The 57,671-nt window shown below is 55.2% G+C and carries 50 protein-coding genes and 3 pseudogenes (2 of these 53 cut by a window edge); 25 read left to right on the top strand and 28 right to left on the bottom strand.

The genetic code is table 11. From position 1 onward, the window contains the following. The 6 genes from I5P96_RS11675 to I5P96_RS11700 all read right to left on the bottom strand — a co-directional run. Positions 1-1,236, bottom strand: partial view of a DUF2264 domain-containing protein gene (locus I5P96_RS11675; RefSeq protein ID WP_223382246.1) — the 5' portion only. Its footprint begins 453 nt before the window's first position; 1,236 of the gene's 1,689 nt are visible here — the first part of the coding sequence; it begins with the start codon at positions 1,234-1,236; the stop codon falls past the left edge of the window. Then, positions 1,236-2,396, bottom strand: a complete 1,161-nt coding sequence (locus I5P96_RS11680) for a glycoside hydrolase family 88 protein (RefSeq protein ID WP_223382247.1) — start codon at positions 2,394-2,396, stop codon at positions 1,236-1,238. Before I5P96_RS11680 ends, I5P96_RS11675 begins: the two co-directional genes overlap by 1 nt. A gap of 90 nt (positions 2,397-2,486) precedes the next feature. Further along, positions 2,487-4,280: a beta-glucuronidase gene (gene uidA, locus I5P96_RS11685; RefSeq protein ID WP_223382248.1), complete on the bottom strand. Its 1,794-nt coding sequence runs from the start codon at positions 4,278-4,280 to the stop codon at positions 2,487-2,489. Between the two features lie 68 nt (positions 4,281-4,348). After that, positions 4,349-5,209 carry a carbohydrate ABC transporter permease gene (locus I5P96_RS11690; RefSeq protein ID WP_223382249.1) on the bottom strand — a complete coding sequence of 287 codons (861 nt, stop codon included), beginning with the start codon at positions 5,207-5,209 and terminating at the stop codon, positions 4,349-4,351. A gap of 17 nt (positions 5,210-5,226) precedes the next feature. After that, positions 5,227-6,153, bottom strand: a complete 927-nt coding sequence (locus tag I5P96_RS11695) for a carbohydrate ABC transporter permease (protein WP_118553844.1) — start codon at positions 6,151-6,153, stop codon at positions 5,227-5,229. A 103-nt stretch (positions 6,154-6,256) separates the two neighbouring features. Next, positions 6,257-7,573 (bottom strand): ABC transporter substrate-binding protein, encoded by a 1,317-nt coding sequence (locus tag I5P96_RS11700; RefSeq protein ID WP_223382250.1) that lies wholly within the window; start codon positions 7,571-7,573, stop codon positions 6,257-6,259. 341 nt (positions 7,574-7,914) lie between these two features. Between I5P96_RS11700 and I5P96_RS11705 the strand changes: the two genes are divergently transcribed. From I5P96_RS11705 to I5P96_RS11725, 5 genes are all read left to right on the top strand, one after another. Next, positions 7,915-9,735 carry a sensor histidine kinase gene (locus tag I5P96_RS11705; RefSeq protein ID WP_223382251.1) on the top strand — a complete coding sequence of 607 codons (1,821 nt, stop codon included), beginning with the start codon at positions 7,915-7,917 and terminating at the stop codon, positions 9,733-9,735. Further along, positions 9,710-10,972: a response regulator gene (locus tag I5P96_RS11710; protein WP_223382252.1), complete on the top strand. Its 1,263-nt coding sequence runs from the start codon at positions 9,710-9,712 to the stop codon at positions 10,970-10,972. Before I5P96_RS11705 ends, I5P96_RS11710 begins: the two co-directional genes overlap by 26 nt. Before the next feature lie 136 nt (positions 10,973-11,108). After that, the gene (locus I5P96_RS11715) at positions 11,109-12,905 is read left to right on the top strand and encodes a heparinase II/III family protein (RefSeq protein ID WP_223382254.1); all 1,797 of its coding nucleotides are present in this window, start codon (positions 11,109-11,111) and stop codon (positions 12,903-12,905) included. Between the two features lie 11 nt (positions 12,906-12,916). Further along, a complete protein-coding gene (locus I5P96_RS11720) occupies positions 12,917-13,711 on the top strand; it encodes a carbohydrate-binding protein (RefSeq protein WP_223382256.1) in 795 nt (264 codons plus the stop codon). A gap of 1 nt (position 13,712) precedes the next feature. After that, positions 13,713-15,116 (top strand): hypothetical protein, encoded by a 1,404-nt coding sequence (locus tag I5P96_RS11725; protein WP_223382257.1) that lies wholly within the window; start codon positions 13,713-13,715, stop codon positions 15,114-15,116. 726 nt (positions 15,117-15,842) lie between these two features. Here the strand turns inward: I5P96_RS11725 and I5P96_RS11730 are convergent. After that, complete coding sequence (locus tag I5P96_RS11730) at positions 15,843-16,754, bottom strand: helix-turn-helix domain-containing protein (RefSeq protein WP_223382258.1); 912 nt, start codon at positions 16,752-16,754, stop codon at positions 15,843-15,845. Positions 16,755-16,956: 202 nt separating this feature from the next. On the opposite strand from I5P96_RS11730, the gene I5P96_RS11735 reads away from it, so the two are divergent. Next, positions 16,957-18,558, top strand: a complete 1,602-nt coding sequence (locus tag I5P96_RS11735; RefSeq protein ID WP_223382259.1) for an ATP-binding cassette domain-containing protein — start codon at positions 16,957-16,959, stop codon at positions 18,556-18,558. A gap of 272 nt (positions 18,559-18,830) precedes the next feature. Here the strand turns inward: I5P96_RS11735 and I5P96_RS14310 are convergent. Next, positions 18,831-18,935: pseudogene (locus tag I5P96_RS14310) on the bottom strand (recombinase family protein); the annotation flags it as partial. A 277-nt stretch (positions 18,936-19,212) separates the two neighbouring features. Between I5P96_RS14310 and I5P96_RS11745 the strand changes: the two are divergent. The 6 genes from I5P96_RS11745 to I5P96_RS11770 all read left to right on the top strand — a co-directional run bounded on the left by I5P96_RS11745 (position 19,213) and on the right by I5P96_RS11770 (position 25,463). Beyond that, positions 19,213-20,025, top strand: a complete 813-nt coding sequence (locus I5P96_RS11745; protein WP_118553854.1) for a MurR/RpiR family transcriptional regulator — start codon at positions 19,213-19,215, stop codon at positions 20,023-20,025. Positions 20,026-20,319: 294 nt separating this feature from the next. Then, positions 20,320-21,087 carry a ChbG/HpnK family deacetylase gene (locus tag I5P96_RS11750; RefSeq protein ID WP_223382261.1) on the top strand — a complete coding sequence of 256 codons (768 nt, stop codon included), beginning with the start codon at positions 20,320-20,322 and terminating at the stop codon, positions 21,085-21,087. Between the two features lie 16 nt (positions 21,088-21,103). Beyond that, positions 21,104-22,519 carry a PTS transporter subunit EIIC gene (locus I5P96_RS11755; protein ID WP_118553856.1) on the top strand — a complete coding sequence of 472 codons (1,416 nt, stop codon included), beginning with the start codon at positions 21,104-21,106 and terminating at the stop codon, positions 22,517-22,519. A 53-nt stretch (positions 22,520-22,572) separates the two neighbouring features. After that, positions 22,573-23,952 carry a glycoside hydrolase family 1 protein gene (locus tag I5P96_RS11760; protein WP_055186749.1) on the top strand — a complete coding sequence of 460 codons (1,380 nt, stop codon included), beginning with the start codon at positions 22,573-22,575 and terminating at the stop codon, positions 23,950-23,952. Positions 23,953-24,037: 85 nt separating this feature from the next. Beyond that, the gene (locus tag I5P96_RS11765) at positions 24,038-25,231 is read left to right on the top strand and encodes a macrolide family glycosyltransferase (RefSeq protein WP_223382262.1); all 1,194 of its coding nucleotides are present in this window, start codon (positions 24,038-24,040) and stop codon (positions 25,229-25,231) included. Between the two features lie 88 nt (positions 25,232-25,319). Further along, the gene (locus tag I5P96_RS11770; RefSeq protein ID WP_223382263.1) at positions 25,320-25,463 is read left to right on the top strand and encodes a hypothetical protein; all 144 of its coding nucleotides are present in this window, start codon (positions 25,320-25,322) and stop codon (positions 25,461-25,463) included. 196 nt (positions 25,464-25,659) lie between these two features. Here I5P96_RS11770 and I5P96_RS11775 read toward each other — a convergent pair whose 3' ends face one another. Next, on the bottom strand, positions 25,660-25,911 hold the full coding sequence (locus tag I5P96_RS11775) for a DUF6061 family protein (protein WP_223382265.1): 252 nt from the start codon (positions 25,909-25,911) through the stop codon (positions 25,660-25,662). 582 nt (positions 25,912-26,493) lie between these two features. Between I5P96_RS11775 and I5P96_RS11780 the strand changes: the two genes are divergently transcribed. After that, on the top strand, positions 26,494-26,742 hold the full coding sequence (locus I5P96_RS11780; protein ID WP_223382267.1) for a DUF6061 family protein: 249 nt from the start codon (positions 26,494-26,496) through the stop codon (positions 26,740-26,742). Between the two features lie 91 nt (positions 26,743-26,833). Here I5P96_RS11780 and I5P96_RS11785 read toward each other — a convergent pair whose 3' ends face one another. The 4 genes from I5P96_RS11785 to I5P96_RS11800 form a co-directional block, all read right to left on the bottom strand. After that, positions 26,834-28,309: a glycoside hydrolase family 32 protein gene (locus I5P96_RS11785; RefSeq protein WP_223382269.1), complete on the bottom strand. Its 1,476-nt coding sequence runs from the start codon at positions 28,307-28,309 to the stop codon at positions 26,834-26,836. A gap of 24 nt (positions 28,310-28,333) precedes the next feature. Next, entirely contained in the window at positions 28,334-30,007 is a 1,674-nt protein-coding gene (locus I5P96_RS11790; protein ID WP_223382270.1) for an extracellular solute-binding protein, read from the bottom strand. A 76-nt stretch (positions 30,008-30,083) separates the two neighbouring features. Further along, the gene (locus tag I5P96_RS11795; RefSeq protein WP_118554069.1) at positions 30,084-31,019 is read right to left on the bottom strand and encodes a carbohydrate ABC transporter permease; all 936 of its coding nucleotides are present in this window, start codon (positions 31,017-31,019) and stop codon (positions 30,084-30,086) included. Further along, entirely contained in the window at positions 31,003-31,950 is a 948-nt protein-coding gene (locus tag I5P96_RS11800) for an ABC transporter permease (protein WP_118554068.1), read from the bottom strand. The genes I5P96_RS11795 and I5P96_RS11800 overlap by 17 nt, the downstream gene beginning before the upstream one ends. Before the next feature lie 342 nt (positions 31,951-32,292). On the opposite strand from I5P96_RS11800, the gene I5P96_RS11805 reads away from it, so the two are divergent. The 6 genes from I5P96_RS11805 (at position 32,293) to I5P96_RS14315 (ending at position 38,148) form a co-directional block, all read left to right on the top strand. Beyond that, positions 32,293-33,345 carry a LacI family DNA-binding transcriptional regulator gene (locus I5P96_RS11805; protein ID WP_223382271.1) on the top strand — a complete coding sequence of 351 codons (1,053 nt, stop codon included), beginning with the start codon at positions 32,293-32,295 and terminating at the stop codon, positions 33,343-33,345. Positions 33,346-33,362: 17 nt separating this feature from the next. Then, positions 33,363-34,013: a YesL family protein gene (locus I5P96_RS11810; protein ID WP_223382272.1), complete on the top strand. Its 651-nt coding sequence runs from the start codon at positions 33,363-33,365 to the stop codon at positions 34,011-34,013. Further along, the gene (locus I5P96_RS11815; protein ID WP_223382274.1) at positions 34,000-34,617 is read left to right on the top strand and encodes a hypothetical protein; all 618 of its coding nucleotides are present in this window, start codon (positions 34,000-34,002) and stop codon (positions 34,615-34,617) included. The genes I5P96_RS11810 and I5P96_RS11815 overlap by 14 nt, the downstream gene beginning before the upstream one ends. A gap of 36 nt (positions 34,618-34,653) precedes the next feature. Next, positions 34,654-35,586, top strand: a complete 933-nt coding sequence (locus I5P96_RS11820; RefSeq protein ID WP_223382276.1) for a carbohydrate kinase family protein — start codon at positions 34,654-34,656, stop codon at positions 35,584-35,586. Positions 35,587-35,589: 3 nt separating this feature from the next. Further along, positions 35,590-37,419, top strand: a complete 1,830-nt coding sequence (locus I5P96_RS11825) for an amylosucrase (RefSeq protein WP_223382278.1) — start codon at positions 35,590-35,592, stop codon at positions 37,417-37,419. A 342-nt stretch (positions 37,420-37,761) separates the two neighbouring features. Beyond that, positions 37,762-38,148 carry a hypothetical protein gene (locus I5P96_RS14315; protein WP_411703328.1) on the top strand — a complete coding sequence of 129 codons (387 nt, stop codon included), beginning with the start codon at positions 37,762-37,764 and terminating at the stop codon, positions 38,146-38,148. On the opposite strand, the gene I5P96_RS14320 is transcribed toward I5P96_RS14315, so the two are convergent. From I5P96_RS14320 to I5P96_RS11890, 13 genes and pseudogenes are all read right to left on the bottom strand, one after another. Continuing rightward, on the bottom strand, positions 38,132-38,878 hold the full coding sequence (locus I5P96_RS14320) for a recombinase family protein (RefSeq protein WP_411703329.1): 747 nt from the start codon (positions 38,876-38,878) through the stop codon (positions 38,132-38,134). The two genes, I5P96_RS14315 and I5P96_RS14320, sit on opposite strands and share 17 nt — an antisense overlap. A gap of 224 nt (positions 38,879-39,102) precedes the next feature. Continuing rightward, positions 39,103-40,830: an ABC transporter ATP-binding protein gene (locus I5P96_RS11835; RefSeq protein WP_223382280.1), complete on the bottom strand. Its 1,728-nt coding sequence runs from the start codon at positions 40,828-40,830 to the stop codon at positions 39,103-39,105. Between the two features lie 3 nt (positions 40,831-40,833). Beyond that, positions 40,834-42,603 (bottom strand): ABC transporter ATP-binding protein, encoded by a 1,770-nt coding sequence (locus I5P96_RS11840; protein WP_223382281.1) that lies wholly within the window; start codon positions 42,601-42,603, stop codon positions 40,834-40,836. A 68-nt stretch (positions 42,604-42,671) separates the two neighbouring features. After that, positions 42,672-43,427, bottom strand: coding sequence for a hypothetical protein (locus I5P96_RS11845; RefSeq protein ID WP_223382282.1), 756 nt, complete (start codon positions 43,425-43,427; stop codon positions 42,672-42,674). Positions 43,428-43,500: 73 nt separating this feature from the next. After that, positions 43,501-44,478 (bottom strand): helix-turn-helix transcriptional regulator, encoded by a 978-nt coding sequence (locus I5P96_RS11850; RefSeq protein WP_223382283.1) that lies wholly within the window; start codon positions 44,476-44,478, stop codon positions 43,501-43,503. A 97-nt stretch (positions 44,479-44,575) separates the two neighbouring features. Then, the gene (locus tag I5P96_RS11855) at positions 44,576-45,055 is read right to left on the bottom strand and encodes a hypothetical protein (RefSeq protein WP_223382284.1); all 480 of its coding nucleotides are present in this window, start codon (positions 45,053-45,055) and stop codon (positions 44,576-44,578) included. A 146-nt stretch (positions 45,056-45,201) separates the two neighbouring features. Further along, positions 45,202-45,804: an L-2-amino-thiazoline-4-carboxylic acid hydrolase gene (locus I5P96_RS11860; RefSeq protein ID WP_223382285.1), complete on the bottom strand. Its 603-nt coding sequence runs from the start codon at positions 45,802-45,804 to the stop codon at positions 45,202-45,204. Between the two features lie 6 nt (positions 45,805-45,810). Beyond that, positions 45,811-46,443: an L-2-amino-thiazoline-4-carboxylic acid hydrolase gene (locus tag I5P96_RS11865; protein ID WP_223382286.1), complete on the bottom strand. Its 633-nt coding sequence runs from the start codon at positions 46,441-46,443 to the stop codon at positions 45,811-45,813. Between the two features lies 1 nt (position 46,444). Further along, positions 46,445-47,641: an acyl-CoA thioester hydrolase/BAAT C-terminal domain-containing protein gene (locus I5P96_RS11870; RefSeq protein WP_411703330.1), complete on the bottom strand. Its 1,197-nt coding sequence runs from the start codon at positions 47,639-47,641 to the stop codon at positions 46,445-46,447. Beyond that, the gene (locus I5P96_RS11875) at positions 47,641-48,342 is read right to left on the bottom strand and encodes an L-2-amino-thiazoline-4-carboxylic acid hydrolase (protein WP_223382287.1); all 702 of its coding nucleotides are present in this window, start codon (positions 48,340-48,342) and stop codon (positions 47,641-47,643) included. Before I5P96_RS11875 ends, I5P96_RS11870 begins: the two co-directional genes overlap by 1 nt. Then, entirely contained in the window at positions 48,339-49,202 is an 864-nt protein-coding gene (locus tag I5P96_RS11880; RefSeq protein ID WP_223382290.1) for an MBL fold metallo-hydrolase, read from the bottom strand. Before I5P96_RS11880 ends, I5P96_RS11875 begins: the two co-directional genes overlap by 4 nt. Positions 49,203-49,211: 9 nt before the next feature. Next, positions 49,212-49,820 (bottom strand): class I SAM-dependent methyltransferase, encoded by a 609-nt coding sequence (locus I5P96_RS11885; RefSeq protein ID WP_223382292.1) that lies wholly within the window; start codon positions 49,818-49,820, stop codon positions 49,212-49,214. Between the two features lie 249 nt (positions 49,821-50,069). Next, a pseudogene (locus I5P96_RS11890) lies at positions 50,070-50,297 on the bottom strand (ZIP family metal transporter); the annotation flags it as partial. A 362-nt stretch (positions 50,298-50,659) separates the two neighbouring features. Here I5P96_RS11890 and I5P96_RS11895 point away from each other — a divergent pair. The 5 genes from I5P96_RS11895 to I5P96_RS11915 all read left to right on the top strand — a co-directional run bounded on the left by I5P96_RS11895 (position 50,660) and on the right by I5P96_RS11915 (position 55,726). Beyond that, on the top strand, positions 50,660-51,496 hold the full coding sequence (locus I5P96_RS11895) for a hypothetical protein (RefSeq protein WP_223382294.1): 837 nt from the start codon (positions 50,660-50,662) through the stop codon (positions 51,494-51,496). A 366-nt stretch (positions 51,497-51,862) separates the two neighbouring features. After that, complete coding sequence (locus I5P96_RS11900; RefSeq protein ID WP_223382296.1) at positions 51,863-53,179, top strand: penicillin-binding Tp47 domain C-containing protein; 1,317 nt, start codon at positions 51,863-51,865, stop codon at positions 53,177-53,179. Between the two features lie 77 nt (positions 53,180-53,256). Next, on the top strand, positions 53,257-54,369 hold the full coding sequence (locus I5P96_RS11905; protein ID WP_223382298.1) for an FMN-binding protein: 1,113 nt from the start codon (positions 53,257-53,259) through the stop codon (positions 54,367-54,369). Continuing rightward, entirely contained in the window at positions 54,366-54,830 is a 465-nt protein-coding gene (locus tag I5P96_RS11910) for an FMN-binding protein (RefSeq protein ID WP_223382299.1), read from the top strand. The genes I5P96_RS11905 and I5P96_RS11910 overlap by 4 nt, the downstream gene beginning before the upstream one ends. Beyond that, a complete protein-coding gene (locus tag I5P96_RS11915; RefSeq protein WP_223382301.1) occupies positions 54,827-55,726 on the top strand; it encodes a 4Fe-4S binding protein in 900 nt (299 codons plus the stop codon). The genes I5P96_RS11910 and I5P96_RS11915 overlap by 4 nt, the downstream gene beginning before the upstream one ends. A gap of 68 nt (positions 55,727-55,794) precedes the next feature. On the opposite strand, the pseudogene I5P96_RS11920 reads toward I5P96_RS11915, so the two are convergent. Then, positions 55,795-56,004, bottom strand: a pseudogene (locus tag I5P96_RS11920) (heavy metal translocating P-type ATPase); the annotation flags it as partial. 787 nt (positions 56,005-56,791) lie between these two features. Next, the gene (locus tag I5P96_RS11925; RefSeq protein WP_117534678.1) at positions 56,792-57,208 is read right to left on the bottom strand and encodes a YjdF family protein; all 417 of its coding nucleotides are present in this window, start codon (positions 57,206-57,208) and stop codon (positions 56,792-56,794) included. 461 nt (positions 57,209-57,669) lie between these two features. On the opposite strand from I5P96_RS11925, the gene I5P96_RS11930 reads away from it, so the two are divergent. Next, positions 57,670-57,671, top strand: partial view of a hypothetical protein gene (locus I5P96_RS11930; protein ID WP_223382303.1) — a 2-nt sliver only. Its footprint extends 202 nt past the window's final position; only 2 of the gene's 204 nt are visible here; its start codon straddles the right edge of the window (only 2 of its three bases are visible, at positions 57,670-57,671); the stop codon falls past the right edge of the window.

The following is a 57,671-nucleotide window of genomic DNA, read 5'->3' on the forward strand; positions in this document are numbered from 1 at the left end:
ATGGAGCACCTCCCGGCTGCGGGAGGCGCAGAAGCCGAAACGGGTATCGTAGGCAAATTTTGCGTACTTTTCCGGGAACTGTCCGTGGCCGTGCCCCTCGTTGACACCGGCGGCGTAGGCCGTTACCCGGCCCGCCCGCCGCTGCACCAGCATGTTGGCATAGGGCATGGGCTTGAGCCGCTCCAATGCGGGTATGGGCGCAGCCTCGGCAGACCAGAAGGGATGGTCGTCCGGCAAAGCAAGCAGCAAGAAGCTCTTCATGCCCCAATAGGGGCTGCCTGGGGCGTTGTACCGCTCGGCCATGTACATCTGCGGGTAGCAGTAGCCGATGGTGAGGATGCCGTCCCGGTCGAACATTTTCTGCCCCAGCCACCAGTTGAAGTTGCGGACGATGAGCCCCTTCATCACCGGCAGGGGCAGCGGTTCCAGCCCCGCCCAGATACAGGCCGCCCAGAAGCTGTTCTGAGCAAAGCGGTAGGTCAGGCTGCGTCCAAAGGGCAGCGCTGCGCCGTTGGCATCGAACCAATAGACAAACTGCTGTGCAAACAGCTGGGCCCGCTGGCGGTAGAGTGCGGCACGCCGGGGGTCGGTGTCGGCGGCAAATTTAGAGTACAGCAGTCCGTAATACTGGATGGCCCACGGGATGTAGTAATCCTTTTGCACGGAGGCGCCATCGGTGGACCAGCCGTCGCCGCTGTAATAGCTGTCGATTTTGCAAAGACCGTCCTCCAGCAGCTCCGGGCTGTAGGGCATGGCCACGCTTTTCAGGGCAAGGTTTACGAGGATGCGGAAAAACTGCCAGTTGCAGTCCGGGATGGTGTGGGCGTTGATCTGCCCAAGCCATGCGGCAAGGTTCTGTTTTTCGGTGTCAGAGAGCGATGTCCACAGCTTTTCCGGTTCGGTAAGAATGCCGCAGGCAATGGCGGCCATCTCCACATAGCACTGGTCGTACTCCCCGGTGGTGCCCCAGTATTCGGGGTTTTCCGGGTCAGTACCGGCGGCAAGTCCCTTGCGGTAGATGGTTTCAAACTCCGGGTCGGAGCCGCCGCCCACCCAGAAGGGCACCAGCGCCCACAGCGGGCGGCTGAAGGCTTCCAGCTCAATGGCATTTTGGTCGTAGGTCACGCCCGTATCGCCCAGATGCAGCCGGGCACAGCCTGCGGAATAATAAGGCTTGAGCGGGTCGAGAAATTTGTGCATCAGTGCGGTAAAATCCGCTTTGGTCTGCAAGTTCATTACCAGTACATCTCCCAGTCTTTGGTCAGGCGGGTCAGCGCCTCCATGTAGAAATAATCGCCCCAGCTCGTGCATTCATCCACGCCCTCCGGGGTGCAGGTGTTGTAGGGGCTTTTTTTGCTGTAAGTGCCGTGCAGCAGCTGGCCGGAGCCGAGGGTGCCGGGCTTGACTGCGTAGTTTGCGGTCAGACTGGCCAGCATCTGCCGGGCAAGGGTGCGCCACTGGGCAGCTTCTTCCTCTCCCACATACTTGGCGGCTTCCAGCAGGCCGCAGGCCACGATGGCAGCAGAGGAGGAATCCCGCGGCTCGCCGCTTTCCGGTGCAAAGAGCATATCCCAGCAAGGCACCAGATCCTCCGGCAGGCGGGAAAGATAAAAGTCCAGCGCCTTGCGGAACACATTGAGGAACTTTTCATCGTGGGTGTAGGTGTAGCCGATGGCACTTCCGTACACGCCCCACGCCTGTCCCCGTGCCCAGAAGCTGTCGTCCTTATAGCCCTGACAGGTGCGTCCGCCCTTGGGGGTGCCGTCCGGGTTCATAAAGAAGGTGTGGTAGGTACTGCCGTCCGGCCGGAAGGAGTTTGCCAGCGTGGTGGCGGTGTGGGCAGCGGCGATCTCGCGGTAGTGGTCGCTGCCGGTCACCTGCGCTGCCCAGTACAGCAGCGGCACATTGAGCATGCAGTCAATGATATAGCGGTAGTTGCCGGGGTCATCCATGGTGCCCCATGCCTGCAAAAATTTTCCGCTGGGCTGGTAGCGGGTCAACAGCTGGTCGGCGGCGGCGATGGCGGCGTTTTTGCCGGTTTCGCTGCCCACCAGTTTCCACGCTGCCACGCAGGTGGGGCTGTACAGAAAGCCCATGTCGTGGTGGTCCACCTCCACCTTGCGGGCAATGCGGTCGGCAAAGCTGTCCACCTGAATCAGGGCAGCTGCCTTGAATTTTTCGTCCCCAGTGGCCTCGTAGGCCAGCCAGATCTCCCCCGGCCAGAAGCCGCAGGTCCACTGGTTGTTGGCACAGCCGGGGTAGATGCCGTTTACACTGGAATGATTCTGGCACTGCCAGGTGTACAGCGGCAGATTGGTCTCCACCTGCTTGCAGGCATCGGCCAGTGCCTGCCTTGCCTCGGCGTCGGTCATTGGGTGATTCGGATAGGTCTTCATAAGCAGCTCCTTATCTCAAGAAGATTCTTTTTTCCTCTTTGCCAAGGGCTCCCCTATTAGGGGAGCTGTCTGCGAAGCAGACTGAGAGGTTTATTTGAAGTAAAACGTTGGAATGTCCTTCCAGCGTTCTCTCAGGAAGTGCGCCCCCAGCTTGGGGCGGCGGTCACGGGTAAACAGACCCTTTTTGTTGCCGTCCACCCGCATGGGGCCCTGCACGGTGTCATAGTCCGCAAAGTTCCAGACAAATTCTCCCACAAACCAGGGGCGCTTGTCAAACTCCGCATCCAGACGGCGGTAAAACTCCACCTGAAACTCCTCGCTGAACATCTCGGCTCCGGCAGTGTGCAGACCGGCAAGGGTGTCTGCGCCGTATTCGCTCATCATCACAGGCTTGTGCTGGTCTGCCCAGAAATCCAGCTCCTGATTCAGGCCATAGCAGGCGGCATCCAGATCGCCGGACAGGTTGTACCAGCCGTAATAACGGTTGATGCAGACGATATCCATAGTGCGGGTAGTGATGTCCCTGGTGTAGTCGTTCTGGCAGCAGACCAGGGTGACGGGGCGGTTCTGCGGGTCCAGCTGATGGGCCAGCTCATAGAGGGGGTACCAGTAGTCGTAGGCATCCTGCGGGAAGTGTTCCAGATCCGGCTCGTTGCCAAGGCTCCACAGCACCACGCAGGGGTGGTTTTTGTCCCGCCGGATCATCTCGGTCAGCACCTGCCGGTGATGCTCGGCGATGGGGTATTCCTTGTAGGGGTTCAGCACTGCCCCGCCGCCGATGCCCACCGCCGGGGTTTCGTCCATGACCAGAATGCCCTCCCGGTCGCACAGATCGTAAAACTCCTCAGCGTAGGGATAGTGGCTGGTGCGCACGGCATTGGCATTGGCCCAGTGGATGAGGTTTACATCTTTTACGTTCAGCACCGGGTCAAAGCCACGGCCATGGGCGGTAAAATCCTCGTGCTTGCAAAAGCCCTTGAAATAGAGCGGCTTGCCGTTCAAAAGCACCTGTGTACCCCGCACCTCGATGCTGCGCACGCCAAAGGTCTGGTCGTAGACGTCCGCCCCGCAGGTGATGTGCAGGGTATAAAGATAGGGCACGCCGGGCTTCGGCTCCCAGAGCTGCACCTCCGGGATGGTCAAGGTGCCCGCTGCGCCCTCGGCGCTTGCAACAGCCTTGCCGTCAGCCTCCAGCACAGTGACAGCCACCGGTGCGGTGCCCACGGTCTGGATGCGGTAATCCACCCTGCCATCCGTGTGCGGCACTACAGTCACATCCTCGATATACTCTTTGGGGGTGGTGTAGAGCACCACCGGGCGGTGGATGCCCGCATAGTTGAAGAAATCAAAGTTGGGGCGGTTCTGGGGTGCGGCGGCGCGCTTGGCAGCTTCTACGCTGGGGATGCCCGCATTGTCCGAGCCAAAGAAGGCCAGCTGGCCGTCCTCGTTGCCCACAGGCAGAGTGCTGTGGTTCACCCGGTTGTCGCAGGCCACGGTGAGCAGAGCCGTTTCACCGGGGCGCAGCAGTGCGGTGACATCGGCTTCAAAGGGGGTGAAGCCGCCCTTGTGCTGCGCAATGAGCTGACCGTTCAGCCAGACCTTTGCCGTGTGGGTCACCGAGCCAAACCGCAGCACCACCCGCTGCCCGGCGCAGAAGGCGGGCAGGGTGAACTTGCGCTGATACCATGCCCAGCCGTAGTGGCGGCGCAGGGCCGTGGTCTGGTCGTTCTGGTCGTTGTAGCTGGCAGGAACGGCGATGGGCTGCGTGTCCGGCAGGGGCTTTGCGGGGTCGAACTGGTTTTCCTCGCAGCTGCCCAGCGCAAACTCCCATGTGCCGTCCATGCTCAGTTTCAGGCGTGCTTCATTCTGCTCCGGATATAACATAACGTTTTCCCTCTATCCAAAAAATGCGGGGCGCGGGGACTGCCCGCACCCCGCTTACGGGTGTTATTTTAGCCCTTGATACCGGTGGATGCAACACCCTGCACAAAATATTTCTGCAGAGAAAGGAATACGATCAGCACAGGGATCAGTGCCACCACAGAGGCCGCCATGATCAGGCCGTATTCTGCGGAATACTGGGTAATGAACATCCGCAGGCCGATCTGGATGGTCTTGAGCTCGGTCTTGGTCAGGTAGATCAGGGGGCCAAGGAAGTCGTTCCAGGTGTTCACGAAGGTGAAGATGGTCAGGGTGGACAGGGCGGGCAGGCTCAGAGGCAGCATAATGTGCCACCAGATGCCGTATTCGCTCAGGCCGTCGATGCGGGCGGCCTCACACAGTTCAGTGGGCACACCCTCGTAGAACTGCTTCATCAGGAACACGCCGAAGGCACTGAAGGCCTGCAGGCACATAATGGCCAGATGGGTGTTGTTCAGATGCCAAGAGCTCATCATCATGAACTGGGGCACCATGTAGGCCTGCCACGGCACTGCAATGGTGGCGATGTACCCCAGGAACAGCACATTCTTGCCCTTGAACTGCATCTTGGCAAAGGCGTAGGCCGCAAAGGAGGAGGTGAACAGCTGCAACAGGGTGACCACCACCGTGATCTTGACCGTGTTCTTCACGAAGGTCAGCAGCGGGATCTGGGTCCAGATGTCCACATAGTTCTGCCAGCGGGGATTTTTGGGGATCCACTGGATGGGGAAGCCGAACACGTCCTTATTCAGCTTAAAAGAGGAGGACAGCATCCACAAAAAGGGCAGCAGCATGCAGGCTGTGATGACGATGAGGAAGAAATAGATCAGGAACTTGGAGATGAAATTGCGGCGCTTCTGAGAAGCGTGGTCTTTGCGTACAGCAGTCGTCATAGTTTCTTCCTCCTTTCTCAGTTCTCGCCCTTGGAGCCGCGGAACTGGATGATCGTAACGATCAGCACCAGTACAAACAGCACCATGGCAATGGCACTTGCGTAGCCGTATTTCGGGGTGTTGACGAAGGCAACATTGTAAATATAGTACACCAGCGTCATGGTGGCTGTGCCGGGGCCGCCCTGCGTGATCATGTACATCTGGTCGTAGACCTTGAAGCCGGAGATGGTGAGCATGATGACCACAAAGAAGGTGGTGGGACGCAGCTGGGGCAGGGTGATGTGCCAGAACTGCTGCCAACGGTTGGCACCGTCCAGCTCGGCGGCTTCGTTCAGGTCCGGGTTACAGCCCTGCAAGCCGGCCAGATAAATGACCATATAGTAGCCCATGTTCTTCCACACACTGAACAGGATGACCGTCAGCATGGCGGTGTCCTTACCGGCAGCCCAGCGGGGCAGGTTTTCCACCGCCACGCCGAAGAACTGGTTCAGGATCATGTTGATGGGGCCCATGGAGGGGTTGAAGATCATGTTCCACACCGCTGCCACCGCCACCAGCGAGGCAACGTAAGGGAAGAATGCCACGGTGCGGAAGAAGTTGCGCAGCTTCACATTCTGGTTCAGCAGCACAGCCATGGCCAGCGAGCAGGCCAGCGTCAGCGGCACAGTGCCAATGACATAGACGATGGTGTTTTTCAGCGCCGCCTGAAAAATTTTATCGGTGGTGAAAAGCTTTACAAAGTTCTTCAGGCCGATAAATTCAATGGCGTGGCGGCCATCCCATGCGCAGAAGGCAAGCGCAATGGCGAACACCATGGGCACCAGTGTGAACACGCAGAAGCCAATGAAGTTTGGCGCAATGAAGGAATACGCGATCAGAGAATCGCGGGTCGATTTTTTTAGCACTTTACGGGGAGTTTTATTCTGGACAGTAGCACTCGCCATAAAAGAGCCTCCTTTCCGTTGACAAGGCGGGAGGGCGGGCAATCGCCCGCCCTCCGGTGTTTTATGATGAAGAAGGAGATGATGAGAAAGCAGCGGGAGACGATCAGCCCAGAACTGCGGGAACCTGATCGTTCATGTTCTGGATGCCCTCGTCCACGGTCTCGCTCATGGTCATAATGGCATCGTGCTCGGCGTTCAGGATGGTCTCGATATCCGATGCGTACTGGGTGTAGGGCATCTCCAGATAGACATTGCTGGTGGTCAGCGCATCCACAGAATTGCTGTCTTCGGGGAAGCCCTCGGTGGATTTGATGATCTCAGCGGTAGCGTCAGAGCCACAGGCCGGGAAGGTGCCGGTCTTGGCAATAGCCTGTGCGCCCTCCTCGGAGACACACCAGTTGATGAAGTCGGCAGCAGCGTCTGCCTTGGGAGAGTCGGCGTTGATGGCCAGGCTGGTCACAGTGCCCAGCGTAGAACCGGCAGCTGCACCGGCGGGGTGGGGGTACTTGACGATGCCCCAGTTGAACTTGGTTTCGGCATCCTTCATGTAGGCTTCCAGCGTGGAGATGAACCAGCTGCCCATGTTGACCATTGCGCACTGCTGGTTCTCAAAGGCGGCGGAGTAATGCAGAGAGGAGGTCTTGAGGTAGCCGTAGTCCATGCAGATGCCGTCCTTCTGCTGGGCAATGACCATATCGTAGGTGGGCTTCATGAAGTCGTAGGTGCCATCGATGATGGTGTTCTTGCCGTCCAGAATGGAGAACAGAGAAGCGGCGGAGCGCCAGGTGTGATAGTGGCAGCCATAGACCTTGGTATCGCCGGAGCCGCTGGTCATCTTGCGGGCCAGCGCATCGTAATCTTCCAGCGTCAGGTCATTGGAGGGGTACTCCACACCGGCCTTATCGAACAGGTCCTTGTTGTAGTACACCACCCAGAAGTCGCTGCGGAAGGGCACGGCGTAGAAGTTGCCGTCATCGGTAGTCAGCTGCTCGATGGTGCCGTTGAAATCGCCGGTGTCGCGGGTCAGCACCTCGTTCAGGGGCTTGAGGTAATCCAGATTGATGAGGTTTGCGTAGCCGGGAATATCCTTGATGGTCACGATATCCAGATCGGCGCTGCCGGCCAGCTGGGTAGCCAGAACGGTCATGTAATCGCTGGAGCCCAGATCCACCATCTCGATGGTCACGTCCTTGTGGCTTGCCATGTAGCCGTCGGCCATGGCCTGCCAGTAGGGGGTGGACTCCTTATCCCACACCGACCACTGCAGGGTAACAGGGCCTGCGGCTGCGGATGCAGCGGTGGAACCGGCAGTGGAGGAAGCAGCGGCAGAGCTGGAAGAGCCGCCGCAGGCGGTCAGGGCAGCAGCTGCGCCGCAGGCGGCGGCAGCGGTCAGGAACGAACGACGAGAGATCTTTTTCATAAGTCTTGTCCTCCTTCAGGGCAGTGCGTTTTTTGTGCAGCGGTCTCCCCCGTGCCGGGGAGCCGCTCGCTTTTGTTGATACTAGAATACCGCAAAACAGCCCCAACCGGAATGGAATTATTCCGGGCGGGGCTGTATTTTTTGCAGGCCTTTCTCAAAAAGATGCACTTTCTTATGCTGAAATCTGTACTTTCTTGATTTCTTGCACAGATTGCAAATGTGCAACAAATAAAAACAGTACAATGTATACAAAAATCATGCAAAAAGCCGTTGACAAAGGCCGCAAAAATCAGTACTGTATAAATTGGAAGCTGTCCAATGAAAGGGAAAGGAGAATGCGTATGGATCGCCCCGGGCACCGCTTTTCACTGCGGCGGCAGATCGTGTGGAGCACGCGCGTTTTTACAGTGCTGACCTCCCTTGCTGTCTGCGCGGCACTGTTTTTTCTTTCCAACCAATATGTCCGTACAAACACCCTGCAGGCGGCAGAGTTCAACCTGCGGCTGGTGGCCACCAGCATCGAGACAAGCCTGAACGATGCGGATGCTCTTTTGAACTGGGCCTCCATCAACGACACCGTGCGCCGCTATCTTTCACAGGAAGAGGTCAACGGCCCCCAGACCATTGCAGCTTACAAGGCGGCGCAGGAAAAGTATTATTCCAACCCGCTGTACCCCAAGGTCATCCGGTTCTTTATGAGCAACGAAAACGACCGGCACCTGCAGTTCGGCCCGCTGAACAGCTCTTCGGCCCTGAACCAGAGCAGCGTATCCCTGTTTTTGCAGCAGGGATACGGGATGCGGTTCACCACCGACCCGCTGATGATCTCTCACCCGGCCTGCCTTGCCATCAGCAGGCCCATCCGTTCCGGCCATGGAACGATGCATCGCGGCACAGCCTACCTTGCGCTGGATCCATCGGTCATCACCGATCCCGCAGCGGGCTATACCACGAGCGAGGGCAGCGCACTCTATTGGGAAATGGGCAATCAGCTCTGGCAGATCGAGGATGGCCGCCTGACCCAGGTGGAAACTGCCTTTTCTGATGTTTCCTACACACTGCGCTCCACGGTGGAGAACCGCACCTGGAAGCAGTCCGCATGGCAGGGGCGCTTCCGGAAGGGCGGCAGCAGTTATTTTGCAATCAAGGTCGTTCTGGAGGGCCGGGGTGCAGCACTGATCCAGGTGATGCCCGAAAGCACCTTTTTACAGCAGCGCCGTGTCTATCTGTGGCTGCTGGGGCTGGGGCTTGCCATCGTGTGGGGACTGAGCTTTTTAATGCAGCATTGGCTGGAATGGGCCATTACCCGCCCGGTGGAGGCCCTGCAGAAGCGGATCGAAGCTGTGGGCGGCGGCGACTTTACTGCCGACCCTGCCGTAGAGTGGCCCAATGAGCTGGGCGACATTGGCCGAGGCATCAACAAGCTGGCCGCCGATGTGGACGGCCTGATGAACCGCCGGGTGGAGGACGAGCGCAAAAAACAGGAGCTGGAATACCGGATGCTCCAAAGCGAGATCAACCCCCACTTTATCTACAATACCCTGAACAGCATCCGCTGGATGGCCACCATCCAGCACGCGCCCGGCATTGCCGAGATGGTGACCGCCTTTGCCCGGCTGACCAAGAGCATCTCAAAGGAAACGCAGAAGCTGGTGCCCCTGCAGGAGGAGCTGGCTCTGCTCAACGATTACTTTACCATCCAGCAGTACCGCTATGGCGGCGATCTGGAGATTGAGGTTTCCCGGATCGAGGACGAGCGGCTTTGCCGGGACTGCCTGATCCCCCGCTTTACGCTGCAGCCGCTGGTGGAGAACGCCATTTTCCACGGGCTGGAGCCCAAGGGCGGCCACGGCAGCGTTCTGCTGGATATTTCCATCGATCCGGCCACGGGGGATGTGCTGCTGCGGCTGACCGACGACGGCATCGGGATGCCGCCGGAGCAGGTGGCGCATCTGCTGGACGCACCCGCCGGGGAAAAAGAAAAGGCCGAAAAGTTCCGCCATGTTGGATTGTGGAACGTGAACCGCCGCATCCAGTATTCGTTCGGCGAAGCTTACGGCCTGACCATTGAAAGCGAGGAGGGCATCGGGACTGAGGTGACCATCCGACTGCCCTATCAGAGGAAAGGAAACGATCATGCTGCGGATCTTACTTGTGGATGATGAGCCGCTGGTCCTCATTGGCCTGCAGGGAATGCTGGAATGGGAAAAGCTGGGCTATACTGTCTGCGGCACTGCCCGCAACGGCAAGCTGGCGCTGGAAATGATCGAGCGCGAAAAGCCGGATATCGTGGTGGCAGACGTAAAAATGCCCCTGATGGATGGCCTGACCCTGGCCCGCACCTGCCGGGAACGGGGGCCGCTGCCCGCCTTTATTATGCTGACCAGCTTTGAGGAATTTGACTACATCAAACAGGCCATGGGGGCCGGGGTGGTGGATTACCTTGTTAAGCTGGACCTGACCCCGGAAAATCTGCAGACCGCGCTGGCCCGCGCCGCAGAACGCGTCAAAAAGGAGCGGGCGCTGCTTGGGGAGCTGTCGGTGCAGGAAAACCTTGCCGAGAGCGTGCGCACCTATCAGGAACGCTTTTTTGTGCGGCTGTACGCTGGGCTGTTCCCGGACGAGCAATCTTTGGAGCAGCCGCTGCAGCACATGGAACTGAACCTTACAAGCGACGACTACCTTGTGGCCAGCTGCGAGATCATTGCCAACACAGAGCTTGCCCCCGCACAGCAGCTGAAACTGAGCTTTTCCTGTGCACGGATGTTGGAAACCACCCTGCAAAATTATCTGCCCTGCTACGTAACCGGGGCCGATGCCATGCGCTGCAATGTGCTGTTCTGCCTGACCGATGCCCAATGCCAGAACTACCGGGCAGTGCTGCTTCCCCTGCTGGAGCGGGCCAGCCAGATCTTGTACAACTACTTCACGGTCCGGCTGCTCTGGGCTGTGGGGCGGCCCACCAATTCCCTGCTGGGCCTTGCCCGCCGCTGCCGTGAAAATGCCCACCTGCAGCCCATCTTGACCGCTGAAAATCCCATCCAGTTTGTGGAGGCCGGTGACGGCGATGCTACGGCTGGAAAGATGCAGGTGGTGGCACAGGTGCAGGAGTATATCAAAAATCACCTTTCGGAAAAACTGACGCTGGCCGATGTGGCGGCGGTGTTCAACTTTTCGCCCAACTACCTCAGCCAGCTTTTTGGCAAATACGGCGACAGCGGCTTTGTGGAGTATATCACCGAAACCCGCATTGCCGCCGCCAAGGAGATGCTGGAACAGGGCAACCTGAAGGTGTACGAGATCGCGGAAAAACTGGGCTATGAGAGCTCGTTCTATTTCTCCAAGGTGTTCAAAAAGGTCACGGGGCTCAGCCCGCGGGAATACCAGCAAAGCTTGTAAACCTCTCCAGTCACGCTTCGCGTGCCAGCTCCCCTGATAGGGGAGCCCTTGGCAGGTCGGGCAGAAATCATCTAACTGAGTTGGGCTCGCCAAACGATGAGCGGCAGGGCCTTGCAGTAAATCATCAGGAGGCATTATGATATCTGAACAACTTTCTTTTCTTCCGGACAGTCTGCCCGACTCTCATCCCTTTCCGCCTGCCAGAGAGCGCACGGTATGGAATGCCCTACCCCAGCGGGTCAAAGACCGCTTTTTGAAGGCAGGCGAAGCTGCGCTGGCTGCGGCCATTGCGCCGCTGCCGCTCTCGCTCTGGCTGGACTTTTCCCACATCGGCCGACGCACAGCGTGGGAAGATGCCTATTTCTCCCGCCGGGCACGGCTGTGTGCACTGGTGTGCGCCGAATGCGTGGAGCACACCGGGCGTTTTCTGGGTGCCATTGCAGATACCGTATGGGCACTCTGCGAGGAAAGCGCATGGCAGCTGCCCGCCCACAACAGCTACATCCGGGACACGCCGCAGCTGCCCCTGCCGGACACTACCCGCCCCATCGTGGACCTTTTTGCTGCCGAGACCGGGGCCCTGCTGGCGCTGACCCGGTACTTACTGCCGGACGAGCTGGACACCGCCGCGCCGGGCATCACGGTGCGGATGGAGCGGGAGCTGAACACCCGCATCCTGACGCCCTATTTTACAAGCCACTTCTGGTGGATGGGCAACGGCGCGGAGCCTATGTGCAACTGGACGAGCTGGTGCACCCAGAATGTTCTGCTCACGGTCTTTCTGCTGCCCACCACACAGTCCGAGCGGAAAGCCGCTGTCAAACAGGCTGCATACAGTCTGGATTGCTTTTTGAAGGACTATGGCACGGACGGCTGCTGCAACGAAGGAGCCCAGTATTACCGCCACGCCGGGCTGACCCTGTGGGGGTGTCTGGAGATCTTATCTGCCATCGCGCCGGAGGCCTTCCGCCCGCTATTCAGCGAAGCAAAGATCAAAAATATTGCGGAGTACATCTGCAACGTCCATGTAGAAGGGCCTTATTACCTGAACTTTGGCGATTGCAGCCCCCTTGCCGGGCGGTGCGGTGCACGAGAATACCGCTTTGGACAGGCTGTGGGCAGCGATGCTTTGCAAGCCCTTGCGGCGGCAGACTTCCGCGCCGATGCCGACCCCGACCATTTGCAGAACCCGGACGGCAGCACCCACATCAACCTGTGGTACCGGCTAACCACCGCCTTTGCAGAAGAAGAAATGATGGCGTACTCCGCAACGCCCCGGCACCATTTAACAGTGTGGTACCCCAGCGTGGGCGTCTATGCCGCGCGGCAGGGCAGCTGGATGCTGGGGGCAAAGTTCGGCTCCAACGGCGACAGCCACAACCACAACGATACCGGCAGCATCACCGTGTACAAGGACGGCAGGCCGTTCCTCATCGATATCGGGGTGGAGAGCTACACCCAAAAGACCTTCAGCCCTCAGCGGTACGAGATCTGGACCATGCAGAGCGCATGGCACAATCTGCCCACCTTTGACGGCGTGCAGCAGCTTCCCGGCGCGGAATACGCTGCCAGGGAGGTGTGCACCGATAAAAACAGCATCACCGGCGAACTGGCGGGCGCGTACCCTCCCATTCCGGGGCTTACCACCTACCGCCGCTGTGTATCGGTCGGCGATCAGGGCATCGCCCTGCGGGACGAAACGGACTATCCCGGCATCGTGGAGCTGACCCTGCTCACCGAGCAGAAACCCGTGCCCACAGCGGACGGCTTTGCGGTAGGCACGCTGGGCGGCATCCGCTTTGACCCGGATGCCGCAACGGCTGCTGTTACGCCGGTGCCCATCACCGACCCGCGCCTGCGCACTGCATGGCCGGAAACGATTTATAAGATCACCCTGCATTTCCAAAAAATGCTGAGCCTTACGCTATATTAAGGAGAACCGCTATGGAAACCATCAAGCTGAAAATTCTGGACGAAGCGGGTCACACCCTGATGACCTGTGACGCCGACACCGCCGTATCCCTTGTTTACACCAACTGCTATAAGCCCGGCGACCGGGTGGCGCTGGAGATCGACCATCCCGGCCAGTACTGCGTTATCCAGTTCGAGGACACCATGCCCGAAGCCCTTGTGTATGTGGTCAAGCGGGAGATCAATTTCCACATTCCCTTCGGGGAGCAGGCCATCACCTACTCCCCCAAGAGCTTTGTGGGCAGCCGTCACGTCATCCGGGCGCGCCTTGCGCTGCCGGAGGAGATCGCCGCCCGGCGAAACTTGGCCTTTAACTGCTACGATGAACACGGCGACACCGGTTTTTATCCCCACGCCAGCGCCAACGTGGAAACGCGCGGCGAGGCGGTGTTTGCCGCCCGCAACGCCATCGACGGCATTTTTGAGAACAGTGCCCACGGCGAGTACCCCTACCAGAGCTGGGGCATCAACCGCGACCCGAACGCCGCTCTGACCTTGGATTTTGGCCGCGAGGTACTGCTGGATGAGCTGCGCATCACCGAGCGGGCAGATTTTCCTCACGACAATTACTGGGTCAAGGCCACGGTGGCGTTTTCCGACGGCAGCAGGTTGGACATCCCGCTGGTGAAAAGCGCCAAGCCCCAGAGCGTGGCCTTCGAGCCCAAGCGGGTGCGCAGCCTTGTGCTGAAGGATCTGATTCAGGCCGAGGGAACTTCGCCCTTCCCTGCCTTGACCCAGATCGAAGCCTTTGGCACCGAGGTAAAGTGATATGAGCATCTACAATGCCCTTTATGGGCGGGACGGTCACGGCATAAATCCGAACGAGCCGGAGAAAAAAGGCTTTGCACGCTTTTGCCAGATGGTCGGCCGCGACCTCGGCCAGCTGCTGGGCACGAACCTGATGGTCTGTATCCTCTGCCTGCCCGCTGCGCTGGGCGTCTCGCTGGGGGTCACCCTGTTCTCCCTGCCGCTTACGGTGGTGTGCAGCGCGGTGACCGGTCTGCTGGTCGGCCCTGCCATGGTGTTGCTTGCCGACTGCGCCCTGCGCAGCCTGCAGAATGACCCCTCCCAGTGGCTGCCCCGGGCAAAGCAGACCCTTGCCGCCCATTGGAAAGCCGCCTGCGGCTTTGGCGCTGTGGGCACGCTGGCACTGGGGCTGCTGTGCTTTATATCGGCCTTTGTGTTTGATGCCGCCGCCCGGCAGGGCTACTACCCCGGCCTTGCGGTGCTGGTATTTCTGGCACTGGACTTTCTGGTGCTGGCGGTTTTCGGCACTCTGTGCGCCGCCGTACTGCCGCTGCAGCCCCGCACCCCGGACAGCCTGCTGCGCCGGGCGGGCAGGCTGCTGCTCACCGTGCCGGGCCGCTGCGTATTGGCAGGCGTTATCATGCTGGCGGGCATCGGCGGCATGATCTTGCTGTTCCCGGTCAGCGTGTTCTGGGCGGTACTGTTCGGTTTCTGGCTGCCGGGGCTCGCCGCCATGCAGACCCTGTTCCCCGTTTTGCGGCAGGAGTACGGCGTGCAAGTGCGCACCATCCCGCGCCCGGCAGCGCCGGAAAAGCCCCTGACCGCGCAGGAGCAGAAAAAGCGCTCCCGCGCCAACTGGTGGTATTATAATTGGGGCATCGTGGCAGTGGCGGCGATGGTCATTGTGGGCGTGGCGTATGTGGCCCACGGTCTGCTGACCACCGTAGACCCCGATTACACCGTGGCCGTGGTCACGGCAGAATCTCTGCCGGACGAGGCCGTGCAACGCCTACAGACTGCGCTGGCAGACTATGCGGAGGACGCCAACGGTGACGGGGCGGTCATCGTGCAGGTGAATAACTACACATGGAGCGCCGATGCCGCCCTGACCGACATGAACGGGCAAATGGCCGGTGCCACCCAGATGAACACCGACCTTGCCAACGGCGAGAGCAAAATCTGGATCCTCGAAGACCCAGAGGGCTTTGAGCAGGCTTATGGGGCGCTGAGCGAAAAGCTGGGCGCCGACTGGCAGACAAAGCTCATGCCGTGGAGCGATCTGCCCGCCCTTTCCGCGCTGGAACTGGGCAGCTACAATACTGCCGCCGACGGAAGTCAGACTGTGGATGTTCAAAGCCGCTTTGCCGGGTACAGCGTGGCGGTGTTCGATTTCTCAGATGAGCTGTGGCAGGCGCTCAATTCGTAAACAGAAACGACCGTCCGTTCTCTTTTTGTTTATGTGGTATTCTATCCACAGAAAAATAGACGGAGGTATACCGCCATAAATCCCCATACCACGCTGAATCTTGCCAAGATTGCTCTGTGCGCGGTGGAAACCGTACTGAGGAATACTTCGCCCGGTGCAGAGGACCATCCCCCAGCCAGTTGAATAAAATAACAACGCTGCAAATGCTTATCGTCAGGCTGTTACAGATGCAGCAGCATAAAACGGACATTTCTTCAATAAAAAAATCAAGTAGACTTCAATTTGAGCAAAATAGTAAGACTTCTTATGCTTTACCGTCATAAATTTTTCAAAATCATCTTAACGCACCTTGCGAAACATGATATTCTCTGTCACAAATCTCACTGATTTTGTGGATTGGTTTGAAACCATCCACAAGATGTGGTCGTGTTCATTTTGAACGCTGCCTCACCGTGGATTATCCCTGAAAGATCAACCGCCCCGCAACACACCCGATTCATTTTGCCGCTGTTTCACCCCGACAAAATCTTTCGCCTGTACTGCGTGGGCGGTATTTTTCTTTTCTGGAAAGCTGCACCTTGACAACCGCATGAGCCGTCCGAACGTGATACTGGCTTTCCAGCCAACGCCGCTGCACAAACAGGGGCAGGGACTTCGTTCGGAGCAAACGGTGACCCCACTACACCAGCAGATGCCGCTACACCACAGGACGATATTACTTAACATTTAGAAAATAATGTCCAGATATTTTTGGGCCTCATTACGAATAATCTGCAAGTCATCCTCGTATCCCATAACTTTGCAAATGTAAAAGGCCTCACGATATCGCTCTGCACTCTCTTCTTTTTTGCCATGGAAGAAATCACACTCAGCTTCGATTTCCAGGCAAGAGTGAAGTACTTGATAATGTCCATATTTAATGCAAGCTTCTTTTCCATTTCTTGCAACTCTTGCGCTTTCTTCATATCTTTCCAACAAGTCCAGAGATCTGGCAAAATTGTAGAGAACCAAAGGAAGCATCCTGTTTGATGTGACCATTTCTTGGAGATGGCGTCTCATATACTGAAGCAACCGATAAAAAATATCGGCTGCTTTTTCATTATCACCCGCCAAAGAATAAGCATTTCCAATTTGATTGACTAGCTTCATTTCGTCCAACGTGTAAAGATAGTCTTCAATTTTACTCAGTCGAAAATTTGGTATCGTCATTTGAATAGCTTGCATAAGCATTTGGATTCGCTCGTCACTTGAATACCTTTTATCCAGCCCACCAAGAAGAACCTTTGATCGGAGAATAAATTGCTGTGTAATTTGATCATCTGGCTTTACAATTTTTTCAAGCTGACTGATTTTATCAAAGCCTTCATTAACGTGTTTCAGCGCATTGCATGCCACGATTTCCTTTTCCAATGCCTCTATTTCCAGCTCCTCTGGTGTTACAAGTGCATAATACCGATCATCTGGCAAGCCAAGGCGTTGTAGAATAGCATTGATCCTTGTACGACTGGGGGTCTGCCTTCCATTTTCAAATCTGGAGAGAGTAACAGGCTCGCAAATGCCTGCACAGACTTGCTCCTGCGTCAAATTCAACTCCTGCCGTCGCTGGCGGATATAATCACCAAGCCTATAGTTCTGCATTCTTCCGTACCTCAAACAATCAATATTATCATTATTATAGTACGCCTTATGCCATCACACAAGCACTTCTCTCGTTGACTTGTCGTCTTATAAAATTATTTATTACACCAGACGATATGGTCAGCCGGTTTTTACTGTGATAAGATGTAGACACCGCAAAACTCACGGCTTAACCTACAAAGTCAGGGAGAGGAGACTTCAAATGAAACAATATCTTGAAAAACGTGGGATCTACATTACTTGGTCTCAGCTGGTTATGCGGATCATTTTTGACTTGGTGGGCTTTTTGCTTGCCTTGTTGCCTGCTGGCCTGACTCTGTATCTTACAGATGTCTGGATCACCTCAGGCACTCATATGCCAACCTCGTGGATTTTGGGAATCATTGTTTGTGTTTTTTTGATTCATTCTTACCAGTTTTATTTCGTCAACTATAATTCTCAGATGAATGCAGATCGCATGGCGGGTAATTACCGCCAACATCTGGCGCAAAAGATTTTGAGTAGCAGTATCCCTGCCTATGAGAGCCAGAACAAAGCCCGTATTCAAAATATGGCGAACGATGTCAGTGCGATATATACTGTAAGTAGTTATTTGGTCACAGTACCTGCAAATTTAGTGAAAGTAATCATCATCATTGGACTTCTGCTTTTCTATGCCAGCCCATCTGTTGTACTGACGGCGATCATTTTGATTCCGCTCTATATGGTTCCCAGTTTTCTTAACAAAAGCAAACTGGAAAGACTCGTAGCCAAGGAGAGGGAAGCTGGAGATTTATGGTTTCAGGAATTTGATGTAATTCTCAACGGCAAGGTCAGCATTACTCTAAACAAGGTCGAAAATTATATGCAGAACCGCTATCATGAGGCTCTGAAGTCATATCTTGATGCTCGCAATCGTCAACACTTTCTTCTGCTGATCGTGCAAGAATTCCCTCTTTTTGTCACCACATTGGCACCTCTGCTTATTTTAATCATTGGTGGAAACCAAGTGGTGTTGCAAAACATGACCATCGGTCAGCTGTTATTCTCTATTCAGATTATTGCCTACCTGTTCAATCCTCTGTCAGAAATTTCTCAACTTCATGCCCAGATTATCAGCCAGAAGCCATCCTTCGATCGTGTGGCAGACTTTCTTGCCATGCCAGATCAGCAAAAGAATACAGAAACTGTAGCCCCTCCAAAAATCGAGGCTCATAATATCGACCTGATGCGATCGGAGAGTGAGGCGCTTTTCCATGTGAACGACTTTACTGTCCATGGGAAAGGTCTGGTGCTGATCCATGGAGAGAATGGCTGCGGCAAGTCATCTCTGTTCAATATAATCTCTGGTGTGTTTGCCCCGGACGCAAAGCATCTCCGTTTCAACGAAAACGGAAGATTTAACTGCGACAAATCAAAACTAAGTTATCTTTTCTATCCTAACTTCATTTTTCCAGGTACAGTCCGAGAAAACATTGTTTGTGGACGAAAGATTTCCAATACACAGTATCAAGAACTTGAAACTGTTCTTCAGCTGCCTCCCGCTGACAAGCAGGTGACTATCAAGCCTGAGAATCTTTCTCTGGGCGAAAAGCAAAAGATTTATCTGGCACGTACTCTTTTGGGTAACTCTTCTTGCATCTTGCTGGATGAACCCGGAAGCAACCTTGACGAAAAAACTGAACATAGCCTGATCAATCACTTGTTAAAGCTCCGGGAAAAAAAGTTAATTCTCGTTATCAGTCACAATGCCTACTATGATGCCGTAGCAGATAAAACTTACGAGATTCGTAAAGGAATGATGTATCAGGTACAATCACATTAAGCTGTCTACGGATCGTCAAAGAAGTGTGCGTTTGAACAAAAAGAAAAAGTCCACAAACACTTCCCCTTACCCCGATAAAGCCAGCAAAGAAAAACAGAGCGTTCCGACGGGGAGCGCCCTGTTGTACATATCGCTGTTGTCTGTGGCTTTTGGCAGGGTGCGTCCGCAGGGCGCACCCTGTTTTTTATTTTGTCCTTAATCTTCTAACCCACGGCTCCCAGCCGTATTTTTCAAATATTCTTCCGGCTCGCCGTTTAGAATCAAATCTGCATAATGCCATTCTTTTCGGCATACGCCGTGCATTCCCGGATCTGGCCTTCGACGGATTCTTCGCGCTGATTGTCGCTGGAATAGCGGGCGTAGATTACAGCGGTCATATGAGGGCCTCCCTTCGCTCTGTATGGGGATGGATGTAACTGCATTACATTTCGTATAATGTATACCATATTTTGTGTCCTATTGCAAGGCTTTTGAGTGCCGTCTGGTGGTGTTCTTTTTGAACACTACCTGTTCTTGTACACCAAAGGCAGATGTTCGGCTGCCCGCCGTTATTTTTGGTATGACTTTCTTTCAAAACAATACGCTTCTTTGACATTTCGCTGTCAAATATGATACAATAAAAACACTTTGAGAAAGCGAGGGGAGGCAGCAGCGATGAGCGAAGCAAGAATGATGGGTTCTCTGGCAGACAGGCTGCTCAGTTTTGTGAGCACCACACCCGAACGGGACGCAAACTATGATATCGCAGTGACTCTGCTCAAGCATTACCCCCAGCTCAAAGGGATGACTCTCGGCCAGATCGCGAACCTGTGCTATACCTCCAAGGCGTCCATCTCACGGTTTTGCCGCTTTCTGGGGATGGACAGTTTCAAAGCGTTCCAGGCCTGGCTGGAACAGGACTTCACCATGCGGACCGACTATTCCCGACAGTTCTACACCATGCTGCACAACAATCAGGAAATGGCCATCGGTTCCTATCGCGACACGCTGATCAGCAACATCTATGCTACCATCACGCCTGAAAACGCCGAAGTCATCCCCGACATTGTGCGGGTGTTGCACGGCTGCGGCAAGGCGGCCTATTTCTCCCACCACTTTTTGTGGGACATCGGCCACTACTTCCAAAGTAAAATGATGATTATGGGCCGCTATGTCGAGCTGTTCATGGATTATGCCGCTCAGCTGGAGTGCGCCCGCAGCCTGACCGAAAACGACTTTGCCATCATTTGCAGCGTGGGCGGCAGCTACCCGACTCGTTACCCGGACATCTGTAACGCAATCATTTCCAGCGGCTGCAAGGTTCTGGTCATCACCCAGAACCTTGCCAGCCCCTATTTGAACACCGCCGATTTCATCCTGCAATGCGGCACCACCAACCGCAACGACGTGGGCAAATATGCAGCCCTCATGGCCAACGACCTGATCGTCATGGGCTATATGCAGGCATACGATAAAGCGTTCCAGTAAAGCATAGCAAAAAATACAGCAAGGCCGCGAGGGTTAACTGCCCTGCGGCCTTTTTATTTTGTCAAAGCGCACAAAAAACGATAAAAAAGTTTTTCGCTTTTCAGAAATTGAAACATGCGCTACCAATCTGAAATGGCGCACTTGTATTTGCAACCAAATCGAGTTCCAATCATGTTATAATTTTAGTGCAAAGAGGAAATCGGACTGGCCAGTCGTGAAAACCTTGGTATTGAAACAAATGAAGCAAGAACCAAAAGCAAAAACTGTAACTTTTTCTTTGTAGAGGACAAAACCATGAAACGATTACTCATCCGTGCTGATGACCTTGGCTACTCTGAAGGCATCAACTGCGGCATTGCGGCGGCGGTAGCAGCCGGACTGGTGCGTTCAGTGGGGGTGATGACAAATATGCCCGCAGCTGTCCACGGACTGGGGCTGCTGTATGGCCGCCCCCTTTGTCTAGGGCAGCACACCAACATTTGTGTGGGCCGGCCATTGACTGACCCCGCTCGCATCCCCAGTCTCTGTACGCCGGAAGGAGAGTTCAAACCCAGCCGCGCCTACCGAGAGGCCGCCAAAGAAGGCCGTGACTTTGTGGTGCTGGACGAGGCGATCGAGGAGATTGAAGCCCAGTATCGCCAGTTCAAAGCCTTGACCGGCCGCGAACCGAGCTATTTTGAGGGACACGCAGTGGCCAGCGCCAATTTCTTTCAGGGATTGGAAATCGTTGCCCAGCGGCACGGCCTGCCCTACTTTGCGATGGGCCGTCCCGGCGAGGCAGTAACCTTCCGCCACACCAAAGTGTACGCCTATATGCCTAGAGATTTTAAGGCATACGAGACCGACCCCTTTACGGGCGTACAGGATGCGGTGGCAAATGCTCACGAGGGCGGGTGTGACTTGATGGTCTTCCATCCGGGTTATATCGATGCCTATCTGCTGGACCATTCCAGCATGACGACCACCCGTTTACGAGAAACTTCTATGCTCTGCCGGCCCGAGGTACGCGCCTGGCTGGCGGAGCAGGATGTTCAGCTCGTCACTTACGATGATTTGACTTAAAATAGGAGGAATCAGTATGACAGACAATAAAAAGATCGCCGAGCAGGTTCTGGCGGCGGTAGGTGGAGCGGCCAATCTCAAGGATGCCACCCATTGCATGACACGCCTGCGCCTGTATCTGAAAGACGACAGCCTCCCCAAAGACGATGAGGTGAAAAAGATTTCCGGTGTGCTGGGTGTTGTGCGCGGCGGCCAGCAGTACCAGATCGTGATCGGCACCAATGTTCCGAAAGTGTATGAGGAACTGTGCAAGCTGGCAGGCATCAGCGCCAGCGCCGCCGTCAAGGATGATGCTGCTGCCGTCCAGGATGCCGCCATCACCAAACGGAAGCTGACCCCCAAGCAGGTGGGTAAGAATATCATGGGCTATCTGGCAGGCTGTATGACCCCCATGATCCCGGTGCTGCTGGCCGGAGGCTTGTTCCGTGCTGTCAACTCTATCTTTGGCCCCGACTTGTTGGGACTGTACACCCTGGAGAGCAACTTATATATCCTGTTTGATTTCTTGTACGATGCGGCGTTTTACTTTATGCCTATTCTGGTGGGTTACAATGCCGCCAAACAGCTGGGTGTCAACGGTATGCTGGGTTCTTTCATCGGCAGTGTTCTAATGGTGCCCGATTTCGCGGCTTTTGCCACCAACGGTCAAACGTTCACGGTCTTTGGCATCCCTGCTACCGTGACCAATTACGCCCAGACTGTTCTGCCTGTTATGCTGTCGGTGCCCCTGTTCTGCCTGATTTATAAACTTGTCAAAAAGTTCATGCCCGACCTGCTGACGAGCGTTTTTACCCCGTTCTTCAGCCTGATTATTTCCATGCCCTTTATCCTCTGCCTGCTGGCACCTCTGGGTACCATTGTGGGTAATGCCATCAGCGGCGGTCTTGCCTGGTTTGGCATGACCACCGGCTGGTTCGGCGTGGCTGTCATCGCCGCTCTGTGGGAGTTCCTGGTTATGAGCGGTATGCACCTGGCTCTGATGATGCCCATGATGGCCGATTTCTTCGAGACCGGCATCATCAGCGGCCCCATGAATGCGGGCAACTTTGCGACTTGGGCATGCTTCGGTGTGGCTCTGGGCGCAGCGCTCCGCCTGAAAAACAAGGATGACCGCAGCACCTCCTTTGCAGCCTTCGCTTCTGGCATTCTGGGCGGCGTCACCGAACCCACTCTGTATGGCATCTGCTTCCGCTTTACTCGTTGCTTTGTAACGATGGCCGTTGGCGGCTTTGTGGGCGGCGCCATCGCCGGCATATTCGACCTCAAGGGATATGCAATGACCTCCCCCAACTTCCTGTCTCTGCTGGGCTATGTGGGTGGTACCAATGCCAACATTGTGGTTGGCGTGGTAGCCTCCTTTGCTTCTCTGATCGTGGCAGCTGTTCTGACTTATCTGTTTGGCTTTTCCCAAAAAGATTTGGAGAGCGTTTGACTGCGTGATACCATAAAATCAAAAAGGCTGGTGTTATCGACTTGACGAAACAAATGATTTTCCCCACCAATTTCCTCTGGGGCGCGTCTACCAGCGCCTTTCAGGTAGAGGGCGGTTACAACGAAGGCGGCAAAGGCGTTGCCACCACCGATCTGGGGGCACGCCGCCCCGGCATCGCCGACAACAAAGTGGCCGCAGACCATTACCACCACTGGAAAGAGGACGTGGATCTGATGGCCGAGCTGGGCCTGAAGGTCTACCGGATGGGCTTTGCCTGGAGCCGCATCATGCCGGATGCCACCTGCACCCCCAACCCCGAGGGGCTGGCCTTTTACGACAGGCTCATCGACTATCTGTTGGAAAAAGGGATTGAACCGCTCGTTACTCTCTATCACTTCGAGTGTCCGCAGGCACTGGTGGACGCCTTCGGCGGCTGGCTCGACCGCAAGATGATCGACGCCTATCTGAAATATGCCGAGGTCTGCTTTACCCACTTCAAGGGCCGCGTCAAGCGGTGGGTCACAGTGAACGAACAGCTCATCGCCACCGCCGCCGGCATCATGAACGGCAACTTTGAGCAGGACAAGCAGAAGAACCTGCAGAACATCTACCAGATGAGCTATCATGTCTCGCTTGCCGAGCACCGGGCTATTTCGCTGCTGCGGCAGATCGACCCGGAAGCCCAAATCGGCCCGGTGTGTGCTATCCAGGTGGTCTATCCCCAGTCCAGTCGCAGCGAGGATGTTCTGGCTGCCGAGAACGCCGAAGAACTGATGGAGTTCTACCTGCTCGACCTGAGTGTCCGGGGCGAATATCCGCCCTATGTGGCCAGCTACTTAAAGAGTCATGGACTTTACCCCCAGACGCTGCCCGAAGATGCAGCCGTGCTGAAAGCCTCGACCCCCGACTTCATCGGCATCAACTATTATTTCAGCATTTGCGCCAAAGCCAAGGAGGGTCCCGTCAACTACGACCAGCCGCCCTTCTGGGTGTCGGACGCCTTCGACATCTGTGATAATCCCCACCTGCGCAAAACCGAGTGGATGGACAAGGGCATCGACCCGATGGGCCTGCATATTGGGATGCGCAAGGTCTATAATCGCTACCGTCTGCCCATGATCGTCACCGAAAACGGCATGGCCTATAGCGAAACACTAGGCCCGGACGGCCAGATCCATGATCCCTACCGCATCGAGTACCTCAAAGAGCACATCGAACAGCTGGCCATCATGATTGACGAAGGACTGCCGGTGTTCGGCTATTGCCCTTGGAGCTTTGTAGACGTGGTGTCCAGCCACCAGGGCTTTGCCAAACGATACGGCTTAGTCTACGTGGACCGCACCGAGACCGATCCCAAGCAGTGCGCCCGGGTGAAAAAGGACAGTTTCTACTGGTATCAAAAAGTGATCACCAACAACGGCCTGACAGAATAAGCCATCACCTATTTTCCCCGCAGCCGTGCGGGCAACGTCCTGCGCTGCCTGCATGGCTGTTTTGTTGTTTGAAAGGAGTTTTTGTATGCATATCGCATTCGTATCGCTGGGCGCCTTCGGGCACATCAATCCTACCCTGGCCCTCGTCACCGAACTGGTGAAGAAAGGCGTTCGAGTGACTTATTTCACCACTGAAGCCTTCCGCACTATCATTGAGCCCACCGGGGCAAAGTTCGTCGCCGTACCCTCCTGGATGGCGGAAAACGACAAGCATAATGAGGACGGCGAAAAGAAAGAGGATGACGGCGGAGTGGCCGCCGCGGTGCCCTTCCTGTTCTTAAACGAGGCAGGAGCCTACATCGACACTGTGCTGGACACCCTGAAAAACGACAAACCCGACGCTGTCGTCCACGACTTTGCGGGCATTGCCGGCACAATCGCGGCGGACAACCTCAAGGTTGCCAACGTCATGCTCTACACCAGCTACCCCTCCAACGACAGCTACTCGGTAGCCGCCGGGTTCGAGAACTGCCCGCCGGACCACCCTCTGCGCAAGGCCGCGGCGCAGTTGGCCCAGACCTATGCCGAAAAATATGGCTGCCGCCTGCTGACCGTCAAGGAGATCTTCGACGGCCACGGGGACTTCAACCTGGTCATGATGCAGAAAAAGTTGGTTCCCAATTACGAGACTTTCGATGACAGTTTCGTGTTCACCGGGGTACAGATCGGCAAGCGGACCGCCTTCGGCAGCTGGAAAGCCCCCGACAACGGCAAGCCGCTGCTGTATTCCTCCCTTGGCACTGCCTTCAACAACTGGCCCGAGTATTACCCCATCCTGTTTGACGCAGTGCGGGACCTGGACATCAACGTCTTTGCTGCGCTCGGCTCCATCGACCCCGCCAGCCTGAAGGACATCCCCGCCAACGTGGAAGTCGGTCAGATGGTGCCCCAGCTGGATATCCTGTCCCAGGCGTCGGTGTTCATCACCCACGCCGGCATGGGCGGCACCGGCGAGGCCATTTACTATGGCGTGCCCATGATTGCCATCCCCCAGATGGAGGAGCAGGCCATCACCGCCCGCCAAATCAAAAAGCTGGGCCTTGGCTGCGCCTTTCTGGATAAAAATGCCATCACCAGCGAGGGACTGAAAGCAGCTATCGTCAAGTTGCTGACCGAACCTTCTTATAAGGAGACGGCCTACGCCTTCAGCGAGGATATGCGGAGCTTGGGCGGGGCCAAGGCATCGGCGGAAGCCCTGCTGGCCTATTTGAAGCAGTAAGGATGAGATGAGACTAGTATTCTTCAAAAGATTCTACTATTGCTCAAAATCTTTTGAAGATATATAAAATTCATGGAAGATGCGCCTGGTGGCCGGCGAGCAAAATGCCACTTATGTGACCATCAATCTGGGGGAGATCTACATTGCGGACAATATCAAAGAGCAGTCCTTCGGACTGGACGGGCGGCTGGATGAGCTGCTGCCTGCTCTCCGGGAGGCGTGCGAGGCATAGCGATTTACGTATTTTCCGGACATAGCAAAACCTCCTCGTGTAGTTCTATTATCCTACACGGGGAGGCTTTTTGTCTATTTTCTACTTTTATGGGTCGGTTCAAATTTACACCTCTCCGGAGGTTTATGCAACTATTGGGATGGCTCCAAAAAATGCTGGACAACACCAGTTCAAAAATGGTGATGTCCGGCGTTTGTTAGATTTCCAGCCCGTGGCTCCCGGATGCGTTTTTCAAGTATTCCTCTGGATCACCGTTCAGAATCAAATCTGCATAGCCCAGTGGGTCATTGTAAATAAGGTAATCCAGCTCCGTCTGCTGCGCCATGGTCACATCCAGTGCATCCTCGACCCCGGTGCAATTGATGGAAATCTTTCTCCCATCCCGGAACAGCAGCTCCACGCAGCCGGTGTCCATGTTGAAATGGCACGCTCTTGCATCGTACTTCATGTTCGTGTCCTTTCTGCCTTACGGCACCTTTACAGTTGTGACTTTTGTGATACGTCTTTTTTGATAAGGTTTTGGACACACAGCCGTCGGGAAGGAGCCTTCATTCTGCTTTCCGAAGAAAACAAAAAATCCGAACCCTTCTCCTATCGAGAAAAGATTCGGATTTTCATGGTTTGGTGCACCTCCAGGGACTCGAACCCTGGGTCCACTGATTAAGAGAAACCAACGTGCAACAATCGTCAATTTTCAGAATTACGCAAATTCGTTATTTTTATCGTTTCACCGTAAATTTGCGTTTTGCATCTGCTGCATTCTTTGCACCTGTTGTTCCCTCTTGCATCCGTTATCCAGCCGTTCCGGTGTGCAAAAAGTGTGCAAAAATGTGCAGAGCCAAAATCAACCCCTTAAAACAGGTATCGGATTTTTATGCAAAGCCGGGAAATCGGTCGGGTTCGAGCCCAAAATGGCAGCTGCAATCTAGCCTGTTCAGACCGAGCATCAAATGTACATCCACAACTACGATTCATGGCAGGGATTTGGACAATCGAACAGACATCACCTTAATATAGAAAGAGGTTTCCTATGAACAAATTGCTTTCCTGCCACTATAACATGGATACCAACCGGGTGGAAGCCCGGTTTACGGACGGCTCTGCCGTTGCCATCGACTGCACCGCCATTGAGGACGAGTACGGCAACACCACGGCACAGCGGGCAGAACTGGACTGGCTGCTCTACAACAAGCCCTTGGAGTATGCACAGATGGTGCTGAGTGGCGAGATGGAACGCTACCTCTCCCTTGGCTGCGAACACGGCAGATTAGAGGACTAACCTTACATAGAAGCAACAACAGCCCCGCTTTGGTGAAGAAGAAACCAAAGCGGGGCTGTATTGATGAAGGAGAAATGAAGGGAATATCAGGTTACAGATTCAGCTCAAACTGTTCCACCGTAACAGTTGCTTTGCCATCGGCAGCAAAGGTGATGCCGTCGGCAGACTGGGGGGTATAGATCCATGCGGTCATGGTCTGCTCGCCATCGTTGGCGAAAACTTCGATGCTGTTTTTATCCAGCAGGATGCGGAGTTTGAGCGCACCGTTCTGGCTGCGGACCTTGCAGCTGCGGCGGTGTACGATGTCGGCACGGGAACCGGCATGGCTGCGGTCCAGCGTCAGCTCGGAGGTGTAGGGGTCGTAGGTCAGGCTGGTGTGATGGTCTGCATCGGCGGCCAGCTTCAGGGTGAAGGAACGGTATTCGCCGGGCTGCACCGTGACGGTCAGATCCGCCACACGACCCTGGATGCCTTCCAGAGAAGTTTCGCCTTGCACCGTCACATTTTCGTGGAAGGTGCGCTTGCCGTGGACGGCATCCAGTTCACGCACTGGGGTCTGAAGAATGCGCCCATCCTTGATGTGCAGTTCGCGCGGGCAGATGGTCTGCCCGAACCACTTGCAGCCCTTGGGCTTATCCTCGGTGTCCGACCAGGTCTGCAGCCATGCGGTCATGATCCGGCGGCCATCCGGGGCAAGGGTGGTCTGGGTGGCGTAGAAGTCGATGCCGCCGTCCATCAGCTGCACATTTTCCTTGGTGAAAGTGTGGGTGACTTCGTCGTAGCTGCCGATGAAGGCAATCACGTTGTGACCGTTGTGGAACTCGCCCTTGGGCAGCATCTCCATGGGCCCCAGCATCAGGACCTGTTTGCCGTCCAGTGGGAAGAAGTCCGGGCACTCCCACATTTTGCCGTACTGATTGTTGCAGCGTTCCAGCACCGTGACAAAGTGCCAGTCGAAGCCGTCCTTGCTCTGGAACAGTGCCGCTGCGCCGCTGCCATCCTCGGCAAGGCAGACGGTGACGGCGGAGTAGGTGCCGTCGGCCTCGCGCCAGATCTTGGGGTCCCGGAAGTCGAACTTACTGAAGCCTTCCGGCAGGTCTTTCTGGGTCAGCACCGGGTTGCAGGCGGGCTTTTCGTAGTCGAGACCGTCACCGATGGCAATGCTCTGGGTCTGGATGTCCCGCATCTCCCCATTGGGCTGCTTCTCTGCGATCACGCTGGTGTACATCAGCAGCTGCTTGCCGTCATCCATCTCGGTGGCAGAACCGGAGAAGCAGCCGGGGCCGTTGTCTGCGGGGGAATCCGGGGCAAGTGCACAGGGCAGATACTCCCAGTGCAGCAGGTCGGTGCTGACCGCGTGCCCCCAGTGCATGGGCGCCCACCGCACATCGTAGGGATTATACTGATAGAACTGGTGATACTTCCCTTTATAATAAGAGAAACCGTTGGGATCGTTCAGCCAGCCCACATAGGGAGTCATGTGGTAAGCAGGGCGTTCCGCCGGGGAAATGGCAGCGCCGTGCTCGGCCTCGTAGGCACGGGCTTTTTGTAAAGTTAAATCGTTCATGGAATCCTCCAAAGGAAAGAATTCTTATGCGTAGTAAGCATCCAGATATTTCTGCATAATGCCCAGATAGTCGGACAGGCCGTAGTCTTCCAGCTTGCTCAGATATTCGTTCCACTCTGCATCCGTAGTGCCGTTCATGATCCAGTCAGCCTTCTGCGTATTCATGTAAGTCTGCAGATCTGCCTGCAGGTTCGAGACCTGCTCGGTGTCCTCATTGCTCATAAAGACATTGGGATAGACATAATCGTTGTTCATATCCGGGGTGTAGATATCCTTGATCCAGTCCAGACGATACTGTGCATCGTCCGGGCAGGTAACGTATACACCATAGTAATCATCCAGAACCGCCAGAGGCCCGCCGACACACTGCGCCTCACGGACTTCCACGGGAGAAGCATCGCCCAGAGGAGCGTGCTTCAGCATGGGCTCACCCTTATCGTTGGTGGACAGTTCAAAAATGTTAAAGCCTTCCTCGTCGCCGTAAGTACCCCAGTTGTTCTGCGGAGACTGGAGGGGCGCGTACATCTGATCCAGCCATGCACAAACCAGTGCAGGATTCGCCGCCTTTGCGGTGACAACGCACTTGCCGCGGCCAAAGCCGCTGGTGAAAGAACCGTTCTGCGGGGTGATATTGCGGGTATCGGCGGTCAGAGCAGGCAGCGGCTCCCAGTCGGTCAGGTTGTCAATGTTGGCAATATCCCAGCTGAAGCAAACACCATAGCGGCCAGCCTTGCCCTTGGAAACATAGGTGGACCACTCCTGCGTGAAGCACTCCGGGTCGATGAGCTTCTCGGCATACAGCTTGTGCAGCCAGTCCAGACCATCGCGGTAGCCCTGCTGGGTGGCGGCACAGATGACTTTCCGGTCGTTGGTAACGGCAATATGGCGGTCCTTGTCAGCATCGCCGTAGCCTTCGCCAAAGCCATTGATGAGGATGCTGGGGTCCTGATCGCCGTTGTTGACGATGCAGGACATGGGGATGATGTCGCCGTCAATGCCATACTCTGCCTTGATAGAAGCGGCGTTATCACGGAATGCCATCAGCACCTGCTCAAACTCGTCCACTGTGGTGGGCATCGACAGACCGAGGAAGTTCAGCCACTTGGTATTGATGAAGCTCATGTTGCCAATGGTCTGGATGGCGGTCTTTTCGGAGCCGAGCTGCTCGATCCAGGGCAGTGCCCAGATGTGGCCCTCGCTGTCGGTGCACATGGTGCGGTACTCCGGGTACTGCTCAAAGACCTTCTGGAGATTCGGCATATTGTTGTCAATGTAGTCTTCCAGATTGAGGATGACGCCCTGATCTGCGTAGCGCAGCAGATTGCTGTCGGTAAAATCAGCAGTAAAAACGAAATCCGTCAGGGTGTTGGGGTTGGACATATTCAGGGTGATCTTATCGCTCCACTGGTCGGACTGGATGGCGGTCCAGTCGATGTGCACATTGGTCTGCTCTTCCAGACGCTTGAAGATGGTGCGGTTGTTCGGCTCGGATTCGCTGCCCACAGGGAAGCTGGTCATACCGGTAAAGGTGACCTTTTCGGACAGCGGAAATTCAACGGCACCGGTTACGTCCACAGCTGCGGCAGCAGAATTGCTGCTGCCAGTGGATTTGCCGCCGCCACAGGCAGACAGAGCAGCGGCAGAGCCAGCCAGAGCGCAGACCTTGAGGAAGTTGCGGCGAGAGATCAGCTTTTTCATGGTATTTTCTCCTTTTTCATGTTTCTTTTTTCGTGTAACAGATGAGCGTACCAGCTCATAAAATTCTGGAATATCCTCAGCCTTTAATGGAACCAGCCATGATGCCGGCATCAAAATACTTCTGGAAGAAGGGATACATCACCAGCAGCGGCAGACTGGAAATAATAATGGTTGCATATTTGAGCAGCTCTGCCATCTTCGCACGTTCGGCAGTGCTCTGGATATCTGCGATCATGCCGGATTCCGGCTGGCTCTGGATCAGGATGGAACGCAGCACCAGCTGCAGCGGCTGCTTCGATGCGCTGTTCAGGTAGATCATGGCGTCAAAGTAGCTGTTCCACATTGCCACGAACTGCCACAGAGCCAGAACTGCCACCACCGGCATACAGACGGGCAGCAGGATCTTGAAGAAGTAAAGCATCTCGCTGGCTCCATCCACATCTGCAGCTTCACGCAGCTCACGCGGGATGCCCTGATAATAGGTACGGGCAATGATCATGTTCCACACGCTGAATGCTCCCGGCAGAATGACCGCCCACATGGAATCCAGCAGACCCAGATTGTTGATGAGCAGGTAGGTGGGGATCAGACCGCCGCTGAAAAACATCGTGATCACAAACAAGGTGTTGAAGATCGTTTTGCCTTTGAAGTCCGGCAGCGACATGGGATAAGCGGCAAGCATCGTCACCGCTACCGAGATGATGGTGAAGATGATCGAGTAAAGGATTGCGTTCCTGAAGCCGACCCAGATCTGCTTGTCCGAAACGACACGCTGATAAGCATCCAGACTCCACTTGCTGAAATCAAAGGAAATGCCCTTGTTTTGCAGAGTGACCGGGTCCATAAAGGACGCGATGACGATGTAGATCATCGGAACGATGATCGCCAGCAGGAACAAGCCCAGAAGTGCGTAGCCGCAGTACAGGATGATCTTATCTTGTCTGGTGTAGAGGGCCATTTTTGATTTTTTCTGTTTTGCCATGGTAAACCCCTCCTTACAAGCCCTTGCCATCGTTCATTTTGGCAACGACCTTGTTCACTGCGATCAGCAGGATGACGTTGACAACGGTGTTGAACAGACCGACTGCCGTGGAAAAGCTGTAATCGCCGTCCAACAGGCCCTTTTTATAAACGTACGTTGCAATGATTTCGGCAGTGTTCAGGTTCAGGTCCGTTTGCAGGGCATAGGCTTTTTCAAAACCGATGCTCATGATGTTGCCTGCCTGCAGGATGAACTGAATAACAACCATATCCTTAATGGCGGGCCACTCCACCGTCATGATCTGCTGGATCAGGTTTGCGCCGTCGATCATCGCAGCTTCCTTCAGATCTTTGCTGGCATTAGAAAGGGATGCGGTGTACATGATGGAGGCCCAGCCGGCACCCTGCCAGATGCCGCTGATGATGTAGATGGGGCGGAACGCTTCCGGCAGCGTCATGAAGTTGATGCTGGTGTGAAGCAGGCCGTTCACCGGGCCGGTGACACTCAGCAGCACTCGGACGATGCCGCACAGCACGATGACCGAGATGAAGTTGGGCATATACAGCACCAGCTGCACCTTCTGCTTGATCTTCTTGCTCTCGATACGGTTGAGCAGGAATGCCAGCAGGATGGGGATCGGGAAGCCCCACAGCAGACCGTAGACGCTCAGCTTCAGGGTGTTGATCAGATAACGCTGGAAGTCCGGCGAGGACATGAAGCGGGTAAAGTTTTTGAAGCCTACCCACTCGCTGCCCCAGATGCCCCTGAAGGGATTGTACTTCTGGAATGCGATCAGCACACCGCCCATGGGAGCGTACTTAAACACCAGCGTCAGCGCCACGGCAGGCAGCAGGAACAACAGGTAAAGCTGCCAATGCCGTTTGATGTAGACCCATGTGTTGTGCAGCTTGCGTTCTGCTGTCAGCATAGCCGTTTCCGGCGAGGCCGTCTTTGCTTTCATGAATCATTCTCCTCCTTTTGATTTGTGTTTTACATTTGCACCTTTGAATTTTACGTTTTTCGCTTCAATTGTGCAAATGTAAACTTCCTTAATTCATTTATACCACTCAAGCAAGCGAATGTCAACGATAATTTATGGTATACATCAACAATTACTGTGGATTCGTACAGATGCACAAATCCGAACGTGCGCAAATATGCAAAATGATGATTTGCATTTTTGCATTTGACTAATTTGTGCATTTGCACTATACTGGAGTCATAAAGAATAAGATCCGTCACCAGACTTTATCTATAAAAGAAAGAACATCCGCCTCTGTATTATAAAGAAAGAGGATGACTTATGGCAACCAAGGTCACCATTCAGGATATTGCAAACGAACTGCAGCTTTCCCGCAACACCGTTTCAAAGGCCATCAACAACACCGGTGTGCTGGCAGATGCCACACGGGAGAAGATCCTGCGCAAAGCCGCTGAAATGGGCTATAAGCAGTTTGCCTATCTGCCGCTGTTTCAGGAAGACGCTGCAAAAGCAGCGCCTTCCATTCTGCCGAGTGACAAACGGGAGATCGCCATGCTGACGACCCAGTTTCTGAGCAGCTCTCACTTTTCCTCCATGATGCTGGATCGTTTCCAGTCGGAAATCGACCATCTGCACAGCGGCATGACCATTCATCGCATTTCTCCCACAGAACTGAAAGAGAAAAAACTTCCATCTTCTCTCAACATCCAGCGCACAGCCGGCATCATCTGCTTTGAAGTATTCGACTATGACTACGCACAGATGCTGTGCGATCTGGATGTTCCGCTGCTGTTTGTAGACACCCCTGTGATGGAGATGCGTCCTCCTCTGAAAGCTGACCGCCTTTATATGGAAAACCGCACTGAGATCCAGAATGCAGTGGCCCACATGGTCCAGCGCGGCAAAAAACGCATCAGCTTTGCGGGGGATAAAAACCACTGTCAGTCCTTCTTTGAGCGCTATATGGCTTATAAGGATGCAATGGAGCACCTTGGTCTGACAGAAGGCCTGAGCACCTGTGCGATGCCATCTGGACAGCAGAACTATCCGGCATCCCTGTACGAAACCATCCGTCGGTTCAAAACGATGCCGGAGGCCTTTGTCTGCGCCAATGACTTTGTTGCCATGGATCTGGTCAAGGCATTGAATGAGCTGGGGTATTCGGTTCCCGATGATATCTGGGTCTGCGGCTTCGATGACAGTCAGGAGGCTTCCTACTTTGCCCCCCGTCTGACTTCGATCCATATCCATGAACAGATCATGGGCTACACCGCTGCCAATCTGCTTATGACCCGCATCGAAGAGCCATCGCTGAACTATCGCACCGTCTATACGGAAACCAACCTGATCCTGCGCGAATCCACAGGAGATTGAGCGAAAGGAGAACCCCCATGCGTGATCTGTGCAATACGGACAAGCCGCTGTTTGCTGTGCTGACGAAATTGACTTACAGTGCGTACCTGAACATCTTATGGCTCGTGTGCAGCCTGCCCATCGTTACCATAGGGGCTTCTACGACCGCCTTGTTCTACGTCACACTCAAAATGGCGGAAGATCGGGACGATGGTCTGACCCGGATGTTTTTTAAGGCGTTCCGGGAAAATTTTAAGCCCGCCACAAAACTCTGGCTTATCCTGCTGGCAGTCGGCAGTTTCCTGGCTGCGGATGGCTTTGTGCTGCGCCGAATGTGGAGCGAAAACATTTTCTGGACGCTGCTCACTGCAACACTTATTGGTGCGGCAGTTCTGTACGGCATCGTTCTGCTGTATGCCTTTCCTCTGCTGGCACGGTTTGAAAACACCACCTTCGGCATCCTGAAAACAGCGTTTCTCGTGGGTGTCCGGTATCTGTTTTGCACCCTGCTGATGGCGGCGATCTATGGCATCATGGGGTACGTCATGGTGTTTGTGTTCACGCCTGCATTCCTGCTGGGCATGGGCTTCTGCGCCATGCTCTGCTCCTTTCTGATGCTTCGGATCCTCTATCTGATCGGTGGAGACCCTGATGCAGTACACGAGGAATACGACCATGACAAAAACTGACCGGGATACGCTCCGCTCCCTCCATGGGCGCAAAAAGTGGGAGCACATCTGGGCATATTACAAGCTGCCCATTGCGATCGTGCTCATCGTCATCTATATCCTTGGCTATGCAGCCTACCGCCATGTGACGAAAAAAGAGGATGTGCTTTACCTTGGTCTGGTAAATATCACTGCCGGGTCTGATCTGACGGAACAGCTTACCACCGGCTTTGCCGAGGCGCAGGGTCTGACCAAAAAGCAACAGGTCGATCTGCTGTCCGGCTTGCTGCTCAGCGAAAGCGAACACGCAGAGGAGCAGTATGTATATGCTTCGGAGATGAAGCTGCTGGGTGCAGTCAGTGCCCAGCGGTTAGATGTTGTTCTGATGGACGAATATGCACGGGACCGACTGTTGGCAGATGATTATTTTCTCGATCTGCGGACACTGGATGCGTCTTTCCATGCACTGTCGGGTCTGAACGCCGGTGGGACCGTGCTGGATATTTCGGACACGCCGTTTGTCAGGCAGGCAGGTTTTTCTGGCAAGGTCTATCTTGGGGTGGTGCAGAATGCACCGCACCCGGAGCGTGCAGCCGCTTACATTCATTATCTGTTCCAGCGGTGATCGTTGGGTTTCACATCAAAAATAAGGAGAAGTATCATGGACATTTTAACGATTGGTGAAGTTTTGATCGACCTGACCCAGACCGGCAAGGATGCGCGCGGCATTCCTCAGTTTGCCGCAAACCCCGGCGGTGCCCCGGCCAATCTGGCGGTGGCTGCTTCCAGACTGGGCGCACAGACCGCCTTTATCGGCAAGGTGGGTGCGGATGCCTTTGGCCGCTACCTGAAAGAGGTTCTGGCAGAAAACAAGGTAGACGTTTCCGGCATGGCGGTGGATGCAGACCACCCCACCACCATGGCGGTGGTCTCGGTGGATGCCACAGGTGAGCGGGATTTCAGCTTCTACCGCAGTGCCAACGCTGACGTGATGCTGTGCAAAGAGGATATTTCGGACGAGGCTCTGAAAGCTGCCAAAATCGTCCACTTCGGTTCTGTCAGCCTCACCGCTGACCCCTCCCGCACTGCCACACTGGACGCTGCTGCTCGTGCCAAAAAGCTGGGTGCTACCATCACCTACGACCCCAATTACCGTGCCAACCTCTGGAAGAACAAAGAGGATGCCATTGCCCAGATGAAAGCACCCCTGCCGCTGGTGGATATTCTGAAAGTATCCGATGAAGAACTGCCTCTGCTCACCGGCACCACCGACTGCGAAAGCGGCACGGCACAACTGGCACAGAACGGCATCCGGCTGATTTTTGTCACCTTGGGTGCAAACGGCGTATTCTACCGCTTTGGGGACAAAACCGGCCATGTGGCAGGTGTTCCCTGCAAGGTGGGCGACACCAACGGCGCAGGCGATACCTTCTTTGGGGCTGCCCTGTCCAAGCTCTGCAAGGAGAAGCTGGACACCCTGACCGTGGACAAGCTGGAAAGCATTCTGGCCTTTGCCAACAAAGCGGCCAGCATCACCACCAGCCGGCATGGTGCTATCCCCGCCATGCCCACCCTTGCAGAAGTGGAGGGCTGAATCATGGCAGCAAAACAGGAATTTGCGTCCCGGTTCGCCAAACATAAAGATGAGCTGGAATGGCTGTTCATGGAACTGTACCACAACCGGGAAGGGCTGGAGGTTCTGGAACAGGAGATGGCAGACGCCTACAACGCCCGCAGTGCCGAGCTGAAAGCGCTGGACAAGGCGCGCTCTGCCGACCCGGAGTGGTACAAGCGGGGCAATATGTTCGGCATGACCATGTACACCGACCTCTTTGCCGGAAATCTGAAAGAACTGGCGAAGAAGCTGCCCTACCTGAAAGAGCAGAAGCTGACCTATCTGCACCTGATGCCCCTTTTGCAGATGCCCCATCCCCACAATGACGGCGGCTATGCGGTGGAGGATTTCGACACCGTAGACCCGGCCCTTGGCACCAACAAGGATCTGGAAAACCTGACCCGTGAACTGCGGAAAGCCGGCATCAGCCTGTGTCTGGATTTTGTCATGAACCACACCGCCAGCACCCACCGCTGGGCGATGGCGGCAAAGGCGGGCGACCCGTGGTTTCAGGCCTATTACCATCTCTATGACGACCGCACCATCCCCGACCAGTACGAGCAGACTGTGCCGCAGGTGTTCCCCAACACTGCACCCGGCAACTTTACATGGTGTGAGGAGATGCACAAGTGGGTGCTGACCACCTTCCACGACTACCAGTGGGATCTGAACTACGGAAACCCGGCGGTGTTCGTGGACATGACCAAGAGCATTCTGCACCTTGCAAATCTCGGTGTGGAAGTGTTCCGCATTGACGCAGTGCCTTATATCTGGAAGCAGCTGGGCACCACCTGCCGCAATCTGCCGCAGGTGCACACCATTGTGCGGATGCTCCGCATGGTGCTGGAATGCGTCTGCCCGGCGGTCATCCTCAAGGGCGAGGTGGTCATGGCACCCAAGGAGCTTGCCGCCTACTTCGGCACACCCGAAAAGCCGGAATGCCACATGCTCTACAACGTGTCCACCATGGTCAACCTGTGGGGTGCCCTTGCCAGCCGGGACACCCGGCTGCTGAAAGCGCAGCTGGATGCCCTCCACGCCCTGCCGGACAACTGCTGGTTCGTGAACTACCTGCGCTGCCACGATGACATCGGCTGGGGTCTGGATGAAGCGGTGGAGAATAAGCTGGGCATCGACCCGCAGAAACACAAGGAATATCTGTACCACTTCTATGAGGGCAATTTCCCCGGCAGCTGGGCAAAGGGCGAGCTGTACAACTACGACCCTGCCACCGGCGATGCCCGGAGCTGCGGCACCACCGCCAGCCTGTGCGGCGTGGAGCAGGCACTGGAAAAGGACGACAAGACCGCACTGGACTACGCGGTGAAGCGCGACCTGCTGCTGCACACTGCCATGGCGTTTTTGCAGGGCTTCCCCATGCTGAACTGCGGCGATGAGATTGCACAACTCAACGGCTGGGATTACAAAAACGACCCCGACCGTGTGGAGGACAGCCGCAACCTGCACCGCACAAAATTCAACTGGGAGGATGCAAAGCAGCGCACCCGGAAGGGCACGCTGCAAAACCAGCTGTGGCAGGGCATGGAGCAGCTGCGCCAAATGCGGGCAGACCCCTGCTTTGCCCCGGATGCGTGGGTGACCACATGGGACAGCCATAACCCCGGCGTGCTGGCGCTGGTGCGCAAGCGCGGCGAGGAGACGCTGGTGGGACTGTTCAACTTTACCGAGTACCCGGCAGGGGCAAGTCTGGACGCTCTGGGCGGTGAATATCACACCCCGGAGGGCACTTCCGTCTGGCTGGCGGATGTGGAGCTGGAGCCGTATCAGGCGCTGCTGGTAAAAAATAAATAAGTAAAACGAGCCCACCTGGTTCTCTCTTTTTCCCAAAGTTTTCCTTATTTTTTCTTGCACCCTGCCGAAATCGGCGTGTTTTCAAAAGCTCGCGTTTGCGCAGCGGAGTGGAGCAATCATAACCTCGCGTGGAAACGCGGGGTATGCAGAACGGCCCCATAGGGGCCACAATACCAGCCGCGCCTAAAGGCGCACAATGAGCGACGTCAACCGCATACTGACGTCGCTCTTACTTTCTCATACTATCCGCAGGTACTTCTGGCGAATCGTCGTCATCGAAGTCAGCTACATTCTTGAACGGATCTTCGTATTCCTTGAAGGAAGAACGTCAAATCTTACGATTTGACGTTCAATATCTGGCGTGCCTCGCGCACTCATATCCGAACTTTTCTCCGCTTTCACGGCTTCCCTGAAAGCGACCGTTTCCGTACCTTCCTTATAATTAAAGGTAATGAGAATCTTATCATCGTAGAGATAGATGGCATTGATGAAGGTATCCACCAGTGCCTGCCGCTGCTCCGGCTGGGTCATATCCAGCTTGCGGAAGCGGAGCAGCCATCGCAATCCAACTTTTTAATCGTTTGCAACATCGTTGGATTGCATATCGCAAAATATGCCAGTCAGAACAGTATTCCAAACTTGCCCTTGCGATTGAACCGGACGAATTCTTCTTTCACCTTCGGCTTAGCCAGCCGCTCCTTGGTGGAGCTGGTCAGGATTCCGGCCTGAATCGCATTGAGCATATTCTGGATACCTGATTCCGCATCCCGGAGCTGCTTCTCATAGAGGGGAAGGTTGGTATTCTCCCGGTCCTGCAGCTCCATGACCTTGGCGATGATGGATTCCATAGCAGCATCGTCCCGGACAAGTTGCATGGTCTGATTGACCACCAAATTTTCCAGCCACTGTTTGCGGACGGTCTTTTTCTTGCAGCCCTTGTGCTTTTTTGCGGTAGCACATTCTCAAAACGGCGGTCGGCATTGATGGTGTACCCGAATGGAATCGCACCACCGGTAAACTTGCCTTTGAGAGCGTTCTCGGTCATGCCGCGCACGACCTTTTCGGACAGGTCAGCCGAGTAGTATTCCGCATAGCCCTCCAGAACAGACTCCAGAATGATGCCCTCCGGGCCAGCCGAAATGACTTCCGTAGCCGATACCAGCTTCACACCATTGCGTTTCAGCTGGGTCTTGTACCGTGCGCTGTCGTAGCGGTTCCGAGCAAAGCGGTCAAGTTTCCAGACGATGATAACATCAAAGATGCCACGTTCACTGTCTTTGATCATCTGTTGGAACTGCGGGCGGTTGTCCGTTTTTGCAGAAACGGCACGATCGATGTAGTGTTTGACCACCGTAAAGCCGTTCTTCTCCGCATAGGCGGTGCATTCCCGGATCTGACCTTCAATGGATTCTTCGCGCTGACTGTCAGTAGAATAGCGGGCATAGATCACGGCGGTCATGGCAGACGCCTCTCTTTATACGTCAATAAACGGTGGAACGTTCTTTCAAAGCAATGTTTCGTATAATGGATATACCACAGTTTTCAACTGAATGCAAGACTTTTTCCAAATATTGCAATTCAACTTTTTAATGCAACAGAAACAGCGTTGGATTGCATATCGCAAAATATGCTGTTTTCATGTTGCACTAATTTCTTGCCTTGCGATAAAAGCCGCCATCATTCTCAGATCGTCCAATTCTGGCTTGCCGACTGCAGATCCACCATGTGGGTATACAGCCCCTTCCGGGCGTACAGCTCTGCCGGGCTGCCCTGTTCGGCCACGATGCCGCCCGACAGCACCACCACCTGATCCGCACCGGCTACAGTGCGCATCCGGTGGGCAATGATCAGCACCGTCTTGTTCCGAATCAGCCGGGAAAGAGCCTCCTGAATGGCAGTTTCGTTTTCCACATCCAAGCTGGCGGTGGCCTCGTCCAGCAGGATGATAGGCGCATCCTTCAGAAAAGCACGGGCGATGGAAATGCGCTGACGCTCGCCGCCGGAAAGGGCGCAGCCGTTCTCGCCGATGTTCGTGTTCCACTTGTCCGGCAGCTTTTCGGCAAATTCCTCGCAGTTTGCCAGCTTTGCCGCCGCAAGGACCTCCTCGTCGGTGGCACCCTTGCGCCCCAGACGAATGTTTTCCAGGATCGTGTTGTCAAACAGCGTCACATCCTGAAACACGATGGAATACAGGCTCATGAGCTTTTCCGGGTCGATTTGGGAAACCTCCATGCCGCCCACGGTGATGCTGCCCTTCTGGTAATCCCAGAACCGTGCTGCCAGCCGGGAAACAGTGGTCTTGCCGCCGCCGGAGGGGCCCACCAGTGCCGTGACCTCGCCCTGCTTTGCGGTAAAGGAAACATCCCGCAGCACCGTCTTGCCAGAGTTATAGGCAAAGCCCACATGGTCGAACACGATATCGCAGCCCTGATTGGTCAGCTGCTCGCTGCCGGTCTGCAGGGAAGCGTCCAGAATCTCATTCATCCGCCCCACATTGGTACGCATGGCGATGACCGCCGCCAGATTCTGCAAAGCCCCCTGCATGGGGTCGTACATCCGGGATGCCGCCATCAGGAACAGAAACAGGGTCAGTACATCGATACTGCCCTGCACCAGCAGCACCGAACCGGTGAGCGCCACCGACGCAATACCCAGCTTGAGCACCATGCCGGCGGAGGACACAAACAGCGCTGTTTCCAGCTCTGCCACAATAGACTGCTTTTCCACTGCCCGAATTTTGTCGGAAAGGCCAGACAGATACCGCTGCTCCGCATTGCTGGCTTTCAGGTCCCGGAGGGTCTCGATGTACTCCTGAATGCCGTCCGCACAGGCCATTTTCGCCGCCATGGTCCTGGCCTGCACCTTATCCTGTACCCGATAGCTGCCCACCACGATGGCAGCGGATACCGGAATGACCCACAGAGCCGCCAGTGCCATCCGCCACTCAAAGGCGAACAGGCTCAGGGCAATGAGCACGGTAGAGATGAGGGAACCGAACAGACCGGGGATGAAGTGGGAGCAGTCCTTTTCCAGTACCTCGCAGTCCGCCATGATGGTGCTGGTCAGGTCGGCAAGATCCCGCTTGCCAAAGAAGGACAAGGGCAGCTTGCGCAGCCGCTCTGCAAGGGTCAGGCGGCGGGTGCCGCTCTCTTTATAGGTGGTAAAATAGGTGCCGTTGTACTGGAACCATGTGGTCAGCAAAATCAGCGCAAAGCAGGCCGCACACCCCAGCAGATAAAAGGCGGTTCTCCCGCTCGCGGAGCCTGCCAGCAGATCTTTTACCAGAAGATACAGCAGCCCGGTGGGCAGCATGAACGCTATGTTTTGGAACGCACAGGCCAGAACGCCCTTTACAAGCCCCTTTGCGCCCTCCGGGGAGCTGGCCGTGGCGTGTTGAATTTTTTCGATCATCCTTTACCCCTCCTTTGCGACCTTCCACTGCACCGAGGCCTGATAATCCTGCCACATCCGGGCAAACAGGCCGTTCTGCGCGCACAGTTCGTCCTTTGTGCCGGTCTCCGTAATACGCCCATCCTGCACCACATAGATGCAGTCGGCGTTGGCTACGGTAGACAGGCGGTGTGCGATCATCAGCACGGTTTTGCCCTTGGCAAGTCGGGCAAAGGCTGCCTGCACTTTAGCTTCATTATCCGGGTCGGCAAAGGCGGTGGCCTCGTCCAGGATCAGGATGGGTGCATTTTTCAGCATGGCGCGGGCAATGGCAATGCGCTGCTGCTCGCCGCCGGACAGATACACGCCCTTGGTGCCAATGACGGTATGGATGCCCGCCGGGAACTTTTCTATAATATCCATGCACTGCGCGGCTTTCAACGCTGCCAGCACCTCGGCTTCGGTGGCCTGCGGTCTGCCCAGACGGACGTTATCCAGAATGCTGCCCTTGAGCAGGCGGCTGTTCTGGAACACAAAGGAGATGGCATCCATCAGCTCTTCCTTGGGGATATCCCGCACATCCGCTCCGCCCACCCGGATGCTGCCGCTCTGCACATCAAAGAATCGGCAGACAAGGTTTGCCAGCGTGGATTTTCCGCCGCCGGAGGGGCCCACAAAAGCCACAGTCCGTCCCGGCTGAATGTCCAGAGAAACGCCCTTGATGACCTCGGTTTTTCCGTCGTAGCTGAAATGCACATCCCGCAACGTGACAGAGGAATCCTTCGGGTGCTGCGGAACAGCCTGAACCTGCATGGGTGCTGCCTCCAGCACCGAGTCGATGCGTGCCAGCGCATCCGCTACCACCATCTTGTTCTCGCTCATGTACATTATGCGGGTCAAAGTCAGGGAGATCACCGGCGTGATGATGATATAGAACAGCAGGTTCAGCAGAAATTCCGGGGTCACGCCGTGAGCCGTGAACAGCAGCCCGCCCGCGATCAGAAAGGCGAACACGCCGTTGACGGCGGCGGTGTAGAACATCATGGGCAGGCGCAGTTCTTTGGTATAGGAGATGACCCACTTTTCGTACTCATCAATGGCGGCCTTGAACTTTTTGAAGGAAAACACACTCTGCCCGAAGGTCTTGACCACCGGAATGCCCCGGACGTATTCCACTGCCTCATTGGACATGGCCTCCAAGGCGTTGCCGTACTGCCGCATTTTTTCAGCCATCCGCTTGCCGGTCATGGTCGCCATAATGAGGAAAGCCAGCACCACCGGCGCAAGGCTCAGCAGACCCAGCCTCCAGTCGAACGCCAGCAGCAGCACCAGCAGCCCCACCGGGGTGGCGATGGCGTTGTACTGGTCGGGCAGCTGGTGGGCAAGATAGGTCTCGGCGGCTCCGGTGCTTTCGTGGATGATCTTGCGCAGCTTGCCGCTGCCAAAAGTTTCGGCAAAGCCCAGCGGCAGCACCGCCAAATGCTCCGACACCGCCAGCCGCAGATTGGTCGCCACCCGGAACGCCGACAGGTGGGAGCACATCAGCGCCGCAATGTAAACAAGGTAAGACAACACTGCAAATAACACTGCCATCCAGCCATAATGCGGGATGTTCACCGCCTGCGCATAGTCAGGTGCGACAGCCAGCACATCCCGCAAGATCATCCAGATATAGAGGAACGGGATCAGCGCCATCAGTGCGCTGACAGCGGAGAGCACCAGTGAAGCATAGGTGAATACCCGATGTCCGCCTGCATAGCCCATCAGCCGGGAAAAGTCCGATCGTTTTTTCAATCAAATCACATCCTTACCGTAATATTGCCATGCGTACCGCCTGACATGACCGGGTGCGCATGTGCCGTTTATTCTGCCTCAGACAAATTTTCCGTGACGAAAAGTTCAATGACATTTTCCATAGTTGCCTGATCATAGTCCTCTGCGATGGCGGCAGCATTCCAATAAGCATAATTTCCTTCATACCAGCTCTGCAGGTCGTCGAGATCCTCTGCATAGCGGAATTCCAGATGATACGTCGTTTCCATCGTATCGGGCGCAAAGGCAAAGTAGGTAAACTCCCCGGAATCCGCATCCTCGCTCTGGTAGAAGAGGAAGCTGTTTTCATTGTCCACATCCAGTTTCTGGTAGGTGTGTGCAAACACTTTCTGTCCTTGCGCATCCAGACCGGTGATGGTGTCGCCATTCATCACGAATTTTTCCACGCCGCCCAGAAAATAGCAGTTGAACGCCGTGCTGTCCGGATCTGCTGCATATTTTTCAACAGCCTCCTCGCCATACGGCTCTGCCATGCACATTCCCAGCAGCATATCCGTAGCCGATTCCGCATTGTCCTCGCCTACCAGCGGAGTCGCAGCGTCGATCCACAAATTCCGGTATTCACTCTTTGCCATCTCCGGGAACAGTTCCACATAAGTCCCGCTGATACCAGACAGATAATCCTCCGCATCCATTACCTGACTTGCGGAAGCCGAAGAAGCCACCGAGGAGGAAACGCTGGATGCCGAAGACGCTGTGCTTGCGCTCTGCTGGCCGCAGCCGACAGCAGACAGCAGGCAGACCGCAGACAAGGCCACTGCAACAAATTTCTTTTTCATCATCATATGAAAGTACCTCCGGTTTTAAAGTAAGTTTGTTCTAACCGCTCTGTACTTTAGCATATTTTTCGGCCGTGGACTACTCCATTCTGATTTCCCTGCTCCGTTTTGCGAGTCCATTTGCGTGGGTGCGGTACTGCGACGGGGTCGTTCCATATCGTTTCCGGAAAGCCTCCGAAAACTTGCTGGCGTTGTCATATCCTGCATTCTGTGCGATCTGCGTAATGGGCTTTGCGCTCCGGACAAGCTCTACGGCAGCCTGTTCCAGACGGTATTCCTTGATATAGTGGTATACTGGCACACCGTAGACCTGTTTGAACATTTTTTGCAGGTGCGAAACCGAGATCCCGTGTTCTTCTGCCAGCTGCGCAAGGGAGACATACCCCTCCCGGTTTGTCAGAAGGTGATCCCGGAGATGGTGTGCCAGTTCGGTCTGTTCGGTAGAACAGTACAAGTCCGTTCCTTCCTCCTGCGGAATGCGGCTCAGCAGCATCAACAGCTCCACCACCTTGAGCCGCAGGAACCGGAGATCCATGTAGGGCGCATTTTCGTACAATTCCCGGAAAACGTGCTCACAGCGGGGTCCTGCCGTACCGAACATGAACCATCGGTTTCCCAGAAGATTCTGCTTCAGTACCGCAAAATCCACCGAAAAGCCCGGTGCGTTCTTCTCAAGCCAGTTCTGAGCGGCTGCTGGATCAACTTCCAGACACAGCCCTTCGTAACAGCCCAGCGGGAACCGTGACTCTGAACGTGTTCCATGCCGTCCGTCGTAGCAGCTGACGGCCATATCCCCCAGCTTTAGCAGAACGCTATCACGCATGGAAAAGCTGGTTTCAAAACGGCCATTGATGCAGAAATTGATCTCTATCATACCAATCTGCGTGCGGATTTCCGTATAGGTCTCCATCTCCAGCCGCAGCAGCATAATCCCCACGCCATCAAACAGCCGGTAATAGTGAATTTCTCCACTTCCGGCCGCATTTTCAAAGCCGCCTGTTTGTCCGGGATTATAGGGAGTGACCCCCGTTTTGTCATGAAAAATGATATCAATCATACTGTCGAATCAGCTTTTTCGGTTTCTCCGTCTTCATCTTTTTTGCCTCCGATTGCAGTTCATGATTCTGCTTTTCATTTGGGCAATTTCCAACTTCTTAGAAAATCAAATGGACAATACCGCCGACAATTGCCGCTCCCGCAACCCAGATCAGCGCCAGTATGCTTCGCTTTTTCAGCACCTGCCTCCAGGTCTGCACGAACGGCGCATCTTCAAGCCCTGGCAGCACCCAAAACTGGCTGTGCCCGACCCATAGCTTGTCGATTACAACGCCGTCATAGATATTCATAACCTCAAGAAACTGCAGCGCCTGCCAATAGGCCTCACCAAAGGAGGAAGCCCCGTTCCACAAACCGATGATCAGCACAAGAGCAGCAAGCATCACGATAAAGAACGGTATCATAAAGCATTTTCGTTTCCGGTTCATCGTATTGCGGTCGATCAGTCCCAGTTCGATGGCGCGATCCTGCACCTCCTTGGGATAAAAGTACAGTCCATTGACAGCACCGCCGATCACAGCGATTTTTACCATTGCGGTAAACAGCAGACAATAAAGCAGCAGTTGCAGTACGATCATTGTTTTTCTCCTCTCAGTCTGCGTGCGAATCGGGCATATGCTCCCATTTCCTTCGTCTTCCATCGTGGTTCATACAAAACAAGAAAGTATGCCAGAAATACCATGTACCGAATCGTTTGATTTCCATTTCAATATGCCGCCCACTATTATCTGACCTTCATGCAAAAATCGCAGCGGTCATTTCCACGCCCCAGCGTCATGCTTCTCTCCCAGATCAGCTTCGGATGCAGCCCGGTATAGCTGATGTCATCACTGTCGCAAAAGCAGCGGCACAGCTCCGGGCAGCCGTATTTTGCACAGGTGTCATGATACGGGCATTTCATCATGTCCACACGCCATACGCCGTTGCCTGTCTGCAGCTCTTTGGGTTCAAAGCCCGCCGCCGGGCCGAAAACGCTCCGGGTGGATTTGACGAAAACGCCGGGAACAAGGCGGTAAAGCCCCGGTATGTGCAGCAGGGCGGCAAGCTGTTTGTGGCTCGTTCTCGCCAAGCGCTCCACATAGCCGTGAACGGTTTGCAGTGCCTCCTCTTTCGGCATGACCCGCTGCAAGGTCTCGTAGGCCGAAATGCCCGGCAAGATCTGCCGCTTGAGGTGGTACTGCTTTTCCTTGCTTGCATCTGCATTTTCAGCCAGCAGTGCATTCAGGCGTATATCGAAAGCGGCGTTCAGCTGCTTCGCCTGTGCAGGAAAGCGCTGTGCCGCAGTCTCCCGGAAATCACGGGAAAGATAGGTTTCCTCCCTCTTCATCGTCCGTTACCCTTTCTTTTTGTACCCGCAGTCGCAGTAGGGTCCGCCGGAAGCAAGGGTGTACTGCCGCACAAAGTTCGTCACACCGTCGGCTTCGCTCATGGTGTAGTCCAGATGGCACAGGGCGGGGGTCAGGTCGTACAGCCCCAGTTCCTTCATCAGCACACAGATGCCGCATTTGGTAAAGCGTCCCTCGTAGCCGCTGCCATCCGGGTATTCGTAAAACTCCATGTTCCACGAATAGGGGTTGCGGTCGGCGGCTTTCAGGGCAGCGGTTGCCTTCATGGCGGCAATGTCCTTTGCGGTAAATTTGCTTTTTCCGCTTTTGCGGCAGAACCACTTCATCAGCGGCGTCATCTGAGCGTTCTCATAGTAAACCGTCAGCGCCTCTGCATCCGGCCGCTGCGGCATACAGAGGACAAACGCCCCCAGCATGGCGCAGCCAATGATGTTCAATTGGAAGCGGTCCCCCTTTTCAAACTCCGGCAATTTGGCGATGATCTCTTTGTATTTCGGCTTGGCGGTTTTGGTGATCTGCTTTGCGGTGGCTGCATCATAGCCCAGCACCGCTGTCAGCTGCGTCTGAAACGATCTGGCAAACACCGCCCACATGGCCATGGGCATCCCCGTCCAACGCATCTCACTTTGCTCCTTTCCATTCCGCTAACACCCGGCACATCCGTTTCTCGATGTCTATCCGGGTCTGACGGCATTCCTTCGGATATTTCCGGGCCGCATGGAAGGCCCATTTCACAAATAGGCCGGAGCCAACCGGCAGCATAATTTTCAGCATCCCCTCCGGGAAAACGAAGTGGGTGCCGTGGGCATAAACCATCGTCTCGATCTCGCATTCATGCGGTTTTTCGGCAAGGCGCTTTTCCATCCGGCGGATATACTTTGCGGTGTCCCACAGCGCATCATCCTCCGCGCCGATCAGCAGCAGCTTTCCCCGGATGTTTTCAACGGGAATGTATTCTTCCGGCTCGATCGGATGAGCTGTCTCGGAATCGTCAAACAGCTTGCGGGAGTTTACCATATCGCCGGCGCGTTTGCTCTCGGCGGCGATGCAATGCCAATAGTCGGGATGCTGATAGCAAAACGGCATATAGGGCAGCGGCTTGCCCCGGTAGGAGAACAGGGATTCACCCTCGACCGGCCACTCCTTGCAGCCGTCCCTTTTGCCCTGCAGAAAGCCCTGCCACACAAAGTCGCTGGGTGTCATGGCAATGGTCAGGGTGATATCCGGGAACATGGCAGCCGCTGTCAGCGCAAGCGTTCCGGTGGTCGATGCACCGGCAATGCCGGTCTTTCTGTTACCGTTAGCTTTCAGCCATGAAATTGCCGTCTCCACACGCTCAAGCGGGTAATTATGATGTCCGTAATCTTTTTTCGCGGGCGACATTGTGAGCACGTTCACGCCGCACCCGCAAAGCCATTTCACTGCCGAGCGCGCAAGCCGATCCTCCGGATCATCCCCGATCATCGTGATGACCGCACAGTCTGAACCGCCGGCACACGCCCAATACGCACCGTAAAAGCCATTGAGTTTCACATCAAAGTGCAGGTGTTTCATGCTCTCCCTCCAAATCCGATCCTCACGATCTGCATTTTCATCCTGTTGTCCCCGATCCTTGCGAGGAATCGGAAAAAGCCGCTGACGGAAGGGTCTTTCAGGTCGCTGTAACCCAGCATATACCCCCGGCTGGATACTCGCAAACGGTTGTCCCATGGGGTAAAGATGCACCATCCCAACAGCCCCTTTGCGGATGCCCACGGCACAGACGAGAACCAACAGGATTCCCAGCCCAAAACCTTCCAGAATCACCTGTAAAAGCATTACTTATTCCTCCTGTATCCGTTTTCATCCCGATATTCGGGATGTTCCTTTGCATATGGGTCTTGATCGCCGCAGATGGTGTAGTCACACCGGCAGCCGTCCACGCAGGTGGTCGTCCGCACCAGCCTTGCGTGGAGCAGCTCCATGGACGCATAGTCCACATTGCACAGGGCGGGCATAATGTCCGTAAATCCGAACCGCTTGGCAAATTCTGCCGCCGGACACGATGTAAATTCATAATAAATAGGCTTTCCGGTTTCATAAGGCGCAACCGACATCTCGTAATCGTGCCATTTGTCGCAGCCACTTTTCGCGCGAACAAACGCCTTGTACATCAGCTTCCTCCAAAACGGCTTGTTGCAGTCCACGAATTTCAGCTTCCGGAAGGCCGGCAGGATCAGATTTTCTTCTATCTCTTCCATTTCGCGGAATGTGACCACATCCCGGCACACATCGAAAAAACACATGATGGCGATGCAGTCGTAGGTGCCGCCTACGCCGTTGTGAAAATTCTTTTTACCGCCGAGGTCGGTGCGCCACTTGGAAAGAAGCTCTGCGTATCTCAGCTGCACCTGCTCCCATATCACTTCGCGCTCTGCCTCCGGATAGTGCAGAGCGATTTTCGCCAGAATTTCCTTTTTGCAGGGTTTGGAATATAGTACATGGCAGCTACGGTCAATTTGTAATTCGCTGTCCTTCATCTTCCCACGCCTTTCAGAAAACCGCTCTTTGCATTTTCTTCGGTGTCGTCCGATTCGTCGTAGGCATCATAGGGCGCCGATGGGTCGTGTACTCGTTTTTTGAATGGTGAACAGCTCTTGTCTTTGTGGGCAAACGCAAAGGCAAAATTGTCCGTCCATCCCGTATGACCGGTGATGAAATATGGATGCAGCCCACGTGCGCGCAGTTTCCGCTCCAGCTCCGCCAGTGACTGCACAGCCAGCTTATTGTCCTCCGCCAGCGAGGAAATGAAGCTGTAGCCGCCGTCCGCGCCAAACCACAGCGTGTCGCCGGTAAAAAGGTACTTATCGTCAATGAGGTAGACCATATGTCCCCATGTATGACCGGAAACCAGAAAACACTCGATCCTGACGCCGTCAATGTCAAGTACCTGCCCATCGTGCAGCAGTGCCTTTTCGTTGTTGATCGTGACCCGCGGCAATTTATAGAGATGACAGATGACTTTTCGCCGCTCCTCGCCGGTCAGATACCGGTTCTCGATCTCGCCGATGTACAGCTTCGCATTCCGGAACAGCCCCGGACTGTCTGCTTCCACCGCACCCACATGGTCGGTGTCCTGATGGGTGATAAGGATATGGTGTATCGACTTCGGATCAATCCCAAGCCAGCCCATTTTTTCGGCAAGGCGGTCGTAATTATATCCCGCATCGACCATAATGGTCGTATCGCCTTTGCGGTAGAAGAAGATGTTCGCCACCCATTCGCGCACGCAGGCAACATTCTCGTCGATCCAGCCGGTGTTCAAAGGCTTGAAGATTTCCTTGCCCCGGTACATCCAGCTCATTGCTTTTCTTTGAAATTCCGTTGCTTTTTTCGACATGAGCGCACCTCATTTCTGTGCTGTGATGCACAGCCAGCCCTTTTTATTTTTGTGGCTTTGGATCTTACAGAATCCTGCTTGTTCCAGATATGCTTTCAGGGCAGTATCCGTGTAGATGGTCATGCCTTTGATGATCTGCGTCCATTTGTCGTCTTTTGCGGTTTCGCCGTTTGCTTCGTTGCAGATGAAAAAGACCCCGCCGGGTTTCAGCACCCGATAGACCTCTCTGAAATTCTGCACAAGTTCCGGCCAGAAATAGACCGTTTCAAAGGCGGTCACTACCTCAAACTGCTCCGCTGCAAACGGCAGTTCTGCCACGCTTGCCTGCTGCACGGTGCACCGTCCCGCCGCAATGGCACCCGCATTGACCTTACGCGCTTTTTCTACGCTGACAGCCGAATAGTCGATGCCCTGCACTTTGCCTTTGGGGCACAGCTTCAACAGCGTTTTGATGTTCGCCCCGCCGCCGCAGCCGCAGTCCAGCACCATGGCATCCGGGGCAGGCTGCAAAAAACGCAGCCCCCACGCCGCCATTGCGCTGTGGCCAACGTTCATCATGGCAACCATGATCTTCCCGCCAAGGCCTACGGGCTTGCGGGTGTTTTCAAAAAAGGACATAACGCCACCCTCTTTCTATTTATAGTTCACAATGCAATGCTTTTCACGCAGTTCCTCGCGCTGTAGTTAGGTAAAGCTAACTTTTTGTTCTATAAAAAGCCGCATCTCAGCGGCCCTTCTGCCAAAATAATACGCCCTGCCGTCTCCTCTGTCAAGAAGTTCAGGCATTTTCGGAGATTCCGAAAGAGATTTCGTTTTCAAGACCTCCAGCCGTCACCCCAGTGCCACATCCAGCACCATCATCACGCTGAAGCCTACCGCAAAAAACACGGTGCCAACGTTGGAGTGCTGCCCCTGCTCCATGGCCGGGATCAGCAAACTCCACACCGATGCCGCCACCATGACCCCGGCTGCAAAGCCGGTGAGGGCGCGCTGGATGCCGTCACGCAGAGAGTTTTTCAGAAAGAATACACAGCCTGCCCCAAGGCTTGTGCCCAGAAAGGGGATCAGGATCCCCCAGAATGCGTCTTGTATCATGTCGTACCTCCTTGTGGTTAAGCATAACTAACCGCATAAAAAGTATACTGCGCTCCGGCAAAAGGGTCAAGGGCAATCCCGCATAATTCTAAGCGCCGCAGCCGCCGGAACGGCGCTTGAGCCGTCAGGCGGGAATTGTGCGGTGTTGCCCAAGGGCTTTGCGGCACCTTCTGCCAAAAAAATTAACCTCCATAAACATTCCCGCTTTTTCTTGACAACACCCCATGGACGTGCTATTTTAATTTCCAGTAATTAGCTTATTCTAACCATCTGAGGGGTCTCGCCCCGCGGGTTTTTCTTTGCGCGAAATGTTAGGCTAAGCTAACCATATATTTTCAAACCAGTGATTGAGGTGTGTTACCATGAGATTGAAAAAAGTATTTGCAGGTGCACTTGCTGCCGCCATGCTGGTGTGCGCTGTGGCAGTCCCGGCCTTCGCTGCGGAAGAGGTGGAACAGGAAAACTGCCTGACCTCCAGCTATGTCCAGATGAACATCCCTTACGCCGATTTCTACAAAGCTGCCGGTGTGGACAACGCATCTGAGATCGACGCTGTGACCAGCGCCACCAAAAACAAGACCCGTGCAGGCAAGCTTGCCGCCGGTTCCTACCATGTCAACGCCGACGGCACCGACATCACCGGCGTTTCCTTCCCGGTCAAGGTGCTGACCCCGTGGGCGCTGAAGAATGCAAAGCAGGTCACCGATGCCGACAGTTGCGACATCACCGTTACCCTGAAGGGCAAGGAATCCACCGCCACCTACACCGGCGCAGATGCCTTGTTTGAGAACGAGAGCTACGCTTACTACAAGCTCAGTGAGACCCCTGCCTGCTATATCACCGCATGGTACAACCTGCTGAGCGGCAAGTGGGAGTTTGGCAAGGTCCACGCCACTGAGACTACCGTGGAGGGTGTTACTGTGGAGCTGAACACCAACGGTCACCACACCAATTACGAGATGAAGCTCTCCGGTTTTGATCTGGACTACAAGGCCAACAAGGTCTACGGCGTGGTGCTGACCACCGCCGATGGCAGTGAGTACGGCCTGCATCATGTGACCAACATCTGGCATGGCACCAAACTGGGCTTCAATGCCGATGATCCTTACTTTGCATCCATGATCGGCAAGACCGTCACCCAGATCACCTACTACACCGCCAACGGTGTGTATGTCCTGCCGGTCAGCGTGGCGCTGTGAGGCTGCGGAAAACTGACTGATCCAGCAAAATACAGTACAAAACGGCAAGGTCGCTTGAAACAGGCGGCCTTGCTTTTCTTTGTTTTGATGTTCGCCCCGCCGCCGCAGCCGCAGTCTAGCTCCATGGCCGGGACCAGCAAACTTCATCCTGATGCCGGCACCTTCTGCCGAAAAATTAACCTCCGTAAACATCCCTGCTTTTTCTTGACAACGCTCCGTGGACGTGCTATTTTATTTTCCAGCAATTAGCTTCTTCTAACCATCTGAGGGGCCTCGCCCCGCAGGTTTTTCTTTGCGCGAAATGTTAGACAGAGCTAACTATATGACCGCGATTTTCTGCCATTTGCGATGAAAGGAGCATTTTTCATGAAAAGGAAGAAATTTCTTTCCCTACTGCTGTCGGCAGCTATGGCGTTCACTCTGTTGACCGCTACCGCCTTTGCAGCAGCCCCCGCCGAGGAGGAGAACGACTTTTTCGATTTTCTGCTGGGCAAAAAGTACACCTATCTCTATGCTGCCCTGACTTGGGATGAGTACTGGGCAAACGAGAAGGTCTATGCTGCCGGCAACGCTGCCGCCTCTGCACAGCTGGACAGCCACGAGGAGCACGACCTTGGCGCATTTGATGCAGTCTCCCGCGCTACCGTCAACCACGGTCTGCACCGCGGCAGCTTCCAGAGCACTGCTGTGATCTACGCCAAGGACGGCAGCAGCTACACCGTTTCCCACTGGTCGGACGATGGCAAGACCATCTATCTGGCCGATGGCACCTCCGTGGTCTGGAACCGGGGCACCATTACCAAGGCCGACGGTTCTACCGTGCAGATGGATCACTACGAGGTGCTGGGCACCAAGTATGTGCCGGTGCGCGTGGCCACCAGCGACCTTGCAGATTTCTGCTCCAAGTACACCGTCGTGGAAAACGGCGGTCGGCTGGTGGGCGGCTACTCTGAAAAGAACCTGACCGCCTATACCTTAACGGCTGCAGTGGACGAAAACACCAACGGCCTGAAGTACGCTACCAAGAGCGGCGATGGCTACACCTTCTCTGCCGCACATACCGGCACCGGTTCCGGCGTGGCAGAAGCCGCCCAGAAGGCTGCGGATGGTCTTACCGTAAACCTGCGCAGCGGCAGCGATGTAGGCAGCTTTGGCGAGTTCATCCGTGTGGACCTGAACGGCAACTACGGCGAGCTGGGCTCCCGGATGCAGTCTGTGGTGTGGACCTACTACGGCGATGACAGCACCTATACCCACGCCAAGGCCTCCTACGGCACCAAGTTTGCAGCCGACAACTGGATGCACAAGTCCATGGGCATCCAGCTGGGTCTGAGCGATTCCGCCCGCTGCCAGCTGCCGGAGGGCACCGATGGCACCGGCTACTGGGCCATCACCATCCGCGCACTGGGCTATGCCGACACGGTGGTGAAGTTCCAGACCACTGCCGAGAACCTTGCCAAGCACGAGCTGGCAAGCGATGCAGACCGCGCCGCCCTGCAGGCTGTGGTCGCCACGGCACAGAGCAAGGCAAAGGCCGCTTACACCGCAGCCAGCTACGCTGATCTGGAGACTGAGCTCGCCGAAAGCGTGGAGCTGCTGAGCCGGGATACCCTGTATAAGGCTGCTGCACTGGAACAGGTGACCCACCTGACCGATGCTGTGCAGAACCTGAAGGCTGCCTGATCCAGCAAAATACAGTACAAAACGGCAAGGTCGCTTGAAGCAGGCGGCCTTGCTTTTCCGTGTCAGGAGAAGATGGAATGAACAAAAAACATTGCAATGCGCTGCTGCCGCTGGTGCAGCTGCTCCCGGCGGTGGCGGCCGCAGCAGCCGTGCTTTTTGCCCTGCCCCGCACCGTGCCGGTGCTGGCCGCCGTGCCGGAAAGGCTGACGGCTGTGGTGGAGCAGCCGGCAGAAGCCGCTTCCTCCGAAGCGGAGGAAGAAGCGCTGCCCAAGCTGCCCTATGCCGACGGCGTTTATGTCGGCTCTTCCCGGGGCTACGGCGGCACCGTCCGGGTACAGGTCACCATGGAAAACGGCAGCATCACAGAGGTCGAGATCTTGAGCGCTTCCCACGAGACCAAGCAGTTTCTGCGGCGCGCCAAGCGGCTTCTGACCACCATGGTGGAAGCCCAGAGCTGGGAAGTGGATGCCGTTTCCGAGGCCACCTACACCAGCCGGGGCATTCTGGGCGCGGTGCAAAACGCCCTGACCGGCGAGGTGGTCAACAACCCCCTGCCGCCGCAGCCGGAGCCCGCCGCACCGCTGGTGGTGGAGGAATTTACCGCGCCCTCTACCTATCTGGACGGCATCTACACTGCCGAAGCTATGGGTTTTGAGGGCGAGATCACGGTGCAGGTCACGGTGGCAGAGGATAAGATCACCGATATCACTCTTCTGAGCGCCGAGGATGAGGAGGAATATCTTTCCCAGGCAAAACAGGTCATCCCCGCCATTCTGGAAGGGCAGAGCCCCAATGTGGATGCCGTTTCCGGCGCGACCTACTCCTCCACCGGCATCCTGAACGCGGTCAAGCTGGCACTGGCAAAGGCGGCGGTTGCCCCGGCAGAGGAAGCCGCCCCGGAGCAGGCAGCATCGGAAGAAGCGGCAGAAGAAGCCGCCGCACCGTCTGAAGTACCGGGACCCGATGAAACACCGGTCGCTGCGCCCACCGTGGAGGTGGTACAGCCGGAGGAAAAAAGCGCCGTTCCCCCATGGCTCAAAGAAATATGGCAGCAGCTTTTCCCGGCAGATGCACCGGCATCCTCTGAACCGGAGCCGGCATCTTCTGAGGAAGTGCTGTCGGCATCCGAAGCAGTGCTGCCGCCGGAAGAGACCGAAGCCGAACCTGAAACGGAAGGAGCAGCGGAATGAAATACAAGAATTTTCTTCTCCGGGCGGTGAACCTGCTGCTGATTCTGGGGGTGCTATGGCAATACCAGCAGGTGGCGCTGGTCCGGGCAGCAGCGGTGAGCCAGCGCAAGCAGGAGATCGCTGAAGTGGAAGCCTACAACGCTTCCGTTTTGCAGGCGCAGAGCGCAGCGCAGGCAGAGCAGATCCAAAGCGGCTACCGGGACGGCACCTATGAGGGCAGCGCCTTTGGTTTTGGCGATGTCATCCGGGTGTCGGTGACCATCCAGAACGGAAAAATGACCGATATTGCGGTGCTGGATGCCTCCGGTGAAGATAAGCCCTACTATAAGCAGGCGCTGCCTTTGCTGGACGAGATGCTGGCAATACAGTCTGCCGGGGTGGATACCGTTTCCGGCGCTACCCTCACAGCAGAAGGTCTCATCGGTGCAGTCGAGGACGCACTGGGAAAGGCGGCAGGATGATGGAAAAAACACAGACAAAGCCTTTGACAGCGGCGCAGCAGCGCCAGCAGGACAAAAAGCGCCGTACATGGCTGCGCGCCGGGGTGCAGCTGTTCTTCTTTGTGTCCATGCCGGGCGCATTTGTGGCCGGGTTTTCCGGGGTAAAGCAGATCTTTCTGCACATCGGTGCGGGCGAGGTGCTCACAGCAGACAGCTTCACGCTTTCTCTGCTGGGGCTGTGCGGCTTCACTTTGCTGTTCGACCGGTTCTTCTGCGGATACGCCTGCGCCTTTGGCAGCTTGGGCGATGCCGTCTGGGCGCTGTCCGGGCTTATCCAGAAAAAGCTGTTCCACCGCAAAAAGCAGCTCCGTCTGCCGGAGCGGGCGGTGCTTTGGGGGCAGAAGGTCAAATATCTGCTGCTGGCGGGGCTGGTGGCGCTGTATGTGACCCAGCAGGAAAAGCTGCTGACCAGCGCAAACCCGTGGGAGGTGTTTTCCCGCCTGACGGCTCTGCGTCTGCCGCCGGAGGGCTTCGGCGTGGGCATTGCGCTGTTTGTGCTCATCTTGCTGGGCATGGCAGTGCAGCCCCGGTTCTTTTGTCAGTTTCTCTGCCCTATGGGAGCAGTGTTCGCCCTGCTGCCGGTGCTGCCCTTTGCGCGGCTGCACCGGCAGAGCGATGGCTGCATACCGAGCTGCAATGCCTGCAAGCAGCAGTGCCCGGTGTGCCTGAAGCTGGAGGAAAGCAGCCTGCGCAGCGGGGAGTGCCTCGCCTGTGAAGCCTGCGTGGGCACCTGCCCTAAACAGAACATCCACCGGTGGGATACGGCTCTGTGCAAGCACCTTTGGCTGCCGGTACTGGCGAAGGCCCTGCTCTTCTTCCTGCTGGGCTGCTGGCTGGGTTTCTGCCGGTTTATCTGAACCCAAAAGGAGGCCGCCGCACAACATTTGTGCAGCAGCCTCCTTTTGGCTTGGACGATTTGTCATTTTTACAGGGAAGGCTTCTGCTCCAACAGGTCTGTCATGCTGCGCAGACTGATGCCAAGGGTGGAAAGGTTATGCAGCATGGCGCTAGCAGCCGGGGACAGAATGCCCAGAGCACCCAGAAGGATGAGCGCTGAGGTGAAGCTGAGGACAAAGCGGTAATTGCTTCCCACCCGCTTTTGCAGGGCGTTGGCAATGGCTTTTAACATTGTTAGCGGCAGCTTGATACGGAGGATTATTTTGGTCATGCTCCCTTGCAGAAATTAGCAGACCGCGGCCTGTAAAGGCAGCAGAAAGATTGAATGCGTCGTACTTTTTTCGATTTTACATAACAAATTTTTCAAAAGCCTCTTGACGCATTCTACATGCCGTGGTATTTTTCTTGTAAATCCCACTGCTCTTGTGGATTGGTTACAAGCCATCCACAAGATGTGGTCGTGTTCATTTTGAACACTGCCTCACCGTGGATCATCCCTGAAAAATCAACCGCCCCGCAACACACCCGATTCATTTTGCCGCCGATTCACCCCGACAAAATCATCGCTGCGCTGCGTGGGCGGTATTTTTCTTTTCTGGGAACTTCTCGGGGCAAGGCCCCTCCATCTTGCTATCTTGCTGCGCAAGACTGTCCCGTTGCTTAAAAGCCCCACTGGGGCTTTCATTGCTGCGCTGCGCTTGCAAACGCAAACCGTACCTTGAAAATTTCATGAGCCGTCCGAGCGTGATACCGACTTTTCGTCAACGCCGCTGCACAAACAGGGGCAGGAACTTCGTTCGGAGTAAACGGTGACCCACATACATGAGCAGCACAACCTCTACTTATTTTTACGCCTTAACAATTCGGAAACAATTACCCGGAAACGATTTTGAGCGCAGCGGTAGAGGGCAAGAACCGTCCCGTGGCCACAAATTTTCAATTCTTGAAAATTTCCTGTCCCTTTGGGACTGCTTCTTGTTGGGGCGTGCCTGCCCCAAACCCTGCCAGATAAAAGCAAAGGGGCATTATCTGCCCCGATGCTTTTCCTTTCGCTTCTGCTGTTTCAGTTCAAACTGACGCTGCTTTTCTGCTTCGCGTTGTTTACGGCTAAGTGCTTTTCGCACCAGCTTGTTTTCTTCTCGCTGCATTTGCAACGCCTGCTGTGACTTTGTACCGATTCCTGTGGCAACTGTTTCCTTTCGGATTTGCCGCTGCAATCGCTTTGGGTTCACAGACTCTTTCTTTACAACTGTCTCAACAGATGGACTGAAGCGCAGCCGACTGTAATTTTTGAGCAGATACTCCCAGACTTCATAGTCCTTTGGTTCTGCACCAAACACGACTTTACACACTGAAAGCTTTCTTCTCTCAATACGTTCAAATACTCCGATCCAGAATGGAGCCTCAAAAAATACAGTCAGCTTTGTAGAATCAATGTCCATAACGAAACCCTCCTGAAATAAATCCTTACAGGAACGGACAACCCGGAGGGGAAGGTTACTTACCTACACCGTGCGGTGTAGACGGCTGGGCTACCTACCAGCTCTGGCATCTCTCAGAAAGAAATGCGTTGCGTTTTTATCCTGCTTTTATTATATAAAGCACATCCCTGTGCATTATATCTACCTTAATTGGTTTTCCAAGTGAAGTATACCACACTCGTGGTCAAATGACCACCCATATATACGAGATTTCCGCCGTTTCACTTCGTATATGCGCACCAACTCCTATACGCACATAGGCAGAGATTTGACCGAAACGCGCTCTATCCAACTGCAAGCTAGCAGAATAGGTTGCTGTTTACGTCAGCACCAAGAACATCGCACAGCAGCTAAAGACCGCCAAGCGACCCGCAGTCTTTGAGGAGCAGCATCGTGCAGAGCTGACAGCGTACCGGGCGGCAGT

The sequence above is a fragment of the Faecalibacterium prausnitzii genome (assembly GCF_019967995.1).
Lineage (GTDB): Bacteria > Bacillota > Clostridia > Oscillospirales > Ruminococcaceae > Faecalibacterium > Faecalibacterium prausnitzii_E.

Excerpts from the sequence above, each read along its gene's own strand:
- I5P96_RS11680 (WP_223382247.1), bottom strand. The coding sequence starts at position 2,396 with ATGAAGACCTATCCGAATCACCCAATGACCGACGCCGAGGCAAGGCAG.
- uidA (WP_223382248.1), bottom strand. The coding sequence starts at position 4,280 with ATGTTATATCCGGAGCAGAATGAAGCACGCCTGAAACTGAGCATGGAC.
- I5P96_RS11690 (WP_223382249.1), bottom strand. The coding sequence starts at position 5,209 with ATGACGACTGCTGTACGCAAAGACCACGCTTCTCAGAAGCGCCGCAAT.
- I5P96_RS11695 (WP_118553844.1), bottom strand. The coding sequence starts at position 6,153 with ATGGCGAGTGCTACTGTCCAGAATAAAACTCCCCGTAAAGTGCTAAAA.
- I5P96_RS11700 (WP_223382250.1), bottom strand. The coding sequence starts at position 7,573 with ATGAAAAAGATCTCTCGTCGTTCGTTCCTGACCGCTGCCGCCGCCTGC.
- I5P96_RS11705 (WP_223382251.1), top strand. The coding sequence starts at position 7,915 with ATGGATCGCCCCGGGCACCGCTTTTCACTGCGGCGGCAGATCGTGTGG.
- I5P96_RS11710 (WP_223382252.1), top strand. The coding sequence starts at position 9,710 with ATGCTGCGGATCTTACTTGTGGATGATGAGCCGCTGGTCCTCATTGGC.
- I5P96_RS11715 (WP_223382254.1), top strand. The coding sequence starts at position 11,109 with ATGATATCTGAACAACTTTCTTTTCTTCCGGACAGTCTGCCCGACTCT.
- I5P96_RS11720 (WP_223382256.1), top strand. The coding sequence starts at position 12,917 with ATGGAAACCATCAAGCTGAAAATTCTGGACGAAGCGGGTCACACCCTG.
- I5P96_RS11725 (WP_223382257.1), top strand. The coding sequence starts at position 13,713 with ATGAGCATCTACAATGCCCTTTATGGGCGGGACGGTCACGGCATAAAT.
- I5P96_RS11730 (WP_223382258.1), bottom strand. The coding sequence starts at position 16,754 with ATGCAGAACTATAGGCTTGGTGATTATATCCGCCAGCGACGGCAGGAG.
- I5P96_RS11735 (WP_223382259.1), top strand. The coding sequence starts at position 16,957 with ATGAAACAATATCTTGAAAAACGTGGGATCTACATTACTTGGTCTCAG.
- I5P96_RS11745 (WP_118553854.1), top strand. The coding sequence starts at position 19,213 with ATGAGCGAAGCAAGAATGATGGGTTCTCTGGCAGACAGGCTGCTCAGT.
- I5P96_RS11750 (WP_223382261.1), top strand. The coding sequence starts at position 20,320 with ATGAAACGATTACTCATCCGTGCTGATGACCTTGGCTACTCTGAAGGC.
- I5P96_RS11755 (WP_118553856.1), top strand. The coding sequence starts at position 21,104 with ATGACAGACAATAAAAAGATCGCCGAGCAGGTTCTGGCGGCGGTAGGT.
- I5P96_RS11760 (WP_055186749.1), top strand. The coding sequence starts at position 22,573 with ATGATTTTCCCCACCAATTTCCTCTGGGGCGCGTCTACCAGCGCCTTT.
- I5P96_RS11765 (WP_223382262.1), top strand. The coding sequence starts at position 24,038 with ATGCATATCGCATTCGTATCGCTGGGCGCCTTCGGGCACATCAATCCT.
- I5P96_RS11775 (WP_223382265.1), bottom strand. The coding sequence starts at position 25,911 with ATGAAGTACGATGCAAGAGCGTGCCATTTCAACATGGACACCGGCTGC.
- I5P96_RS11780 (WP_223382267.1), top strand. The coding sequence starts at position 26,494 with ATGAACAAATTGCTTTCCTGCCACTATAACATGGATACCAACCGGGTG.
- I5P96_RS11785 (WP_223382269.1), bottom strand. The coding sequence starts at position 28,309 with ATGAACGATTTAACTTTACAAAAAGCCCGTGCCTACGAGGCCGAGCAC.
- I5P96_RS11790 (WP_223382270.1), bottom strand. The coding sequence starts at position 30,007 with ATGAAAAAGCTGATCTCTCGCCGCAACTTCCTCAAGGTCTGCGCTCTG.
- I5P96_RS11795 (WP_118554069.1), bottom strand. The coding sequence starts at position 31,019 with ATGGCAAGGGCTTGTAAGGAGGGGTTTACCATGGCAAAACAGAAAAAA.
- I5P96_RS11800 (WP_118554068.1), bottom strand. The coding sequence starts at position 31,950 with ATGAAAGCAAAGACGGCCTCGCCGGAAACGGCTATGCTGACAGCAGAA.
- I5P96_RS11805 (WP_223382271.1), top strand. The coding sequence starts at position 32,293 with ATGGCAACCAAGGTCACCATTCAGGATATTGCAAACGAACTGCAGCTT.
- I5P96_RS11810 (WP_223382272.1), top strand. The coding sequence starts at position 33,363 with ATGCGTGATCTGTGCAATACGGACAAGCCGCTGTTTGCTGTGCTGACG.
- I5P96_RS11815 (WP_223382274.1), top strand. The coding sequence starts at position 34,000 with ATGACAAAAACTGACCGGGATACGCTCCGCTCCCTCCATGGGCGCAAA.
- I5P96_RS11820 (WP_223382276.1), top strand. The coding sequence starts at position 34,654 with ATGGACATTTTAACGATTGGTGAAGTTTTGATCGACCTGACCCAGACC.
- I5P96_RS11825 (WP_223382278.1), top strand. The coding sequence starts at position 35,590 with ATGGCAGCAAAACAGGAATTTGCGTCCCGGTTCGCCAAACATAAAGAT.
- I5P96_RS14320 (WP_411703329.1), bottom strand. The coding sequence starts at position 38,878 with ATGACCGCCGTGATCTATGCCCGCTATTCTACTGACAGTCAGCGCGAA.
- I5P96_RS11835 (WP_223382280.1), bottom strand. The coding sequence starts at position 40,830 with ATGATCGAAAAAATTCAACACGCCACGGCCAGCTCCCCGGAGGGCGCA.
- I5P96_RS11845 (WP_223382282.1), bottom strand. The coding sequence starts at position 43,427 with ATGATGATGAAAAAGAAATTTGTTGCAGTGGCCTTGTCTGCGGTCTGC.
- I5P96_RS11850 (WP_223382283.1), bottom strand. The coding sequence starts at position 44,478 with ATGATTGATATCATTTTTCATGACAAAACGGGGGTCACTCCCTATAAT.
- I5P96_RS11855 (WP_223382284.1), bottom strand. The coding sequence starts at position 45,055 with ATGATCGTACTGCAACTGCTGCTTTATTGTCTGCTGTTTACCGCAATG.
- I5P96_RS11860 (WP_223382285.1), bottom strand. The coding sequence starts at position 45,804 with ATGAAGAGGGAGGAAACCTATCTTTCCCGTGATTTCCGGGAGACTGCG.
- I5P96_RS11865 (WP_223382286.1), bottom strand. The coding sequence starts at position 46,443 with ATGCGTTGGACGGGGATGCCCATGGCCATGTGGGCGGTGTTTGCCAGA.
- I5P96_RS11870 (WP_411703330.1), bottom strand. The coding sequence starts at position 47,641 with ATGCTTTTACAGGTGATTCTGGAAGGTTTTGGGCTGGGAATCCTGTTG.
- I5P96_RS11875 (WP_223382287.1), bottom strand. The coding sequence starts at position 48,342 with ATGAAGGACAGCGAATTACAAATTGACCGTAGCTGCCATGTACTATAT.
- I5P96_RS11880 (WP_223382290.1), bottom strand. The coding sequence starts at position 49,202 with ATGTCGAAAAAAGCAACGGAATTTCAAAGAAAAGCAATGAGCTGGATG.
- I5P96_RS11885 (WP_223382292.1), bottom strand. The coding sequence starts at position 49,820 with ATGTCCTTTTTTGAAAACACCCGCAAGCCCGTAGGCCTTGGCGGGAAG.
- I5P96_RS11895 (WP_223382294.1), top strand. The coding sequence starts at position 50,660 with ATGAGATTGAAAAAAGTATTTGCAGGTGCACTTGCTGCCGCCATGCTG.
- I5P96_RS11900 (WP_223382296.1), top strand. The coding sequence starts at position 51,863 with ATGAAAAGGAAGAAATTTCTTTCCCTACTGCTGTCGGCAGCTATGGCG.
- I5P96_RS11905 (WP_223382298.1), top strand. The coding sequence starts at position 53,257 with ATGAACAAAAAACATTGCAATGCGCTGCTGCCGCTGGTGCAGCTGCTC.
- I5P96_RS11910 (WP_223382299.1), top strand. The coding sequence starts at position 54,366 with ATGAAATACAAGAATTTTCTTCTCCGGGCGGTGAACCTGCTGCTGATT.
- I5P96_RS11915 (WP_223382301.1), top strand. The coding sequence starts at position 54,827 with ATGATGGAAAAAACACAGACAAAGCCTTTGACAGCGGCGCAGCAGCGC.
- I5P96_RS11925 (WP_117534678.1), bottom strand. The coding sequence starts at position 57,208 with ATGGACATTGATTCTACAAAGCTGACTGTATTTTTTGAGGCTCCATTC.